Source organism: Rhizobium ruizarguesonis (genome assembly GCF_012349115.1).
Taxonomy (GTDB): Bacteria; Pseudomonadota; Alphaproteobacteria; order Rhizobiales; family Rhizobiaceae; genus Rhizobium; species Rhizobium ruizarguesonis.
Genome location: NZ_PQIG01000094.1, coordinates 1 through 55,957, shown reverse-complemented (window position 1 = coordinate 55,957; position 55,957 = coordinate 1). Strand labels below are relative to the sequence as shown.

At 59.2% G+C, this 55,957-nt stretch carries 52 protein-coding genes, 1 tRNA gene and 8 pseudogenes (1 of these 61 cut by a window edge); 32 read left to right on the top strand and 29 right to left on the bottom strand.

Annotated elements, in window-relative coordinates; genetic code table 11:
- The 3 genes from C3Y91_RS24490 to C3Y91_RS24480 form a co-directional block, all read left to right on the top strand.
- A protein-coding gene (locus C3Y91_RS24490; RefSeq protein ID WP_168575932.1) for an ABC transporter permease subunit crosses the window boundary here: on the top strand, nt 1-230 show its 3' portion. It extends 769 nt beyond the left edge of the window; the window shows 230 of its 999 coding nt (coding positions 770-999); its start codon lies beyond the left edge, outside the window; it ends in the stop codon at nt 228-230.
- A gap of 530 nt (nt 231-760) precedes the next feature.
- Nucleotides 761-3,205: a 3-keto-alpha-glucoside-1,2-lyase-like domain-containing protein gene (locus C3Y91_RS24485; RefSeq protein WP_168575931.1), complete on the top strand. Its 2,445-nt coding sequence runs from the start codon at nt 761-763 to the stop codon at nt 3,203-3,205.
- 5 nt (nt 3,206-3,210) lie between these two features.
- Nucleotides 3,211-5,097 (top strand): alpha-amylase family glycosyl hydrolase, encoded by a 1,887-nt coding sequence (locus C3Y91_RS24480; protein WP_246780222.1) that lies wholly within the window; start codon nt 3,211-3,213, stop codon nt 5,095-5,097.
- A gap of 110 nt (nt 5,098-5,207) precedes the next feature.
- Here C3Y91_RS24480 and C3Y91_RS24475 read toward each other — a convergent pair whose 3' ends face one another.
- Nucleotides 5,208-5,483 (bottom strand): metal/formaldehyde-sensitive transcriptional repressor, encoded by a 276-nt coding sequence (locus tag C3Y91_RS24475; protein ID WP_168575930.1) that lies wholly within the window; start codon nt 5,481-5,483, stop codon nt 5,208-5,210.
- Between the two features lie 361 nt (nt 5,484-5,844).
- Between C3Y91_RS24475 and C3Y91_RS24470 the strand changes: the two genes are divergently transcribed.
- From C3Y91_RS24470 to C3Y91_RS38115, 4 genes and pseudogenes are all read left to right on the top strand, one after another.
- Nucleotides 5,845-6,219: a hypothetical protein gene (locus C3Y91_RS24470; RefSeq protein ID WP_168575929.1), complete on the top strand. Its 375-nt coding sequence runs from the start codon at nt 5,845-5,847 to the stop codon at nt 6,217-6,219.
- Between the two features lie 63 nt (nt 6,220-6,282).
- Nucleotides 6,283-6,554, top strand: a pseudogene (locus C3Y91_RS24465) (metal-sensing transcriptional repressor).
- 98 nt (nt 6,555-6,652) lie between these two features.
- Entirely contained in the window at nt 6,653-7,972 is a 1,320-nt protein-coding gene (locus tag C3Y91_RS24460; protein WP_168575928.1) for an MFS transporter, read from the top strand.
- A 66-nt stretch (nt 7,973-8,038) separates the two neighbouring features.
- Nucleotides 8,039-8,282, top strand: a pseudogene (locus tag C3Y91_RS38115) (YqaA family protein); the annotation flags it as partial.
- A gap of 144 nt (nt 8,283-8,426) precedes the next feature.
- Here C3Y91_RS38115 and C3Y91_RS24450 read toward each other — a convergent pair.
- From C3Y91_RS24450 to C3Y91_RS38455, 3 genes are all read right to left on the bottom strand, one after another.
- The gene (locus C3Y91_RS24450) at nt 8,427-9,311 is read right to left on the bottom strand and encodes a DUF1259 domain-containing protein (protein WP_168575927.1); all 885 of its coding nucleotides are present in this window, start codon (nt 9,309-9,311) and stop codon (nt 8,427-8,429) included.
- Between the two features lie 193 nt (nt 9,312-9,504).
- The gene (locus C3Y91_RS24445) at nt 9,505-9,975 is read right to left on the bottom strand and encodes a chromate resistance protein ChrB domain-containing protein (protein WP_168575926.1); all 471 of its coding nucleotides are present in this window, start codon (nt 9,973-9,975) and stop codon (nt 9,505-9,507) included.
- Nucleotides 9,976-9,989: 14 nt separating this feature from the next.
- Nucleotides 9,990-10,949: a Fe-Mn family superoxide dismutase gene (locus C3Y91_RS38455; RefSeq protein WP_168575925.1), complete on the bottom strand. Its 960-nt coding sequence runs from the start codon at nt 10,947-10,949 to the stop codon at nt 9,990-9,992.
- 93 nt (nt 10,950-11,042) lie between these two features.
- Here C3Y91_RS38455 and C3Y91_RS24435 point away from each other — a divergent pair, with 93 nt between their 5' ends.
- The 3 genes from C3Y91_RS24435 (at nt 11,043) to C3Y91_RS24425 (ending at nt 14,802) form a co-directional block, all read left to right on the top strand.
- Nucleotides 11,043-12,020 (top strand): chromate resistance protein ChrB domain-containing protein, encoded by a 978-nt coding sequence (locus C3Y91_RS24435; RefSeq protein WP_174827117.1) that lies wholly within the window; start codon nt 11,043-11,045, stop codon nt 12,018-12,020.
- Between the two features lie 16 nt (nt 12,021-12,036).
- Nucleotides 12,037-13,452 (top strand): chromate efflux transporter, encoded by a 1,416-nt coding sequence (gene chrA, locus C3Y91_RS24430; RefSeq protein ID WP_168575924.1) that lies wholly within the window; start codon nt 12,037-12,039, stop codon nt 13,450-13,452.
- A 153-nt stretch (nt 13,453-13,605) separates the two neighbouring features.
- Nucleotides 13,606-14,802: an MFS transporter gene (locus tag C3Y91_RS24425; protein WP_168575923.1), complete on the top strand. Its 1,197-nt coding sequence runs from the start codon at nt 13,606-13,608 to the stop codon at nt 14,800-14,802.
- A gap of 1 nt (nt 14,803) precedes the next feature.
- Here C3Y91_RS24425 and C3Y91_RS24420 read toward each other — a convergent pair whose 3' ends face one another.
- Complete coding sequence (locus C3Y91_RS24420; RefSeq protein ID WP_168575922.1) at nt 14,804-15,664, bottom strand: class I SAM-dependent methyltransferase; 861 nt, start codon at nt 15,662-15,664, stop codon at nt 14,804-14,806.
- A 198-nt stretch (nt 15,665-15,862) separates the two neighbouring features.
- On the opposite strand from C3Y91_RS24420, the gene C3Y91_RS24415 reads away from it, so the two are divergent.
- Complete coding sequence (locus tag C3Y91_RS24415; RefSeq protein WP_168575921.1) at nt 15,863-16,474, top strand: TetR family transcriptional regulator; 612 nt, start codon at nt 15,863-15,865, stop codon at nt 16,472-16,474.
- Between the two features lie 96 nt (nt 16,475-16,570).
- Here C3Y91_RS24415 and C3Y91_RS24410 read toward each other — a convergent pair whose 3' ends face one another.
- The 7 genes and pseudogenes from C3Y91_RS24410 to C3Y91_RS24380 form a co-directional block, all read right to left on the bottom strand.
- Nucleotides 16,571-17,113: a hypothetical protein gene (locus C3Y91_RS24410; protein ID WP_168575920.1), complete on the bottom strand. Its 543-nt coding sequence runs from the start codon at nt 17,111-17,113 to the stop codon at nt 16,571-16,573.
- A gap of 206 nt (nt 17,114-17,319) precedes the next feature.
- Nucleotides 17,320-17,535 (bottom strand): annotated as a pseudogene (locus tag C3Y91_RS24405) (amino acid ABC transporter permease); the annotation flags it as partial.
- 100 nt (nt 17,536-17,635) lie between these two features.
- Nucleotides 17,636-18,283 (bottom strand): hypothetical protein, encoded by a 648-nt coding sequence (locus tag C3Y91_RS24400; protein WP_168575919.1) that lies wholly within the window; start codon nt 18,281-18,283, stop codon nt 17,636-17,638.
- A gap of 40 nt (nt 18,284-18,323) precedes the next feature.
- Complete coding sequence (locus C3Y91_RS24395) at nt 18,324-18,482, bottom strand: hypothetical protein (protein WP_168575918.1); 159 nt, start codon at nt 18,480-18,482, stop codon at nt 18,324-18,326.
- 61 nt (nt 18,483-18,543) lie between these two features.
- Nucleotides 18,544-18,834: a metal-sensing transcriptional repressor gene (locus C3Y91_RS24390; protein WP_028733384.1), complete on the bottom strand. Its 291-nt coding sequence runs from the start codon at nt 18,832-18,834 to the stop codon at nt 18,544-18,546.
- Between the two features lie 145 nt (nt 18,835-18,979).
- Nucleotides 18,980-20,179, bottom strand: a complete 1,200-nt coding sequence (locus C3Y91_RS24385) for a nickel/cobalt efflux transporter (protein WP_168575917.1) — start codon at nt 20,177-20,179, stop codon at nt 18,980-18,982.
- A 51-nt stretch (nt 20,180-20,230) separates the two neighbouring features.
- Complete coding sequence (locus C3Y91_RS24380; protein WP_168575916.1) at nt 20,231-20,815, bottom strand: GNAT family N-acetyltransferase; 585 nt, start codon at nt 20,813-20,815, stop codon at nt 20,231-20,233.
- Nucleotides 20,816-21,154: 339 nt separating this feature from the next.
- On the opposite strand from C3Y91_RS24380, the gene C3Y91_RS24375 reads away from it, so the two are divergent.
- The 7 genes from C3Y91_RS24375 (at nt 21,155) to C3Y91_RS24345 (ending at nt 27,976) form a co-directional block, all read left to right on the top strand.
- A complete protein-coding gene (locus C3Y91_RS24375) occupies nt 21,155-22,099 on the top strand; it encodes an ABC transporter permease (RefSeq protein ID WP_168575915.1) in 945 nt (314 codons plus the stop codon).
- 40 nt (nt 22,100-22,139) lie between these two features.
- The gene (locus tag C3Y91_RS24370; RefSeq protein WP_168575914.1) at nt 22,140-22,967 is read left to right on the top strand and encodes an ABC transporter permease; all 828 of its coding nucleotides are present in this window, start codon (nt 22,140-22,142) and stop codon (nt 22,965-22,967) included.
- Entirely contained in the window at nt 22,964-23,692 is a 729-nt protein-coding gene (locus C3Y91_RS24365) for a GntR family transcriptional regulator (RefSeq protein ID WP_168575913.1), read from the top strand. The genes C3Y91_RS24370 and C3Y91_RS24365 overlap by 4 nt, the downstream gene beginning before the upstream one ends.
- A gap of 35 nt (nt 23,693-23,727) precedes the next feature.
- The gene (locus tag C3Y91_RS24360; protein WP_168575912.1) at nt 23,728-24,786 is read left to right on the top strand and encodes an ABC transporter ATP-binding protein; all 1,059 of its coding nucleotides are present in this window, start codon (nt 23,728-23,730) and stop codon (nt 24,784-24,786) included.
- Nucleotides 24,783-25,811, top strand: coding sequence for an ABC transporter ATP-binding protein (locus C3Y91_RS24355; RefSeq protein ID WP_168575911.1), 1,029 nt, complete (start codon nt 24,783-24,785; stop codon nt 25,809-25,811). The genes C3Y91_RS24360 and C3Y91_RS24355 overlap by 4 nt, the downstream gene beginning before the upstream one ends.
- Before the next feature lie 48 nt (nt 25,812-25,859).
- Nucleotides 25,860-27,350, top strand: coding sequence for an ABC transporter substrate-binding protein (locus tag C3Y91_RS24350; RefSeq protein WP_168575910.1), 1,491 nt, complete (start codon nt 25,860-25,862; stop codon nt 27,348-27,350).
- A 152-nt stretch (nt 27,351-27,502) separates the two neighbouring features.
- A complete protein-coding gene (locus C3Y91_RS24345) occupies nt 27,503-27,976 on the top strand; it encodes an Lrp/AsnC family transcriptional regulator (RefSeq protein WP_168575909.1) in 474 nt (157 codons plus the stop codon).
- A gap of 386 nt (nt 27,977-28,362) precedes the next feature.
- On the opposite strand, the pseudogene C3Y91_RS24340 reads toward C3Y91_RS24345, so the two are convergent.
- The 3 genes and pseudogenes from C3Y91_RS24340 to C3Y91_RS24330 form a co-directional block, all read right to left on the bottom strand.
- Nucleotides 28,363-28,692 (bottom strand): annotated as a pseudogene (locus tag C3Y91_RS24340) (Lrp/AsnC family transcriptional regulator); the annotation flags it as partial.
- Nucleotides 28,635-29,135 carry an NAD(P)-binding protein gene (locus C3Y91_RS24335; RefSeq protein ID WP_168575892.1) on the bottom strand — a complete coding sequence of 167 codons (501 nt, stop codon included), beginning with the start codon at nt 29,133-29,135 and terminating at the stop codon, nt 28,635-28,637. The pseudogene C3Y91_RS24340 and the gene C3Y91_RS24335, both read right to left, overlap by 58 nt.
- Nucleotides 29,136-29,301: 166 nt before the next feature.
- Complete coding sequence (locus C3Y91_RS24330) at nt 29,302-32,271, bottom strand: class I SAM-dependent DNA methyltransferase (RefSeq protein ID WP_210267748.1); 2,970 nt, start codon at nt 32,269-32,271, stop codon at nt 29,302-29,304.
- 195 nt (nt 32,272-32,466) lie between these two features.
- Between C3Y91_RS24330 and C3Y91_RS38105 the strand changes: the two are divergent.
- Nucleotides 32,467-33,341 (top strand): annotated as a pseudogene (locus tag C3Y91_RS38105) (IS66 family transposase); the annotation flags it as partial.
- A gap of 420 nt (nt 33,342-33,761) precedes the next feature.
- Here C3Y91_RS38105 and C3Y91_RS24320 read toward each other — a convergent pair.
- From C3Y91_RS24320 to C3Y91_RS24310, 3 genes and pseudogenes are all read right to left on the bottom strand, one after another.
- Nucleotides 33,762-33,995 (bottom strand): annotated as a pseudogene (locus C3Y91_RS24320) (IS110 family transposase); the annotation flags it as partial.
- A 354-nt stretch (nt 33,996-34,349) separates the two neighbouring features.
- A complete protein-coding gene (locus C3Y91_RS24315) occupies nt 34,350-34,685 on the bottom strand; it encodes a hypothetical protein (RefSeq protein ID WP_168349684.1) in 336 nt (111 codons plus the stop codon).
- 261 nt (nt 34,686-34,946) lie between these two features.
- Entirely contained in the window at nt 34,947-35,231 is a 285-nt protein-coding gene (locus C3Y91_RS24310) for a hypothetical protein (RefSeq protein WP_168349685.1), read from the bottom strand.
- Between the two features lie 180 nt (nt 35,232-35,411).
- Here C3Y91_RS24310 and C3Y91_RS24305 point away from each other — a divergent pair, with 180 nt between their 5' ends.
- The 3 genes from C3Y91_RS24305 (at nt 35,412) to C3Y91_RS24295 (ending at nt 38,087) form a co-directional block, all read left to right on the top strand.
- Nucleotides 35,412-35,825: a hypothetical protein gene (locus C3Y91_RS24305; protein WP_168575908.1), complete on the top strand. Its 414-nt coding sequence runs from the start codon at nt 35,412-35,414 to the stop codon at nt 35,823-35,825.
- Between the two features lie 189 nt (nt 35,826-36,014).
- Nucleotides 36,015-37,166 carry a hypothetical protein gene (locus C3Y91_RS24300; RefSeq protein WP_168575907.1) on the top strand — a complete coding sequence of 384 codons (1,152 nt, stop codon included), beginning with the start codon at nt 36,015-36,017 and terminating at the stop codon, nt 37,164-37,166.
- A 42-nt stretch (nt 37,167-37,208) separates the two neighbouring features.
- The gene (locus C3Y91_RS24295) at nt 37,209-38,087 is read left to right on the top strand and encodes a hypothetical protein (RefSeq protein WP_168575906.1); all 879 of its coding nucleotides are present in this window, start codon (nt 37,209-37,211) and stop codon (nt 38,085-38,087) included.
- Nucleotides 38,088-38,432: 345 nt separating this feature from the next.
- Here the strand turns inward: C3Y91_RS24295 and C3Y91_RS24290 are convergent, their stop codons facing one another.
- The 3 genes and pseudogenes from C3Y91_RS24290 to C3Y91_RS24285 all read right to left on the bottom strand — a co-directional run.
- Nucleotides 38,433-38,846, bottom strand: coding sequence for a hypothetical protein (locus tag C3Y91_RS24290; RefSeq protein WP_168575905.1), 414 nt, complete (start codon nt 38,844-38,846; stop codon nt 38,433-38,435).
- Nucleotides 38,847-39,252: 406 nt separating this feature from the next.
- Nucleotides 39,253-39,453: a hypothetical protein gene (locus C3Y91_RS38740; RefSeq protein WP_205938387.1), complete on the bottom strand. Its 201-nt coding sequence runs from the start codon at nt 39,451-39,453 to the stop codon at nt 39,253-39,255.
- Nucleotides 39,445-40,035: pseudogene (locus C3Y91_RS24285) on the bottom strand (ISL3 family transposase); the annotation flags it as partial. The pseudogene C3Y91_RS24285 and the gene C3Y91_RS38740, both read right to left, overlap by 9 nt.
- A 676-nt stretch (nt 40,036-40,711) precedes the next feature.
- Between C3Y91_RS24285 and C3Y91_RS24280 the strand changes: the two are divergent.
- The 3 genes from C3Y91_RS24280 (at nt 40,712) to C3Y91_RS24270 (ending at nt 42,751) form a co-directional block, all read left to right on the top strand.
- Nucleotides 40,712-41,158, top strand: coding sequence for a hypothetical protein (locus tag C3Y91_RS24280; RefSeq protein WP_168575904.1), 447 nt, complete (start codon nt 40,712-40,714; stop codon nt 41,156-41,158).
- A gap of 470 nt (nt 41,159-41,628) precedes the next feature.
- Nucleotides 41,629-42,075: a hypothetical protein gene (locus C3Y91_RS24275; RefSeq protein WP_168575903.1), complete on the top strand. Its 447-nt coding sequence runs from the start codon at nt 41,629-41,631 to the stop codon at nt 42,073-42,075.
- A gap of 109 nt (nt 42,076-42,184) precedes the next feature.
- Entirely contained in the window at nt 42,185-42,751 is a 567-nt protein-coding gene (locus C3Y91_RS24270) for a hypothetical protein (protein ID WP_168575902.1), read from the top strand.
- A gap of 30 nt (nt 42,752-42,781) precedes the next feature.
- On the opposite strand, the gene C3Y91_RS38450 is transcribed toward C3Y91_RS24270, so the two are convergent.
- Both C3Y91_RS38450 and C3Y91_RS24265 read right to left on the bottom strand, forming a co-directional pair.
- Nucleotides 42,782-42,907 (bottom strand): hypothetical protein, encoded by a 126-nt coding sequence (locus tag C3Y91_RS38450; protein ID WP_281411375.1) that lies wholly within the window; start codon nt 42,905-42,907, stop codon nt 42,782-42,784.
- A complete protein-coding gene (locus C3Y91_RS24265; RefSeq protein WP_168575901.1) occupies nt 42,904-43,215 on the bottom strand; it encodes a hypothetical protein in 312 nt (103 codons plus the stop codon). The genes C3Y91_RS38450 and C3Y91_RS24265 overlap by 4 nt, the downstream gene beginning before the upstream one ends.
- Before the next feature lie 263 nt (nt 43,216-43,478).
- Between C3Y91_RS24265 and C3Y91_RS24260 the strand changes: the two genes are divergently transcribed.
- The gene (locus C3Y91_RS24260) at nt 43,479-43,847 is read left to right on the top strand and encodes an ATP dependent DNA ligase (RefSeq protein ID WP_343227741.1); all 369 of its coding nucleotides are present in this window, start codon (nt 43,479-43,481) and stop codon (nt 43,845-43,847) included.
- Here C3Y91_RS24260 and C3Y91_RS24255 read toward each other — a convergent pair.
- Nucleotides 43,844-44,314 carry a hypothetical protein gene (locus tag C3Y91_RS24255; protein ID WP_168575900.1) on the bottom strand — a complete coding sequence of 157 codons (471 nt, stop codon included), beginning with the start codon at nt 44,312-44,314 and terminating at the stop codon, nt 43,844-43,846. The two genes, C3Y91_RS24260 and C3Y91_RS24255, sit on opposite strands and share 4 nt — an antisense overlap.
- A gap of 100 nt (nt 44,315-44,414) precedes the next feature.
- Nucleotides 44,415-45,149, bottom strand: coding sequence for a hypothetical protein (locus C3Y91_RS24250; protein WP_168575899.1), 735 nt, complete (start codon nt 45,147-45,149; stop codon nt 44,415-44,417).
- A gap of 129 nt (nt 45,150-45,278) precedes the next feature.
- Here C3Y91_RS24250 and C3Y91_RS24245 point away from each other — a divergent pair, with 129 nt between their 5' ends.
- Nucleotides 45,279-45,434 carry a hypothetical protein gene (locus C3Y91_RS24245; RefSeq protein WP_168575898.1) on the top strand — a complete coding sequence of 52 codons (156 nt, stop codon included), beginning with the start codon at nt 45,279-45,281 and terminating at the stop codon, nt 45,432-45,434.
- 148 nt (nt 45,435-45,582) lie between these two features.
- Here the strand turns inward: C3Y91_RS24245 and C3Y91_RS24240 are convergent.
- Nucleotides 45,583-45,659: transfer RNA gene (locus tag C3Y91_RS24240), tRNA-Pro, on the bottom strand.
- 261 nt (nt 45,660-45,920) lie between these two features.
- Between C3Y91_RS24240 and C3Y91_RS24235 the strand changes: the two genes are divergently transcribed.
- Nucleotides 45,921-46,328 carry a hypothetical protein gene (locus C3Y91_RS24235; protein WP_018495286.1) on the top strand — a complete coding sequence of 136 codons (408 nt, stop codon included), beginning with the start codon at nt 45,921-45,923 and terminating at the stop codon, nt 46,326-46,328.
- A 219-nt stretch (nt 46,329-46,547) separates the two neighbouring features.
- Here the strand turns inward: C3Y91_RS24235 and C3Y91_RS24230 are convergent, their stop codons facing one another.
- From C3Y91_RS24230 to C3Y91_RS24220, 3 genes are all read right to left on the bottom strand, one after another.
- Entirely contained in the window at nt 46,548-49,943 is a 3,396-nt protein-coding gene (locus C3Y91_RS24230) for an acyl-[ACP]--phospholipid O-acyltransferase (RefSeq protein WP_168575897.1), read from the bottom strand.
- Nucleotides 49,944-50,035: 92 nt separating this feature from the next.
- Entirely contained in the window at nt 50,036-50,317 is a 282-nt protein-coding gene (locus C3Y91_RS24225) for a YiaA/YiaB family inner membrane protein (RefSeq protein ID WP_003546080.1), read from the bottom strand.
- 49 nt (nt 50,318-50,366) lie between these two features.
- Entirely contained in the window at nt 50,367-51,053 is a 687-nt protein-coding gene (locus C3Y91_RS24220; RefSeq protein ID WP_168575896.1) for a PspA/IM30 family protein, read from the bottom strand.
- Nucleotides 51,054-51,165: 112 nt separating this feature from the next.
- Between C3Y91_RS24220 and C3Y91_RS24215 the strand changes: the two genes are divergently transcribed.
- The 4 genes and pseudogenes from C3Y91_RS24215 (at nt 51,166) to C3Y91_RS24200 (ending at nt 55,927) form a co-directional block, all read left to right on the top strand.
- On the top strand, nt 51,166-51,774 hold the full coding sequence (locus C3Y91_RS24215) for a TetR/AcrR family transcriptional regulator (RefSeq protein WP_168575895.1): 609 nt from the start codon (nt 51,166-51,168) through the stop codon (nt 51,772-51,774).
- A gap of 408 nt (nt 51,775-52,182) precedes the next feature.
- A complete protein-coding gene (locus tag C3Y91_RS24210; protein WP_168575894.1) occupies nt 52,183-52,962 on the top strand; it encodes an SDR family NAD(P)-dependent oxidoreductase in 780 nt (259 codons plus the stop codon).
- A gap of 14 nt (nt 52,963-52,976) precedes the next feature.
- Nucleotides 52,977-53,152, top strand: a pseudogene (locus tag C3Y91_RS24205) (TetR/AcrR family transcriptional regulator); the annotation flags it as partial.
- Between the two features lie 447 nt (nt 53,153-53,599).
- Entirely contained in the window at nt 53,600-55,927 is a 2,328-nt protein-coding gene (locus C3Y91_RS24200) for an SNF2-related protein (protein ID WP_168575893.1), read from the top strand.
- Nucleotides 55,928-55,957: the final 30 nt, after the last annotated feature.

Sequence of the window (55,957 nt, the reverse complement as noted above, 5' to 3'; positions counted from 1 at the left end):
GCTCGATCCTGCCGACGATCATCTCGGGCGCCGAGATCGTCGCGATCGTGCTGTCGCTGGAGACGACGAGGCCGATGCTCATCAAGGCGCTGCAGAGCCAGGACATGTATCTTGCGGGTTCCTTCCTGATGTTTCTTGCCTTCCTCAATGTCATCGGCATGCTGGTTTCGGATGTCGCGCTCGGCTTCCTCGATCCCCGCATCCGCCTGCAAGGCGGAAGCACAAAATAAGAAGACTTGTGGCGGGCTCTCCATGTGCTCCTCCTACCGTGCTGTTCACCAGTTCGGACTACCATCTCGATGTGCAAAGCCTTGCCTCCATCGACTTGGGCCTCACTCGCGCTCACGCCACTAGCCGCATTTGCCTGTTCCAGCAGAAGCTCTCGGTGATCTATACCTTGCTGATCTGCTCCCTACCGGGATTGGCTAGAGCCAAATCTGAGCCGTCTTTCCACGCATGCATCGGTTCGGAGTGTCTTATGCAGATCGATCGGCACCGAACGTCGGGTCCAGCAAGCGCTCTCCTATAGGTTTTATATTGCGTGCCGACTTTCGGAAGAGTAGCGTGGACCACGTACCAGTCGCGCTAGCAGCTAGATAACAGCGGTCGTCATCATTGGCGCCTCGCGGCGACACCAGTTCAGGAGAGGGATCGGCGCTGACTGAGCTGAACCCCTGAGCCCGCTGTCGCGCTTTGCAGCACAATTACCAAGGAGAATGCCGCATAGGACCAATTTGTCCACCTCAAGGGGAGCAGGGAGATGGCAAAATCCAGCGAGTTCACGTCGTTTACGAAAGACGTGCAGGGACGTTATCTCTGCAATGACTTCTCGGAGGTGGAGGCATGGCGCAGTGAGGGGGGAAGACCTTTCGATTTCATCGTTGTCGGCGGTGGAACCTTTGGCGCTGCAATTGCCGAGCACCTTTGGTTTCGGCAAAGGCAGGCTGGTAAAGGCTTGCGTACGCTTGTCGTGGAAGCTGGACTTTTCACTGTTCCAGAACACGTACAGAACACTGGAATCCTCGGTTTTTCCAACCCCCAGGCTCCTTCTTTTCTCGATCTGAGCGCAAATCAGCCGGAGCCGCCCCGGAACGAGGTTTGGGGCATTCCATGGGTCTCCGGAATTCCATTCATGGGGCTCGCGTACACGCTGGGCGGCCGATCTCTCTATTGGGGCGGCTGGTCGCCGCGGCTTCTGGATGAGGAGATGGCGACTTGGCCAGCAGCGACCGTCGCCGAACTGAATAGCCGCTATTTCGATGAAAGTTCGCGCCAAATTGGCGTCGACGAGACGAACGACTTCATTTTCGGCGAACTGCATCGCGTGCTCCGGCAGAACTTGTTCAACGCGGCTGGCGGCATCAAAGACGTCATCCCATTGCCCTCGCTGCCGCCATCGCCGCTATTGAAGCCCGGTTCAAATCCGCTGGACCTTCTCGGTCTATCCTCGTCGGACGGGCTCTCGCCCGCCGATCTGTTAAACATGCTGAAGCTTGAGGCCCCCCTCGCTGTTCAGGCCCGGCCACCGCATGCCGGCTTTTTCCCGCTCAACAAGTTCAGCACTGTCCCGCTGATGATGAAGGCCGCTCGCACCGCCTCGACCGGCACTGGAGCTTCCGACGGCAACAAGGATTTCATGGTGCTGCCGGACACGCACATTCTCAACTTGGCTAAGGAACGTACTGCGGCGGGCACCTGGCGCGTCACCGGCGTGAATACGAACCGCGGCCGTATCGATCTTGCCCCAGGCGGTGCCGTTGTCATCGCGCTCGGCACAATCGAGAGTGCGCGACTTGCTCTCGTGTCATTTGACGGGAGCGATTTGCCCACTCTCCCGTTGATCGGTAAGAACCTGATCGCCCACCTCCGCTCCAACCTGGTCGTTCGGGTGCCTCGGACCGCGATTCCCGGGCTCTCATCGACGACGAACGAGTTACAGACGTCGGCACTCTTCGTGAAAGGGCGAGCAACCCGAGCCAATGGTGACGTTATCGGCACCTTTCATCTTCAGATCGCAGCAAGCGGCGGCGGCAGCAATGTTGGCGGGGAGGACGAACTCTATCGAAAGGTTCCAGACATCGATTTCTACGACCAGCTGCGCACCTCCAACGATACGCATGTCGCGATTGCGATCCGCGGGCTTGGCGAAATGGAGCCCGCGGATATGGGCAGTCTCGGTTCGCATCCGAGCCGTGTCGATCTGGACGCCCGCACCGACGAATATGGCGTGCGGCGGGCCATGGTGACGCTCTTGCAGACGTCCAGGGACGATGAGCTTTGGGCAGCCATGGACAATGCGATGGTAAGCGTTGCTGCTGCCTTCGCACCCGGGCAGGCGATTCCGCCGCCTGGTCACGATCCCCTCGGCACCACTCACCACGAGACCGGCACCTTGCGCATGGACCCAGATCCGAGTCGTGGCGTCACGGATGAGGACGGTCGCTTTCACCATGTAGAAAACCTCTACGCCGCAGGCCCTGCACTCTTTCCAAGCATCGGCTCGCCGAACCCGATGCTGACCGGCATCGCCCTGTCACGTCGTACAGGCGACCTCATCATGACGCCGGCGCCCTTTACTGGCGATCCAGGCTTCGAGGTTCTGTTCGATGGCACGTCGCTCGGCGACTGGGAAATGTCGACGATCAGCAATCAGCCTGGACGGAGTGATCCGGGCAGGTTTCGAGTGCACCGCGGCATGCTGGAAAGCCAGACCGGTACGGATCTCGGTCTGCTCTGGCTGACGCGGCCCACACCGGAGAGATACGTTCTACGCCTACAATGGATGATGACCGCGCCGGACGACAATTCCGGTATTTTCTTTGGTTTCCCCGATCCGAGGAACGAGGGATACGACAACACCGCCTATGTTGGTGTCAATTTCGGCCTTGAGCTGCAGATCGATGAGCTTGCGCGACCTGACAATACGCCGATCCACCGTACGACCGCCATATACGGCTTTAAGGGACCTGACATATCGCCTCAGACCCGTCCCATCGGTGAATGGAACGACTATGAGCTCACGGTTGATGGTCCTGACATCAAAGTGTCTTTGAATAGCCAGACCGTCAATCAGTTCCATTTCACCGGCGATCCGCAATCACCACGCCGTGCGCAGCCCTCGACGGCGCAGGATCCGCGCTTCGTCGGGCTTCAGACTCACACCGGGCGCCTGTTCTTCCGCCGGATTCAGTGGAAGGCATTGTGAAGCAAATGGCGATGAACCTGCTTCCGACGGGCGATCTTGGCGCCATCGAAAACAACGGCGCGGTCACGTTCGGCCTTTGGCTGCCATGGGTCTCGACGAATGACGGCAACGCCGTTGCGGTAAAGATCATCCACGAAGCTGATCAGTTCCTGCAGAATGTGCCGCCTCGCGAGTTTCCGCTCACACACAGTTTGCGCCAACCACATGGTGACTTCTGGTCCGCCACGGTTCCAATAGCCGGCACCGCGCCCACGGCTCCGGGCTCAGCCTGGGGAGCGGCCGGCCGGTACGTCTATCGCTATACGATCACGAACCCGAACGTCGGCGTCCTCGATTGGATCATCGATCCTTTTGCCCGCGAATTCGGTGTGGGAAAGCTTTCGGCGTTCACCCTCGGTTACCAGCCACATGTCTGGAGCGCCGCCGAGGCGCAATGGCGCACGCCGTCTTTGTCGGACCTTGTTCTCTACGAGATCAATATTGCCGAGCTCGGCGGCGATTTGGAGCGAATCCGAAGTCGCGTCGCCTACCTGGCCGATCTCGGCATCAATGGGATCGAGATCATGCCACTCTCAAACGTCGGCAGCTCGGTCGATTGGGGCTATCTGCCGATCGGCTATTTCGGCGTCGATGAACGCTTCGGCAAGCGCTCCGATTTCCAGGCACTGGTCGATCTCTGTCACCAGCATGGCATTGCGGTGATCGTGGATGTGGTCTACGGCCACACCGGCGTGGATTTTCCATATTATGACGCCTACACGCGACTGGGCTACCGCGAGTCCCCCTTCATGGGACCATTCGCAAAGGACTATTTTAGCAACTTCGGCAAGAGCACAGACTTCAACCGCCAGTTCACACGCGACTTCTTCTTCACGGTCAATCATCACTGGCTCGAAGTCTACCACGTCGACGGCGTCCGTTATGACTGCGTACCGAACTACTGGGATGGGCCGCTCGGTGTCGGCTATGCCGGTCTGGTTTATGAAACTTACCAACTGACAAAGGCGAAGGTTGCGCAAGGTGCATCTCCCTGGCAGCGGTTCGATATGGGCGGCGGCGAACCGCTTGCCCTCGTGCAGATGGCCGAGCAGCTCGAGGATCCGGACGGCGTATTGCGCTCGACTTACTCGAACAGCACCTGGCAGAACCAAACCTTCGATGCGGCACGCAGTGTCGCGCGCGGAGACAGGGGGCGGCTGGCCGATCTGGGACTTCGCTTGGGGCTATTCGGCTACACTGAACAAGAGACCATGAATGGCGATCGAGTTCCGAAGTCGGCGCTGCAATATATCGAGAACCACGATCACGAGCGCTTCCTGTGCAATTTCGGAAGCTACAACCTGGATGAGGCCGGCAATCCTCTGTTCCAGGAGGGAGACCGCGGCCGCTGGTACATGCTGCAGCCCTACTTGATCGCGCTACTTATGTCCAAGGGCGTTCCGATGCTCTGGCAGGGCGAGGAGTTCGCGGAAAACTACTTCCTCCCCGACATTGGTGCAGGGCGCGTCGGCCTCCTGCGTCCTCTTCGATGGGATTACTTCTATGACAGTTCCGGCCAGCCCATTGTCTCGCTTGTTCGCAAGCTGCTTCGTATCAGGCGTGATCGGGACCATATCCGGCGCGGCGCATACTACTTCTTCAATGATTGGGATCGCTATCAGAAGCAAGGCGTGCTGATGTTTGCGCGCCACCAAGCCGCCCGCTATACGCTGGTCGCGATCAACACCGGCAGCACCGAGCAGAGGGTGCCGTTTTGGTTTCCGATTGCTGGCGATTACATCGAGGAATTGCACGGGGGCACCCTAAACCTGCCGAATATCGCCGCGCTGCAACAGATCTCCCTCACGATCCCATCACACTATGGCGGAATCTGGACTACCGGGGCGCCGTAGCGAATGCGACTGGAGTAACCGTCGCCGAACTTAAGTGCGTGTAGATGGAGAAACCCCGCCAGCCCGTGGCGGGGGAGCCGATCGTCTTCTGATCGGTGACGGCGTACTTGCTATTTCAGGTAGGCCCGCACGACGTCGACAAGCTCGGCGGCGCCGTCGTCACGGTCCTTTTGCGCAAGGTCTCCAGCGGCGACGTGAAGAAGAATATGATCCTCGATCATCTCGGACATCAGGCCATTGATCGCGCCTCTGGCGCCGGCAATAACCTGCAGCACTTCCGCGCAACTCTTCTCATCCTCGAGCATCCGTTCGACCGCCTCGATCTGGCCGCGAATGCGGCGGACGCGGTTGATAAGCTTGGTCTTCTCGCGCGTGGTATGCGGCATGCGGCTTCTCCCATAAAGGCCGACCCGTAGAATAGAGGGGTACTGTATTTAATCGAAACGCGCTTGACTATATCCCCCCGGGAGGATAGGGAAATTGCGCTGCAGAGGCCGGATATTCCGTTTTTCCCGCTGACGTTTGCCGTCACCCGCCAGTGCTCGACGCTTCCCGGGCCACCAACCAGCCGGTCATCCTGACGCTGCGCACCAGCAGCGCTTACAGCGACATGAAACGCCCGGTGCAATAGCCGGTATTCGGTTGCGGGGCGTGATGTTCGACATTGTTTTGGCGGCTTTCGCGGCTTTAGAATTCGGAACGTCGCGGACGAGCGATGTTCCGATTCGAGCGGTTGGGGGGCGAGCCATGAAAGCAATGATCACGACTGTCGTGGCGGCCGTGGCTATGCTGCCGAGTTTTGCCTCGGCGGACTCCTATCAGGTCGCCATCGACGGAATGATGCGGGCGTCCTATCGGCACATGGAACTGACCTATGCCTGCCGCCACGTCACCGGTCCCTCGCAGTTCAGCAACGCCCGGGTGGCGGCCGACAATGCTGTCCGCGCGACAGGAATACCGACGGATATGGCGATGGCGACAGTCGAAAAGATGGCATCCCGCATCAGGGCGGCTCCTCGTTGGAAGGCTCGCCCCAGTCTGACCGAGTGTACGACCGGCGTCGCGCGGACGAAGCAGGAGCTCCTACGCTGGCGTCGGCAATTTCGGCGCTCGCAGCAGTAGACATCCCATCTCAGCCCGTTTGCAGCCATTGACACCGATCCCCTCCGGGGGGATAGATGAGCCATGACAGAACACACGTACGCCACCCATCCAGACATCGTCAAGCGCCTCAAGCGGGCCGAGGGTCATCTCAAGTTATCGCTATGATCGAGGGCGGCAAGCCGTGCCTCGACATCGCGCAACAACTCTCCGCCGTCGAAAAGGCGATCATCAATGCGAAGCGGACCCTGATCCAGGATCACCTCTACCACTGCCTGGAGGAGATCGTCGGCGCGCTTCCCAGGGACCGACGCCAGTCGATCGACGAATTCAAGACGATCGCGAAGTACCTCTGAACTGCGTGTCGCCACCGCCCTTTTTCATCGTCCTCCTGCCGCCGTCACTGGTCTCACAGTCCTTCGGGAGCCGCGACCGAACAGGATAAATCTCGCTCATGCTGCAAGTCCTTGCCAACCGCACCTATCGTCATCTGTTCCTGGCCCAGGTGATCGCGCTTATCGGAACCGGCCTTGCCACCGTCGCCCTCGGGCTCCTCGCCTTTGATCTGGCCGGGGCCGAGGCCGGCGCGGTGCTCGGTACCGCGCTCGCCATCAAAATGATCGCCTATGTCGGCGTGGCGCCGGTCGCGGCCGCTTTTGCCGAGCGGCTTCCCCGCCGCGCGATGCTCGTCTGCCTCGACCTCGTTCGCGCAGCCGTCGCACTGTTCCTGCCATTTGTCACCGAGATCTGGCAGATCTACGTCCTGATCTTCGTGTTGCAATCGGCATCGGCCGCCTTTACTCCGACCTTCCAGGCAACGATCCCAGATGTGTTGCCGGACGAGAAGGACTATACCCGCGCCCTGTCGCTCTCGCGCCTTGCTTATGACCTCGAAAGTGTCGCAAGCCCCATGCTGGCCGCCGCACTCCTCACCGTGATCAACTTTCACAGTCTGTTTGCGGGCACCATAGTTGGTTTCCTCGCTTCCGCCGCACTCGTCGTCTCTGTCGTGCTGCCAAGCCCAAAGGCGACTGAGCGCCGCGGCATCTACGACCGCACGACCCGTGGCCTACGGATCTATCTCGCGACACCGCGGCTTCGGGGCCTACTGGCCCTCAATCTGGCTGTCTCAGCGGCAGGGTCGATGGTCATCGTCAACACTGTGGTCCTGGTCCAGGCCGAATTCGGCTTTACCCAGCGTGCAACGGCCGTGGCACTGGCCGCCTTCGGCGGTGGTTCGATGATCGCCGCTCTCCTGCTACCGCGTCTGCTCGACAAAACGCCTGATCGGCTCGCCATGCTGGCGGGCGCCGCAGTTCTGACCGCCGGCCTATTCGTCGGCGTTGTGGTACCGGGCTTTGCGTGGCTGCTGCCGCTCTGGCTGGCCATCGGGCTTGGCTATTCGTTGGCGCAGACGCCCTCAGGCCGTCTGTTGCGGCGCTCGTCGCAGCCGGAGGACCGGCCAGCGCTGTTTGCCGCGCAGTTCGCGCTGTCGCATGCATGCTGGCTGATCACCTATCCGGTCGCTGGTTGGCTTGGAGCCAGCGTCGGCCTGCCGGCGACGTTCGCCATACTTGGGGTGATTGCGGCCGCCGCCATCTTCGCAGCGACGCGGCTTTGGCCGGCACATGATCCTGATGAGATCGAGCACCTCCATGAGGAGCTTGATGAGAACCACCCGCACCTCGTCGGCGCGACGCGCGTCGGACAGGGACACCGGCATAGCCACGCCTTCGTGATTGATAGCCATCACCCCGATTGGCCGGCCGCGTGATGAGAGTGCGACGCAGCCGATTGCGGGACGTTTGCCGGTGATGAGCGATTCGCGGTCTACGCCGGGCTGTTCCTGGTGGCGCTCGCCGCCGCCACGATCCTGCCCATGCAGTCGGAAGCGGCGCTGGCCGGCCTGTTGCTCGCTGATTACACGCCGTGGCTGCTCATCACGATCGCAAGCGTCGGCAACGTGCACGGCTCGGTGCTGTTACCATCGCTACGGCAAGTGGTCGCTGCTTCCGAGCTGGGCGCCGATGGTCGGCGATCCGCTCACCATTGTCGCAGGCGTCATGAAAGAGCCACTAACTGTGCATCGCGACATTGCCGCATCGGTCATCGACATCTATCTCGCCTTCCGTCCTGCCAATGAGCGTCGCCGGCCGGTCTGCTTTATACAACCGCGCCCCCTAGCATTCCACGCCACGCGGGTATCGCTTCGGGGTCACCTGGTGCGTTCAGGAGTGGCGCACGTTGACTTTGTCCAACGCGGACTTGAGGCCTTGTGTCAGCTTGCTGACGCCATCGTTCGCCCAGAAATGCATGAAGAACAGCCGGGGTTCGTCGTCGAGCATATGGTTGTGCACGGCAGTAACCTCTATCCCGCCTTCCCGCAACGCGCGCAGCACCGGGTTGACCTCGGAGGCGATCAGGACGAAGTCGCCTGTGATCGCCGCCTTGCCGTTGCCGGTCGGCTGGAAGTTGATGGCAATCGCCGAACCCATCGCCTCGGGCACGTCCATGCCGCCGTCCTTGATCACCTCGGCGCGGGGAATGCTGATCTGGTAGACGCCACCGTTGACCTTGCCCTTGTGCCCCAATGCTTGATCGATGGCGGCAGTGTCGAGATCGATGGCAGCCGCTGGCGGGCTCGCTGGCGCCTCGGAAAGCGGCGTCCCGCTTTGCTGCAACGCGATATGTAACGCGGACGCCAGATTGACCGGATCGCCGTGCCCGAGGACATGCATGTACATGGTCGCCGGCTCTGATCGCAGCAGATGATTATGCAGGGCGGTCACCTCGATGCCGCTTTCGATGAGCTTCGTCATCACGGGATTGACTTCCGGCTGGGTCAGAACGAGATCACCCATCACCATGGCATCGCGGTCGTCCATTGGCTTGAACGCAAGCCAGGAACCGAGCGCCAGAGCTGGCTTCAGCTGTACGCCGTCCAGAGTGACCTTCAGGTCCGAACGCGGCAACCCGACACGGTAGACGCCGCCGGCTGCCTCTGTGCCAGAACGACCGAGCGCTTTGCCGACCGCCGACCAGTCGGTTTCGGCATGCGCTGGAATTGTAAGGGCCAGCAACAGGGTGGCGCCGATGGCTAGTCTTGATCGCATCGCCTTGCTCCTTCTTGATTGTGCCCCGTCCGTGAAAGTCCCGCTTTGTCTTGCCATCTGGCAAAGTGTGATCAGTTTCGAAGCGTCCGCAGTCGCCTTCGCCAGCACTTCCCGCCGAAGGCGGATGGCGTGGCAAAAGCGATGGCCGACGCGACGCCCGCCGCGCGGCCGCGCCACATCCACCATGTCGAGCTCAAGCTGCGGTCGGCTTCATAGCGGGTGGCCAGCTGTGTGTCTCGGTTTTGCGGCGTGAGGCCCAGGCATAGAGGGCGTCATAGATGACGAAGCCATGCCTCAGCACCTCATGATCGTTAGGCGTTACGTCCCGAAGCCCCATCGAGATTGCCAGCAGCCCTGCCGATTGCGGCGTCAGGTCGTGCCTGTCGGTGTCGGCGCCGCGGACGATGGCAGCGATAGTGACGATTGCCGGATTGCTGTCCAGTCCATGTTTGTCGACGAAGGTATCGAAACTGCAACCCTCACCCACATGCGTGTATTCGACGCCGGGCACATCGTAGGGTGTAGCGCCGGTCTCCTCCGCCACCTTGATCACCTGGTCCGGCGGCACGAACAGGAACTCCGGCTCCTTGTCGATGAACCGCGCGATCAGCCAGGGGCAGGCGATACGGTCGATGACCGGACGTTCGCGGGTAACCCATTTCATCGCACTCACCTCCTTCAACGGTTTTCAGCAGTTGTGAACGGGACGGTCGGGCCGCCGATCGCATGCCAGGCGGCAATTCCGCCGGCGAGGGGCCGTGCGTCCAGGCCGCGGCGGCGGAGTTCGGCGACGGCATCGCCGCTGACCTGGAAGCCGTAGATGCAATAGACGACGATTGGCTTGTCCCGGGGGAGTTCGTCGGCCCAGCCGGCGATCGTTTCGGAAGGCCGTACGATCGCATCCGGCAGCATGTCGCCGCGCTTCGGCAAGTCCTCCGCGAGACAGACGTCGAGCACGACAAGTTCGTCCCGGCGTTGGAGGCGAGCGAGCAGATCCTCCGGCGCGACGTCATCGTGCCCCACGGTTTCAACCGCAGGAATGTCGGGCAGCCTGTCTGTCAGCCGCCGGAAGCGAGCGCCGACACGCTCCCAATGGATGTTCTTCATGAAGGCATCGACATAGACGCCGGCCTTGGCGCCGAAATCGATGTGATAGGCGTGCTCATACATGTCGAGGGCCAGGATCGGTACACTGCCGGCAAGACAGTTGGTGTGGTCAGCTCCCCATTGGATCATGAGCCGCCGGTGGCGCTCCGACCACACAAGAAGCGTCCAGCCCGAACCGCCCGCCTGCGCCTTGGCACAGGCCGTGAAACGGGCGCGCCAATTGGCGACACTGCCAAAATCACGCTCCAGCGCCTCGGCAAGGCCACTCGCCGCGTCTCCGGATCCGCCGAGCCCGTCGAAGTAGATCTCGTGAAGGATGGCTGAGTTCGCCGCGATGAGTTCCTCCCGCTTCAGCCCGTTGATGTCGAAAACGGGTGCCGCGCTCCAGTCGAGCTCATCGAGCCGTCGCTCGATCGCATTCAGGCGGCGCACTGCGCCGCCATAGTTGTTCTCGTAGTGGCTGGCCAACAGCCGCTCGGAGAGGCCGTCGAGACGTGGCGGCTTGAAAGGTAGTGGCATGATCCGGTGCATAGCGCCCTCCCTTAAACGACTGGCGGAAGGCTACGCCCGAATCGAAAATGATACAAGTGTTGCTTTCTGAGGTTTTGATGATACGCTTTAGACATGAACGACAACGCGATTCCGGTGGAGCAACGCTGGTTGCTTTTGATCCACCAACTGCCGAGCAAACCGGCCTACTTCCGGGTGAAGATCTGGCGGCGGCTGCAGCGCCTCGGCGCCGTCGCCGTCAAGAGCACAGTCTACGCGCTGCCTGCGAACGCCGAGACGCAAGAGGATTTCGAATGGCTTTTGAAGGAGGTCGTCGAAGGCGGTGGCGAGGCCATGGTGTGCGAGGCGCGCCTCATTGACGGCCTTTCCGACGCTCAGGCGCGCTCCCTATTCGATGCAGCCCGTGATGAGGACTATGAGGCCATCGTTAACGAGGCGCGGACGCTTTCAGCTCGGCTGGAGACAGCCACGGCGGATGAAAAGGCCGAGCTGCGGACACAAACCGGCCGCCTGCGCAAGCGGATCGTCGACATCGCAACGATCGATTTCTTTGGGGCGACCGGCCGGCTCTCGGCGGAGAGCTTGATCGCGGAACTTGAGAGCAGACTTGCAGAGGACATGGAGATGATCAACGAGGATCCCAAACCGCTCACCCCGGCCGATCTGAAGGGACGCGTGTGGGTCACCCGCAAGGGCGTGCACGTCGATCGCATTGCCTGCGGTTGGCTCATCCGTCGCTTCATCGATCCGGATGCGATTATCCGCTTCGTGCCGGGCAAAGGTTACGTCCCCAATCCGGGCGAAATTCGCTTCGACATGTTCGAGGGCGAGATCACCCATGAAGGCGACCACTGCAGTTTCGAGGTCCTGCTCGCCAGGGCCGGTATTACGGATCCGGCACTCCAGGCGATCGCCGAGATCGTTCACAACATCGATCTGAAGGACGCCAAATTCGGGCGCGAGGAGACAACCGGTATCGCCAGCCTGATCGCCGGGATCTGCGCGGCCAATCCGCAGGACGAGCAACGGATCGCCCAGGGCGGGCCGATCTTCGACAATCTTTATCAATATTTCCGCGCGAAGCGCGACTGATACACGGACACCAATCATGAACAAGATCGAGAGCCTCGACGCCACCCCAGTCCAACGCGCTGATACGCCCTCCCACGGGATATCATTTGGCGAGGCAGTTCGCGTCTGGGCGCGCGTGGCCGCCCTGAGCTTTGGTGGCCCTGCCGGTCAAATTGCCGTCATGCATCGGATCATCGTCGAGGAGAAGCGCTGGATCGGCGAAACCCGGTTCCTGCATGCGCTGAACTACTGCACGCTGCTACCGGGACCTGAGGCGCAACAGCTTGCGATCTATATCGGCTGGCTTCTGCACAAGACCAAGGGCGGGCTGGTGGCGGGAATCCTGTTCGTGCTCCCCGGCGTCGTCGCCATCATGGCGCTGAGTTGGATCTATGCCATCTTCGGCAATGTCGGGGCCGTTCAGGCGCTGTTCTTCGGATTGAAGGCCGCGGTTCTGGCGATCGTGCTTGAAGCCGTACTGCGGATTGGCCGGCGGGCCCTGAGGAACAATGTGATGATCGGACTCGCCGCCGCTGCATTCATCGCACTCTTCCTGTTCCACGCCCCATTCCCGCTCGTCGTGCTGGCCGCCGGCATCGTCGGCTATGTCGGCGGCCGGGCCGGCTGGGCAGCGTTCCGCGCAGGCAATGGCCATGGCAAGGTCGGCGGCAAACAGGTCGCCGATGCCGATAGCGTCCTCGGCGAAGAGGTTCCCGCCCACGCCCGCCCACCGGCCAGTTGGTCGCTCAAGGTCGCGGCAATCGGGTTGCTGCTCTGGGGCGGGCCGGTCCTTGCACTGCTCTTTTTTCTCGGACAGGGCAACGTCTTCACGGACATCTCGATCTTCTTCTCGAAAATGGCGATGGTCACGTTTGGCGGCGCCTATGCCGTCCTGTCCTATGTCGCCCAACAGGCGGTGGAGCAATACCATTGGCTGAAGCCCGGCGAGATGCTCGATGGCCTCGGCATGGCTGAAACCACACCTGGCCCGCTGATCATGGTGACGCAGTTCGTCGGTTTCATGGGCGCCTATCGCGCGCCGGGAGCTCTCAATCCGCTGCTGGCCGGTATGTTAGGCGGCCTGTTGACCACCTGGGTGACCTTCGTCCCTTGCTTTCTCTGGATCTTCCTTGGCGCGCCGTTCATGGAGACCATGCGCAACAACAAGGCGCTCTCCGCCGCGTTGGCCGCAATCACCGCCGCCGTCGTCGGCGTGATCTTGAATCTTGCAATCTGGTTTGCGCTACATGTGCTGTTTACAGATCTCCAAGAAGCGCGTGCCTTCGGCATGGCCGTCGATCTTCCAGTGCTGAGTTCCGTCAATGTCCCGTCGCTGATCCTAACTGTTGGCGCCGTCATCGCTGTGTTTCGCTTCAAGATCGGCATGCTGATGGTGCTCGCCGCCTGCTCACTCGTTGGATTGCTTTATGGGCTGCTGATGGGCTGGGTCTAATGCATGCCGGGCGGGAGTGAGGAGCGGTGTCGGGATCACGACATGCATAAACCGAAGAGCTAAGCGGGCAGGCTCAGCCCAGTGCCAAAGGGTGCGTGCCGGACGCGCAGGCTTTTCCAAGAACATCGTCGCCGACGGAGATCAAACACGCCCGTGCAAGTCCTCCAACCGACAACCACTCTCTTCGCGGCGCGGGCTTTGCGTGATTTCGGCGACGGCTTCGTGGCCATCCTGTTGCCGGTCTACCTGCTGGCTCTCGGCTTCTCGCCCTTGCAGGTCGGCATCATCGCCACCGCATCCCTCTTCGGCTCTGCGTTCTTGACGATTGCCATCGGGTTTCTCGGGGCGGGTCATGATCTCAGGGGCTTGCTGATCGCAGCCGCCAGCCTGATGGTGGCGACTGGCCTCCTGATGTCTATGGTCAACGACTATGCGCTGCTCCTGGTGGTCGCGTTTGCCGGCACGATCAATCCGTCGGCCGGTAGCGTCAGCATCTTCGTACCGCTTGAGCACGCCGTGCTCGCCCGCGAGGTGACCAGCTTCGATCGAACGAAGATGTTTGCCCGCTACAGCTTGGTCGGAGCGCTCGCGAGCGCCGTTGGCGCGCTGGCCGCCGCTCTGCCGGAATTCATAACACCGTTCGGGTTGATGCAACTGACCGCCATCAAGCTGATGTTCGTTCTCTACGCGGTCGTTGGCGTCGTGGGCGGCCTCTTTTATGCTCGCATACCACCTCGTCCAGTGAGTCACACAGACGCCAAACCGGCGGCACTCGGACCTTCGCGCGCCATCGTCTTGAAGCTCGCGGCTCTCTTTAGTCTGGATGCCTTCGCTGGTGGTTTCGTGGTTCAGTCGCTGCTCGCGCTGTGGCTGTTTTCACGCTTCCATCTCTCGCTCGCCGAGGCAGGGGTGTTTTTCTTCTGGACGGGCGTTCTGTCGGCCTTCTCGTTCCCTGTCGCGGCCCGGCTCTCGAAGCGGGTCGGGCTCATCAACACCATGGTGTTCACCCACATTCCGTCCAGCTTGGCCTTGGCCCTCGCCGCATTCGCACCGAGCTTGCCGCTGGCGCTCGCTTTGCTGCTCGTTCGGGCAGCACTCTCGCAGATGGATGTCCCGACCCGCTCTTCCTATGTGATGGCGGTCGTGTCGGAGGCCGAGCGCGCTGCGGCGGCGAGCTTCACATCCGTGCCGCGAAGCCTTGCTGCAGCCGCAAGTCCCGCGCTCGCCGGTGCTCTCTTCGCTGCGTCGTTTCGAGCGTGGCCGCTCCTGATCTGCGCTTCTTTGAAAATCACCTACGACTTGCTGCTGTTGTGGCAGTTCCGACACCTCAAGCCACCTGAGGAAAGTTGAGTTAATTGCCTCCGTTTTCCATTTGTGTGGCCTCCTGACTTGGCATGCTGGAGACCGGCTGCGCAACGAGGTAACACAGCCCCTTGGTCCCGACCTCACCGCGCTCGGCGATGTTGAACCCGGACTCTTCGACGATAATCGCGACCCGGTCGACATCGACGTGGCCATGGCGGTGGAAACGAAAGAAACTTCTTTGGCGCAGCGGTCTTGCAAAGTCGATGATGACCAGGCGACCATTCGGTCGTAGCACACGAAGCGCCTCCCGGCAGAATTCTTCGCGGCCTCGCTTTGGCAGGTGATGAAACATCAAGGTGCTGAGGATGACGTCGAACTCCCCATGCTTGTAGGGCAGGTCCTGAGCCGTTCCCGTCGAAAACGCGATCGGTCGTTTTGCCCGCTCGGCCTTCGCCATGGCTCGTGCGACCATTTCGCCAGACGCATCGATCCCTTCGACCCGTCCGTTCGGTCCGACCCTTTGCTTGGCAAGCAGCGCGATGGTGCCGGTACCGCAGCCGACATCGAGGACCGCGTCTCCCGGCTTCAGCTTTGCGAAGCTCAGGATCCTTTCACGGAAAGCGTGCTCGCGGCCGCCGGTCAGAAGCCATGCCAACGCGTCATAGCGTGCAGCAGAGTGGAGCAGGATGCCAATATGCGGCACCTTCGTCTCCGCGGAAGCCGATTCCTGAGCCGGCACGGCAATCCGGCCGTGAACGTTCGGCCACATCGCCAGAATGGCGATCGCGGCGAGCAAGCCGGCGTGAAGCACCAGGACGGGAATACCCAGGGAGAAGAGCACGTTCGCCTGTCCGAACAGGAAGAATGCGCCGACCACCACCGCCACTTTGATGACGATGACCGCCATTTGCGTCCGTCGCTGATGAATTCTTCCAAAAAATCGTCGGTGCATTGCTTCGTCTCCTGTTCGCTCGTTTCGCCCGAGCCATTGACAGGAGCATACGATACTGGACATCGTGTCCAGTATCGTTTTTACTGATCGCGACCTCCAGATGCGCCCATTACTGGACGATTGACCCTCCCGTGACCGAAAAAGGATGCCCAAGTGCCCGTCGGATCAATCGATCGTCGTGTCGCCCGGACACGCGGCCTTCTGCAGCAGGCGCTTGTCAAATTGACCGCCGAGAAGGGATATGCCGCGGTCACCGTCGAGGACATCTGCAGGCAAGCCAATGTCGGACGCTCGACGTTCTACACCCACTATCCCGACAAGGATTGCCTGAGGAAAGCAGCGATCGACGAGCATCTGAAGCCCCTCCAGACGAGGGATACAGGGCGTTGCTCGCAGCCAGACACCCATGGCTTCTCCTTCAGTCGTTCAGTGTTCGAGCACGCGCTCGCGACGCGGGCGATGCACCGTGCCCTGCTCGGTGGGTCGAAGCGCGAAACGCCGGAAGAGATCCGCGACTGGATCAGCCAGCAGATTCGCAGCGAACTGGCCGATCTTTCCGGCCACCGCGAAAGTGGCACCGAGCTTGAGATCGCCACGCGCTTCGTCGTCGGCGCACTTCTTGAGGTCATGCACTGGTGGCTTGACCGCGATACCGACATCACCCCTGCCGAGATCGACCGGATGTTCCAGCAAATGGTTTTCGATGGGATGAAGACCGCACTAGACGCCCCCACTCATGCAGGTGGTAAGCGCCATCCTTCGTGATCCGCTCCGAAGCATCGAAGCCGGCGCTCGGTTCCGGTAATGGCACGAGGATTTCATGAATAGCTGGCAGCCGACGGCGTTTTGAACGCGTCAGGCTCAGTTCTCCCATTGCGCCTCAGCGACAACACTTGCCACCAGCGGATCTCGTCCCACCGGCTCGACTGGCAAGGTTAGGATGATCATCTCCCGCCGCCCCGCTGAATTTAAGGTAAAAAGCTTATGAACGTGGGTCCGCCAGTGCTCTTCACGAACCGGCTCAGCATCAGTCAGATTGAAAAAGTCCCTTTCGAACACCGCGCTGTCAACGCCCGAAGCGGCGACCGTGCAACTTTCAACAGCGTTGCCACTAACGGTCGCCCTCGTCACCAAAATCGCCTGCCATTGCGAGTTTCCGCGATGGCCAATCATCCAACCTTCAGCAAGATCCGCGTTCTCCATCGGCGCCAAGCTGATCACCAGATCGAATGGTAGCGGTCGCCAACCCCTCGCCCGCGCTATCGACGCCGTTCGAGCGAAGTTTGGGCCCTTGGTCAAGCAGCGACTCTTGAAAAGTTCGAACGCCGAGAGCGGTTCTTCGGCATGACCGGCGCCACAGTCGCAAAAAAGCGCTGCCATGAGCATGACGGCGATACGGATCATCAGCTTCGTCCGCACTGAGAGCATAACCGCCAGGTCCGCCCATCGGCACCGGGCCGATCCGGGCCTGCCGGCTAAATCATATTTTATACCCTGCTCTCCGAAAGAGAAAGCGGCGTGAGGCCTCATCGACAGCAGACAGGGAACTGTTTCAACGACAGACCGAGCCGGTCCTGTCGCTCTATCGAGGGTATTGCGAACGTCTACGTTTAGGTGCGCAGCCTGAGGGCTCGCTCGGTCCTGTCGGCGATTTGGGTGACGACGAAGCCGACCACCATGTAGATCACGACCGCAACGAAGAAGGCTTCGAGGTAGTAGAAGTTCAACGCTGCGGTCAACTGCGACTGCGCGAAGATGTCGACCACTTTGATGGCGAATCCGAGCGACAGCGCCTTCAGGATCATCACGAAGGAGTTGGCAAGATCGCGGCAGTCGCCACCCAAGAGGAACCGGGATAGCAATCATTCGGATCGCAATCCCGGCTTTCACGGAACGATGGACGCCAAATGGCGCACAACCGATTTATCAATTCGCAAGGAAAATCGGGATGCTGCGAACAACCTCGCCGTCATCCTTTGCGATGGAAATACGGGCGTAGACGGCATCCTTGATCTTGCCTTCGACGATCAAGGTTTTCCCGTTGCCAGGATTTTCAGTCTTGAGGTTGCGGATCTGGTAATCCTCCGCCTTCGGGCCGATAGCCTGCACGACGACGGCGTCAGCAGCGAGCGGCCCGACCGGCGTGGAGCCTTTCAGGAAGAAGAGCTCCCATGCGGTGGCGTCGATCGGCTTGACCTCAACCTGCAGGCTTTCGTCGAAAGTAGCGAGAGATCCACCATTTGGCCCCATGACGGCTTCAATTGGTGCCGCTCCCGGCAAAAAGGCTTCGCGGGTATGGAAATGGGTTCCGTGCCAGACACGGACGCGCACGCGGTAGGCACCATCCACCTGACCGCTGGCGACGACCGTGGATGCGCTTGGACCCGCTGCGATAGCAAGCGGATGAATTTTGCCGGAGACATCGATTGCATCCGCCTCGATCTCTTTCAGCGGCGGCGCTTTGTAGTCGCTTACGCCCGCCTCGCTGAAAACGATCTCCCATCTGTCGTAGGTCTTGCCAACTATATCGACCATTTGGCCGTGGCCCATATGGATGGAAGGCTGTTCGGACATGTCATGCTCTCCTTTTGCAGTTATGCCGGCTGGCGGCGTTTCAAACAATGCCGGCGATGTGCCGGCTATAACCTATCCCTGTGGATAGGATGATGGCAGACGCGGTAAAATCAAGAATGACCGCCGCAAGTCCCTCTCCTTCCAGCGCAACATTCATGGTGGGAGCCGTTCGTCCGGCCACCACATGACGGTTGATCATGCAAGGCTGCGACGGTGATAACTCACGCGTCCCTCGCCCTGCACGGAATGCAGACAGGAGACTAAAGGTATTTAGTGATCGTCTTGAACTCGTCGATCGACTGGCGTTCTTTCCGAGAAAGGGAACCGACGACATCCTCGAGGCAATGATCGAGATGATCCTGAATCAGCGTCTTCTTGGCCTGCACGATGGCCTTTTCGACCGCAGAGAGCTGCTGAGCGATATCGACGCAATCCCGACCGTTTTCAATCATTTGCACGACGCTCCGAAGATGTCCCTCGGCCCGCTTCAACCGCTTGGCGATTGCTTCATGATGATGATGGATGGTGTGGCCATCGTCGGATTCGGTCATGTCTTTTCGTGGTCCATGCTCCGATGTCTGGTCAAGCGGCGAGTGCAAGCTCTTTGTCGATGCAAGCGCGGCAGTCATGGGTGTGTTTCTCCTATCTTATCGTTGTCGCGAACCAGCCTGAACCGCGCCGCAAAGTTTCTGTCCGTCATCGAACGGCGGCCACGACCTTGCCTTCGATGTCCACAAGGCCAGCAGCCTTCTCCGCAGGTTCATGATGCGGGTTCATGATGCCGTTGACGCCGTGGTAGCCCATGTAGAGACCGACAATTATGATGACAGCGCTCGAAAAATAGGGGGCTCGCGCGGCAACGGTCGAAAGCCAGGAGAACTTCTGTGTTGCCTTGCGAACACCGATTGCTGCGGCAGCTCCGACCACGACCAGCGTAATCGCAAGACCGATTGAGAAGCAGAGCACAAGCACGGCACCAAGCGGAATCTTCTTCAGTTGCAGGCAAAGAAGCAGGACCGTGATGGCCGCCGGGCAAGGGATAAGTCCACCGGTCAGACCGAAGAGAATGATCTGCCCCGTCGTCACCTGGCGATTGGCGAAGCGCTTGCGGATATCGTTGGCGTGAGAGAGTGCGTGCGCGTCCTGATAGCCCTCGGTCGCGAGATTGACACCGCCGCCTTGCTTCTTGTCGGCCTCTGCCCCCTGTAGGAACGAGACGTCGTAATCGTGCTCATGGTCGCCATGGTCGAGGCTGAGGCGGGCCATGAAATCATAAGGTTCGGCGATGGTTTCGACGGACTCGATGTAACCGTCGCGATCCACAAAGGTAAATTTCTGCTTCGTGCCATCCGGCCGTTCGGTCGAAAGAGTGACATATTCGGCAGTCCAGTTGTCCCCGCTCACGACCTTCAAGCGCCAGAAGGCGGGCTTGTCGGGCGTGATCTCCATCGACATAAAGCCATGGCCGGTATCAACGCGCTGCGCCGGGATCGCCTTGTCACGGGTCTTTTCCCATTCCGCGACATCGCGCTCATATTGCTTGGCCGAACGCTGTTCCCGCAATGTCTGGCGAAACATCCAGGCAGCTACGCCGATAATGATCACAGCCGAGACGAGCTGGAAATATGGCTCGGCAGTTTCGGCATCGAGACCGGAGAAAAGGTACATGCCACCAAGCGCGATCGCCCAGACGACCATAGTATGGGAAAAGGTCGCAGCCAGGCCCAACATGACGGACTGGGCGACGGTCCCGCGCACGGCAACGATGAAGGCCGCCATCATCGTCTTGGAATGGCCCGGCTCAAGCCCGTGCAGGGCACCGAGCAGGATGGCGCTTGGGATAAAGAGCCAAGCGGCTCCACCGCCTTGGGCGATCAATGAACTAAAGGATTCCATAGGCTTCTCCAGTCTTTGGTTCGAATTTCGTCGGTGAATGGATGTGAGGCGCTAGGCAGTCGCCGCCTGCAGCAGATGGTGGGTCAGAGGCTTGTCGAAATGGATGGTTTCACCGTCGTCGGCGATCGCGACGTAGCCTCTGGACTTCCAGAAGCCGACGGTGGCCAAAGCATGGGAGCTGGCATGCAGATACATGCGCTCATAGCCCCTGCTCAGCGCCTCACTTTCGCAAAGGGCGGCGAGCTTCTTTCCCAACCCACGGCCCCGCATGTCCTTGCGCACATACTGGCGCCAGAGCGAAGCGATGTCGGTACCGTCTCCGTAACGATTGGAAAACAGCGCCGCGCAATTGGGCTTCCAGCCAAGATGCCGAATACCCGTCGTCGCGACGATTTCGCCTTGCCGGTTCTCGACGATCCAGAAAGCACCGCGATGAAGGCTGCTGAAATGATTGCCGGCAGGCGGCAGGAGAAGGGAATCGAGATCGCCATGCCAATCCGGGCGATAGTCGAACCCATAGAATTCCTTTATGACGTCAAGGCAGAATTGCCGCGCTCGCGTAGCCTTGCCTCCCGCATCAGCAAGCAGAGAGAGGCGCAAATCAGGTGAGAATTCAAGATCAGTAGCGTCAGTCATTTCAATACCCATGAGAGATGGAAGGGCGAACACGCTGTCGTTCCTGGCATCCTATATCCTCTCTAGGGGGATAGGATCAAGTCATTTTCTGCTTTACGTCAACATTTCTATTGTTGACAATCCTACAAAGGTGAATCCATGATGATATGCCATCCAGGGGGATAGCATATGAAGGCTGCTCAGACGAAAACCTCGGCAAAAAGCCTCGCACATTTCTCCCCTTGCGACGCCGAGCCTGCGCCCGGCAGTCCCAGCTCATGGCAACCGGTCTGGATCCGCCCCTTTTTGCGGATCGTCTGCAACGCGACTTGTTAGGACCAAAGGAAGCGAGATAGGAAGATGACGAAAATACTGCTTCAGCGTCTGGCTTTCCTCTGCGCCACCTCGCTCGTCGTCTCCATTCTCGCATTTCTCGTTCCATACATGACCGGCGGAGACCCCGTCCGTACCATCTTGCAATCGCGGATCGGCGACCTTGCGGTCGATCAGGATTCGGTCGCGGCGCTGCGCATCAAGCTCGGCCTCGACAGGCCTCTATACGAACAATACGGAATCTGGCTGGCCGATGCGGTGCACGGCGACCTCGGCGTGTCCTTTGCCAATAAGATGCCTGTGGCAAACGAGGTCGCTCGTGCACTTGGCGTCTCGGCCACGCTGGCGGCCGTTTCACTGGCCTTCGCCCTTCTCGTGGCTTTTCCTCTCGGCACGCTGAGCGCCATGCGGCCCGGCGGCCGTTTCGACACCCTCGCAACCTTTGTCACGCAGACCTTCGTGGCCGTTCCGGAGTACTGGATGGCTCCGATGGCTATCCTGCTGTGCTCCCTTCATCTCGGCCTGCTTCCCTCGGCCGGGTGGCGCGGATGGTCTTGCGTGATCATGCCGGCGCTCGTTCTTTCCCTGCGCCCGATGGCCTATTTCACGCGGGTAACCCGGGCGGCGATGATCGACGTGCTCGGCGCGCCCTACATCACCGCCGCATTGTCGCGCGGTCTCAACATGCGCCAGACGGTCGTCCATCACGGCGTACGAAACGGCATCATGCCGGTCCTCACTCTCTTCGCGATGTGGCTGGCCGGGCTCCTTGGTGGATCAGTGGTGGTTGAGGTGATCTTTTCCATCCCAGGCATGGGTCGCCTGCTCTACGAGGCGGTGATCAACAAGGACATTCCGATGTTGCAAGGCGGATTTGTCTGCATCGTCGTGCTGTCCATCGTCATCACCACGGTCACCGACGTCATCCATATGTTCATCAATCCCGCCGTGAGGGTCGGTCATGCCCGCTAGCTTCAATCCCGCTCTCATGTTGCGGTGGTCTGAAAGCCGGATGCGACCCAGGCTGCAAGCGCTTCGCATTCTGCGGGGCCGCCATTGGACCCTGGTCGTGGGAACCACGATGTTTTGCGTGATCGCGACGCTTCTTGTTCTGGGGCCATGGATCGCGCCCCACGATCCAGCAACACAGAGCCTGCTGAAACGACTGAAGCCGCCGAGCACAACTTATTGGCTCGGCACCGATGAACTTGGAAGAGATCTCCTCAGTCGGATTCTCACCGGCGGTCAGTTTGCTGTCGCGATCTCGGCGGTGACGCTCTTCCTCTGCGTGACGACCGGCATGACGGTGGGCATGATCAGCGCCAGGGCTGGCGGGTGGCTGGACGAGCTTCTCATGCGGATCGTCGATTTGCTCCTGTCCCTGCCGGACGTCATCATTGCGATGTTCATGGTGGCGATTTTCGGAGCCGGTTACACAACACTGATCATTTCACTCACTGTCATCGGTTGGGCTCCGTTTGCCCGCCTCGCCCGCAGTCTGTCCCTTGTCATCAACACGCGCGATTATATCGCCGCAGCGGAGGTGCTCGGCTGCCGACCGAGCTTCATCCTGGTTCGACATGTGCTGCCGAACGTTTTCCGGCCCGTTGCCGCTATCACCTTTCTGCGCTTCGGCCACAAGCTGATTACAGTCGGCGGACTGTCCTATCTGGGTCTTGGCGTCCAGCCGCCTCATGCCGACTGGGCACTCATGATGGCGTCTGCCCAGAACTATTTCGATCGTATGCCTCTTCTCGTCATCGCTCCGGGGCTTGCAATTTTCCTGACCGCCCTTTCCGTCACATGGATCGGCCAGGGCCTGGAAAGGCATAAGAAATGACGAACAAATCTAGGGAGTTTCATATGGAGAAATCGAAGGGCGGCGACGTCAAACTGCGCCGTTACAGCCTGGCAACGCAGGTCGCTGAACAGGTTCGCAAAGGCGTCCTCGACGGGACGTTTCCACTGGGATCGCAGTTGAACGAGGCAGATCTTGCCGAGCGCTTCGGCGTCAGTCGCGGGCCCGTTCGCGAGGCACTTGCACGCCTGGTGCAGGAAGGACTCGCCAACAGCCTCCCGCATCGTGGCGTCTTCGTGCCGGAACTGACGGAGAGCGATGTCATCGACATCTATCTGGTGCGTCAGCCGTTGGAACTCACAGCCATGGAAAAAGTCATGGCAAGACAAGAAAAGCGAATACCGCTGCACAAGGAGCTCAGCGCAATTGCCAACCGGATGGAACGCGCTCGCATAAGCCGGAACTGGACGCTCATCGCGGAACTCGACATGCAGTTTCATCGCACGCTGGTCGATGCGGCGGAGAGCCCTCGGCTGTCGCGCGTCTATGCCACCGTACAAGCCGAAACGAAGCTCTGCCTGCATAAGCTGATGGGTGGCTATAGCGGCAACGACGCACTTGTTCGCGAACATCAGTTGCTGGCCGATCTCATGCTCTCCGGCACGATCGAGGCGGCGCTTGCCGAGTTGCGCCGGCACTTCGGGAATCCCGTCGAAACGATGCGCAAGGCAATTCAGGCAAGGAAGGACGTCGCTTCAGCCGCATAAGTCCGCAGTTCTCAATCATAAAAGGGGAAAATTGCATGACATGCCAGACCTGCGAAAACACCGCTGCTCCGATGGGCGAGAGACATCCTATTCTTTCGGTGCGCGATCTGACAGTGCGGTTCGCCGGCGTTGAGCAACCGATCCTGGACCGTGTCAGTTTCGACGTCGGCAAGGGAGAGGTTGTCGCGCTCGTCGGAGAATCGGGTTCCGGCAAGAGCGTAACGGCGCTCTCCATCATGCGGTTATTGCCTCCAGGGGCGACGGTCAGTGCGACTGCCATCGATTTCTCCGGACAGGACTTGCGAAACCTATCGGCCAGTGAGTTCGATCATCTCAGAGGCGGCCGCTTGTCCATGCTGTTCCAGCAGCCTCAAGCCATGCTCGACCCGACATCCAGGGTGGGAGTGCAGGTCGGCGAGCCGCTCCACTACCACAACGGCATCCACGGACGGGAGAACCGCCGCCAGGTCGTCGGACTGCTCAGTGAAGTCGGAATTCCCGATCCATCGGCACGAGCCGATTGCTATTCCTTCGAACTTTCCGGCGGCATGGCCCAGAGGGTGATGATGGCAGCGGCGCTCAGTGCCGGTCCCGAACTCCTGATTGCTGACGAGCCGACGACCGCCCTCGACGTCACCGTTCAGGCGCAGATCCTGCGGCTTCTCGATGCCGAGCGCCGGCGGCGGCGCCTCGCCGTGCTGCTGATCACTCACGACCTCTCTGTCGTATCCGCCGTCGCCGACCGCATTGTCGTCATGTATGCGGGACGCGTTGTCGAGGAAGGCCCCGCGGCCAGGGTACTGAAGCAGCCTTCTCATCCCTATACGCAGGCCCTCATTCGCTGCTCCCTGTTCCAGACCGACGCGCAGGGAAAGCTGTTCTCCCTCCCCCACGGCACGGTCCATGCGCGCGACCTGACGACAGGCTGCCGCTTCCATCCCCGTTGTCCCGTAGCCCAGACGCATGGCTGTCTCGAGCGTTGCGTCGTGGAGGAGCCGCATCTTTGTGAAACCGACACCGACTGCGCATGCAAGGCCCGCTGCTGGGCCACCAGCAGCGAACACCAAGATGTCCGCGCAGGAGTTCCGGCATGAAGCCGCGCGTCGCTGACTCCGATTTTGTCATCGTCGAAGGACTGACGAAGCATTATCTTTTGTCCGGCGGGCGGCTCGTCCGCTCCGTCGATGGTGTCAGCTTTTCGATCCGCCACGGCGAGGTCCTTGGTCTTGTCGGTGAATCCGGCTGTGGCAAGAGCACGGTCGCTCGTTTGCTCATGCGCCTGACACCGCCAACATCCGGGCGGGTAAAGGTCGATGGGCGTGATGTCATCGCGTTACAGGGCGAAGAGCTCCGCAAGATGCGCCGCACTATGCAGCTCGTCTTCCAAGATCCTTATTCAGCGCTCGACCCCTCCATGACGATCGGCCAAAGCATGATCGCGCCTCTGATGCAGCATGCGCTCTACATGCCCGGCGAATGCAAGGCCGAGGTCCTGGACATACTGCGCGAAGTCGGGCTCACCGACGCATTTTACGACCGCTACCCTCACCAGTGCTCCGGCGGACAATTGCAGCGCGTCGGCATCGGACGCGCGCTCCTTCTGCGTCCGGAATTCCTGGTGTGCGACGAGCCGACCTCGGCACTCGACTCCTCCATGCGCACGCAGATCCTCAATCTCCTGTCGGAATTGAGGATTCGGCTACGCCTCACCATACTGATGATCACGCACGATTTGCGGCTCGTGTCGCGCTTCTGTGACCGCATCGCGGTGATGTATCTCGGCCAGATCGTCGAGATAGCGCCGGCGGCCGATCTCTTCGTCAATCCACAACATCCCTATACGCGAGCCTTGATCGCCTCCTCCCTGCTCGACGAGCACGGGCTGGAGGAGACGATCGACACTTTGCACGGAGAGCCGCCGAGCCCGCTCAATCCACCAAACGGATGCCGCTTGCGGACGCGATGCGCTCATGCGGACAGTCAATGCGCGCAGGCAGAGCCCATGCTGCGCAGCCTTGTTGAGGACGACGGCACACGACACTTCGTTCGTTGCCACCATTTCGAACAGATCGCCGCAATTCGCGAAACGCAAGTCGCGCCAGCGATGGCTGCCGGCTGAGCCGGTCATCAGACCTACTTTCCAAAACCAAAAAAGGGGAATGCGAGCATGAAGCTTTTCAATAGGATTTCCGCATTGTCACTGGTCCTCGCGGCAACAGCGGCGGAGGCCCAACCCGTCGTCGTCGCCGACTTCTGGAGCATCAGGAACAATTGGGCAATGACCTCCGACGACGTCTATGTCGGCACAGTGGCCGGCTGCTACGAAGGGCTGGCACGCGTGAACTACGACGGCAAGCTGGAGCCGTGGCTCGCCACCTCCTTCACCCACATCGAACCGAACATTTGGGAGGTCACGTTGAGGCAGGACGTGGTCTTCCAGGACGGCACGCCGTTCGATGCGGATGCCGTCGCCTTCGCGCTCACCAGCCTCTTGCATGGAGAGGTATCGGCTCGCGCCTTTCCGCCTAAACTCTTCAAGTCTGTGGATGCCATCGGAAAGGACAAGGTGCGCATAACGACCGCCCAGCCGCTTGCCATGCTGCCTGCCTATCTGGCCGCGCCCGCCACCAGCATCCTTTCCAAGGCCGCCTATAAGCCGGGCGGCGCCATCGATCCGATCAATCATTGCACCGGTCCGTACACGATCGTCTCGGTGGATCAGGCCCAGGGCCTGAAAGTGAAGGCGACCCCGACCTATTGGGGTAAGAAGCCCGCGGTTGACGAGGGCGAGGTGCGCTTCGTCCTCGACGCCAATACGCGCGCGGTGCAGGCTCGTTCAGGCGAGGCGGACATTTCACGCCTCATTCCCGCCACCAGCGTCAAACAGGTCAACGACTCCGGCGTCGCCAAGATCTCCGAGGCTGCCACGCCGCGAACCACGATGCTCGTCATCAACAACAAGAAGAAACCCTTCGACGACGTGCGCGTGCGAAAGGCCATTCAGGCGGCGATCGACAATCAGGCGATTTCCGAAGCTCTATTCGAGGGGCTGATGCCGCCGGCCAACGATGTCTTCCGTCCGACGGACGCCTGGGCTCCGAAGGACCAGAAGCCGACCTTCAATCCCGATGTTGCCAAGTCGCTGCTCGCCGAGGCTGGTATCGCGCCTGGCAGCCTCAAGGTGGAGATCATCGCATATGTCGAAAGAGCCGAATTCAAGGACATCGCCGCCGCCGTCCAGCAAATGCTGGCGGATGTCGGCATCCAGAGCACGATCAAGGCGGCTCAATACAACGCCATCGAGCCGGATCTTCTCAGCGGCAATTTCGATCTCGCTTTCCTGTCGCGCAATTATTTGACCGACGTTCTTGATCCTGCGGGCTTCTTGTCTTCCGACTTCTCCTGCGAAGGCGGGTTCAATCTAGCGCACTACTGCTCGCCTGAAGTCGATGCCCTGATCAAGGAAGCGCGTGCCAACGACAATGACGAGCAGCGTTATGCGCTCTACGCCAAGATCGCCCAAAAGCTGCAGGGTGACGCCGCGGTCGTCGATATCGTCCATGTCAACACGTTCGATGCTATCGGCGACCGTATCCAGGGCTTTCGGCCGCATCCGCTGAACAATTACTACCTCACGCCGGAACTGTCGGCAAAGTGAGCGAAACGGTGTCACCGGCCGCCGGTGGCACCCTCCCCCGCAAATGACGGAAGCTTCGGTCGTCGTTTCTGTGCTGCGGATTTTGTCATGGCGTGATCTGCTCGATGCAGTCGGAAGCGAAATCATGCCGCGCTTTCGGAGGGGGTAAGGGAATGAAACTTGACAGCATCGACATCACGATCCTTTGCGAACTCCAAAAGAACGGACGCATGACGAACACGGAGCTTGCGAAGCTCGTCAACCTCTCGCCAAGCCCCTGTCTGATGCGCGTAAAGAAGCTGCATGCGGAAGGCTACATCTTTGGCTACTCCGCTCAGATTAACTTGGCCAAGCTTGGTCGGACCGTGACCGTCTTCACTGAAATCACCCTTCGGAACCACCGACAGGTCGATTTCGCCCGCTTTCTTGCGGCGATCGACACATTGGAATCTGCAATTGAATGTCACCTGGTTTCCGGAGGCTACGACTACTTGGTGAAGTTTGTCACCAATGGGCTTGTCGAGTACCAGACAATCATGGAGCGTCTGATCGACAGGGATATCGGCATCGAGAGATATCTGAGCGTCGTCGTACTGAAATCGCCGATTGTCAAACCGCACAGGCCGCTCGAAGCCATCTGCCATTGACCTTGCCATCAAGTTTTATCCAGTTTGAGTTCGCTCCAGCAGTTCTTTTGAAGTGCCCTCCGATTTTGGGCCAGCGGGAGCTGGAATTTCCGGGGTAGCGTACTCGTGTCCGGCAGATGTCCCTGATCTTCAGCTTCAACTCGGCCTGCAGAGATTTTTAGCAAACCCACTCTGCCATGGTGCACGCCGCTTCTGCCCAAGGCAGTGGCATCTTGTCGCTCTTGAGATCCCGTCCGGGGTGAGTAGGGGCCTGCACAGTAGGCCGAGCGGACGCGCGGCGAGCCCTGCGCTTCCCGGGGCGCTCTTTGCGGCATCCTAATCCCGGAATTGTGCAGTCCGGTTTGAATGTCACGCGCTCAGGGTGCGCCGCGGATTCGGCGTAGGCGTCACCGCGTGCGCATCAGGTCCACTGCGCGATTACTTATGATTGCTTCCATCGAAAAATAGCCGGTCACCGTCGCGAGATCGAAGTTGGTTATCAGCTTCTGGTAGAAAGCGTCATAGCCCGACATTCCTTTGGTGATGACCTTGATCAAGTAATCCCAGTCGCCGCCTATTCGGTAAAAATCGACGACTTCCGGCATCCTGTCGACGTGCTTGCGAAAATCTTCCGACCATTCCCTTGAATGATGACGAGTTCGGATCATAACGATCACCGTCAGATCAAAACCGAGCACCTCGAAATCAATGGATGCGCGCGATCCTTTGATGATACCTGTCGCATATGGAATTCGGCTGCTAGCCGCTTCGCGATCGGCTTGCCGGTATCCAAATCCCAGTCGAGGAACGGCAACCCGGCGCTCTTGTCGAGCGAGCCCGGCGCTGGCCATTCGTAGATATGGGGATGGAGCAGGCGAGGCGAGGCGCTCTGAAGTTGGAGCACTTCAACCGCGGGATCGTACAGGCTAACGTCGTAATCCAGAAGACCCAACGCCGATGCGCAAGTCACGCCAGCGGCGCCACCACCGACAACGGCCACTGTATCGTTCGGCTTAAGGATGCCTCGCTCGTGCAGCGCTCTGACCAAGCGGAATGCACGAACCTGCTGGGAATAGAATGTGATGCGCCGCTCGAACGTGCCCAGAAAATATAGACCGTCGCTTCCCGGCAGCGTGCTTGCCGTAATCCAATCATTCAGCGGGTCTGCGATATCGGTCATGCGTTCTTTGCTCGGCGCGGGCATCTGCGCTCATAGCGCGGCGCCGGCCAACTGCTCCGAATTCGTTGTTTCCCCCACCTCAGGATTTCCAAAGAAATCCGAAGCACCAGTCATTCCTTGCCGCCAAAAGCCGGACCGCGCAACAGTCCATTTACGAAAGAACACCCTAAGAGGTCGAGTAGGCCTTCGTGATTGGGGAGGATGAGGCCGGATTTTGAGAAACTTCGGTGGCTTTGGCTTTTTTTAGAGCTTTCGGCTTCGATTTCAGGGTTGGCAGCTGTCGCGGCTTCGAGGTTGGCTTTGATCCGGCGCCGGAGGATCGTGCCAGATTGAGCGCCAGCAACTTTGCAACGATATCTTCGTCGGATATGTTTATCGGCCAGCCATACGCAAGCAGGACCGCTTGATCGAGTTTCGCGTGTGCGTTTTTTAGCCACGCTGGTGGCGCACTGTACAAAGCGCCAAGCGTTCGTTGCGCGAGTTCCACAGCCGCCTCTTTATCGACAGGAAGGATGCGTTCTGGATAGCCTGCCGAGACTTCTGGTTCTCTACGGATCAGCGAGGTGGGATGAAGCCATTCGTCGCGAAGAGACTTTAGCTCTTTTGCGGCGAGTGCAATCGCTTGAGCTCGTGGGTCCGCAGCCCATTCCTTGGCCGAATGGGCTGGTGTAAGCCCGTCTGGGAACGGGAATGTTTCAAACACGGCGGTGTTAGAGTACGTGACGTCGTTACCCGCACCGATCCAGGAGCATGTCGCAATGGTCCAGATATGATGTACCTTCGATTGTAGGACGCCGAGGAACGAATCATCCTCTCGCGCAAAAACTACCAGCTTCTGATCAGGCAGCATTGAGACGGGTAGGTAATCAAATGTCCGATAGCTAGATACCATGGGGGTCGCGACATACTGCTTCAGCCCCGCCAAAGATTTCCGCATTTTGGGCCTTGGCCTTGCATGCCGCCACCAGATTTCGCGTTCATTCTTGGCGCGCACGGCGAAGTTGCCGTCAGAATTGAGACGTTGCCGATAGGGTTTGACGTTATCCTCGATGAATGCAAAAGGCCGTTCGTACAAAGCCGCGTCGGCCGCAGATATCGATGTGCCGAAGTCGATCACCCATTTATCGGGCCGATCACCGTTGAAGTCATCGCCGTTGAGCGTTGGGCGGATAACATCGGAATTTGGCTTGCCGTTGACATTCAAAGGCCGCGTAAGAAGGTTGCGTGCCTGATTGCCAGATATTTCGAATGACCCATTCAAAATCACGCCGACGAAGCAAACGCCCGTATTTTCGGCAAGCGTTGTTCGTCGCGTGACGTTGTTCTGCCCTGCTGTCAGATTGGGATGAATCGCGGACACGTCCTTGTTATCGAGCTTTACGGGCGTGTCGCCTCCCCGATCGAAACTAACGAGTGAAACGCGAACGGCCGCTCCGTCGACTACCCATGGTTCGTCATCCCACGCGTCGAATATCCGACCGCGATCGCAGATGACTTTCAATATCTTATTGCTCGAGCCTGATCGAATAGAATTCGTCGCGACAAATCCGGCGCGATGGAGCTGTCCGGCCTCTACCATCTGCCAAGCTTTGGCGAACCAAAAACAGACGAGATCGCCTGCCTGGGGCAATACCTGCCCGTAGAGTCGTCGAAGCGACTGAACATAGCTTTCGGTCAGTTCCCGGATCATCTTTTTGTCGCCAAGAAATGGGGGGTTGCCGATGATCGCATCCACGCGCGGCCAGTCTGCAATCGTACCATCCGGATTGATCAGTGCGTCCCTGCATTCGATGTTGTTAAGAGGCTTCAGTACCGGTTTGCGGTCGACGTCGAAGCCGTTCTTTCTCATCCACTGGATTTCGCCGATCCACACCGTCACGCGCGCCAGCTCAGCCGCGTAAGGATTTATCTCAATGCCATTGACGACCTGTGGGCCGACGGTCGGGAATTGGCGGCCGAAGCCCATGGCCTCCGCTTCCAGGTTGACACGGTGTTCCAGGTCCTTGAGGCCCAGCAGGGCAAGGTACAGGAAGTTGCCCGATCCGCAGGCGGGATCGAGGACCCTGAATTGCCGCAGGCGTTCCAGAAAGCCGCCTAGCAGATCGCGCTTGCGCTTTTCAGATGCGCGGGGTTTTTCGATCGCCGCTCTCGTGTCTTGCCACTCTCGCCAGAGCGGCTCGAGGATGACCGGCCGGACAATCATCATGATCTTTTCCGGGTCGGTGTAGTGCGCGCCAAGTTGGCTGCGCTTGGCTGGGTCCAGGCCGCGCTCGAATAACGTGCCGAAAATCGAAGGATCGATATCGGACCAGTCCAGGGCGGCTGCTTCGCCAATAATCTTCAGATCATCGCGTGTCAGTGACAGGGCTGTGGCGTTGTCGAAAAGCCCGCCGTTAAACCATTCAATTTCATCGACGCCGAACAGTCCGCCGGACTTCATGGCGCCGAACAATTGCTCCATCAGGTCCTTCGCGATGTAGGGCTTGTGGAAAGCCTTATCGAGTATCTGGGTGAACAGATGCCGCGGCAGAAGATTGATATCTTCCGCGAACATGCAGAACACCAACCGATTGACGAAATGCGCCACCTCATGCGGCTCATGGCCTCTTTGGTGCAGCTGGCCCGCCAGGCCCGCGAATTTATCAGCGGCCTCGCGCGTCAGCGCATCGATAGTCTTGGCAGGTTTCAGACGCTCTGGGTCGGTGAAAACCCACCGCAGTAGATCGCGCTTCCCCGCATCCCTCAGCTCTTCAAGCGAAATCATATGAACTTCGGAAACCGTGTTCGTCCAGTTCGTATGAACGACGATGCGGTCCATGTCCGAAACGACAAGGATCGGCGGGTTTTCCAGAGCGACAGCATATTGCTGCAGCTGGGCGAAGGCGGCTGTCAGGTCTTTCCGTTTGCCCTTATATTCCCAGCCGAAATGACTCCGCTTCCAGACGTCCGCCCATCCTTCGCCGCCAGCGGTTTTTGAGGCGCCCCGCTCAAAACAGTACCAGTCGCCTTTTTGGTCAACGTCCGTCGGCTTGTCCACGCCGAGCACGTCGCACAGATCGTTGAAGTGAGATTGCGAGGCCGAACGCTCTTTGAGCGTCGAGTGCTTCCATTTGGCGATGAACTGATCCGGGGTCATCGGTGCGCCATGTCTGGATATGGGCGCATTGCGCTCGTTCTGGAATTCAAGCTTTGCCCCCGATTCACCTCAATAGGTTGTCATGTATGACGACTTGCGGTCAACGACAATCCTTTATGTGGGCTGTCAGGATTTTCATGCTTGCGAGCCCAAAAAATGTCTCGCTGCCAATCCTGTTCGATCTCCAGATCAAGGGGAGGTGAACATTTCACCGCCTTCCGCACGACCCCGTCGAAGTCGCGTCTGAACTTTCTGGCCCTGCTGCGCGGCAACTATCAGGACTATGTTCTCAACGATGCCGCCTTCACCTTTCTGGAAGCCCGTCAGGTGGACCCCGCCCTTCTGGCGCATTTGAAGACATGTGAGCCGCGGCGGTTTGCCAATCAGGTTCCGTTTCTCGAGTATCTGGCCGCCAATGGTATCGACATCTTCGACAAGGACATAATCCGCCCGTTTGCCGAGGCCGGCATCTGGGGCGCTATCCGCCATCATGGTCTGGTCGGCAATGCGGTGATCGTATCCGACGATGCCGGACAGTTCCGCGTCGGCACCCATGCGCTGTGCTGGATCCACGCCGAGCGTTTGCTGCACAAGCTGATGCCGGCGACGCCCGGCCAAGTGAAACACGTCGACACCCTGCGCGAGCTTGTCTGGCACTTTTACAAGGCCCTGAAAGCCTTTCAGCGAAGACCTGATCCCCGTGCAGCCCGGGGCCTTCAGGCCCGGTTCGATCGGATCTTTGCGCACCGGTTATGGCGACCTCGACAAACTGCTGGTTCGACTGGGTCGCCGCAAGGCCGAACTGCTGCGGGTTCTGGAGCGGCCTGAAACCCCGCTCCATACCAATGCGTCGGAAAGAGATCTGCGCGGACTTGTCATCAAGTGATAAGATTTCCGGCGGCACGGTCAGTCGCAACGGTCGGCAGGCGCGCGATGTCATGCTCGGCCTGATGAAGACCTGCCAAAGGCTCGGCCTGTCGTTCTGGCACTATCTCGGCGATCGGCTGGGGATCGGTGACGAAGATCATCTTATGGCACCGCTCGCCTCCCTGGTTGCAGCACGCGCCTGAACGCCCTCGACCCTTTGCGCACGACCACCCTTCTGCATCAGACATGCTGATTGTGTCGGCACGGCCACTAAATCAGCCCCGCTTACCCCCGCGAGAGCGCAAGATGCATAGTCTGGTTGGATCTCAACGCCTTGAAATCATGGTAAATACGCCATTAACCAGAAGCGATCTCACGTCTTGGCTCCGTCATGGCTGCGGATTTTTCACGACGGTCTAACCATCGATAAGTACCTCTTATCGATTCTAGATTGATTTCAGCGCGCAAATCATCCTGTCGGTCTCCTTGGATGAGTGGAAAGGCCCAGGCCTTTGAAACCTCCAATGTAGTCTCCATGGAGAAACTCCCGTTGCTCATCCACGGAATCCGATCACAGATTATGACGGCCGGGACAATGTGTCAGCGGGACACCGGTTGCAGCGCAAATATCGCATCGTCCAGTTCTTCTTGCGTGGATAGATACGACCATGCTTTAGCATGAAGGCGCTGATCTGCTGTCGGTGAACTTGCAATGTCTCGACTGCAGCGGCCCGGGCGCGAACGAGGTCTCACATCGCCTCATGGCCCTCATCGGAAACCCACACTGCCGTGAGCTCGCCCGACCTCAATAGCCGGCCGAGCGCGAGTGCATCTCGACGATTTCTATCGGCGGGTTCTGGGTTTGAAGTCCAGGGCTCGGCAAGCGCCGAATACACGATGTTGAAAACGGTGACGCGGTGGTCGCGGTCAATTCGGTTAGCGTCCTTTCGACCGATCATCCGCTTCGGATCGATACCGGCCAGAGTCGGCGTCGAAATCGTCTTGAAGGCCGCTGACGTCGAGGATGCCTATCGCACGGCAAAAGAGAGCGGCTGGCCGGTCTCCGAACTTGCTCTGCGGCCTTGGGGGCGACATCGCTCAGGGGGCGGGCCGTAACCGTCCAATTTGCCGATCATCCGAGACCGACAACCTCGCTGCGGGGTTTGAGGGGCCCGCGCTCGATATCGGATCCACGCAGTCGCTCAGGGGTGTCAAGGAGCGGCTAGCCCGAGCGACGCCTCTAGATTCCTGATTGCTCGCTCCGCTGAATCTTCGGGATCGCTCGGATCAGCGATGTACACAACGCTGTCTTCTCGGTAGCTGATTTGAAGCCCTAAATTCACTGATCCAATGGCCGCAATTTTGTGCCCACTGAAGTAAGGGTCGTCTAGTACATCCCTGATGGCACCGAGCAGATCCGTGCTTCGGTGCACGGACAGCACGAACGCCGTTGCGATGCGCGCTTCGTTAGATGCGGTCTCGAGATGTTCCATGATGCGATCAACCAAATCGCTCAGGTGCGAGAACCCGTAAGTAATCTCCTTCATGCGGCTAGCCCTGCGTGGCCGTGGTAACGGAAGCGCGCCATCGCCGATGCGTCTGCCGCGATGACAAGAGCGGCGCCAGCTTTCGCAGCACGCTTCAAGGCGCTCATCTTCGGAGACATTCTCCGTACGATTTCGTTGGCGGTCTCAAGTGAGAACATTGGATCCATAGTCTCGGCTCTGTAGAAATCCAGGCATGGGCGGTCAACTTGCATTCAGGCTCGCCCGGATATCCAGGATGGTCAATCACTTTTTTGATCGACGTTAGGCCACTCGATCCTGAAGCCGCCGCCAAGTCTCCAGGCGATCCGAGATATTATTGGCGAGGTCCCTCGCCTCGCTCCAGGCGAGCTGCAGCGCGACCTTTTTATCTTCGGCTTTACGCTGGGCATTCAGGCTTCCCTTGTCATTGCAGGTGATAGCCGCCGTAGCGCGGGCGTCCTCGGCTGCAGCAAGAATAACAGCGCCGGCGAGCGCATGAACAAGCAACTCGATGTCGCCCTTCATGCACTGCAGACGTGCGACGGCGGTATTCAACAGTTCGCTCATTCTTCAATCCCGATTGCTCAACATGTCTAATGATGAGTTCGGATCGCCGGGGCGGTCAAGCAGCTTTTTGAAGGAAACTCTGGCGACGGACAGCTGCGAAACTTTTTCGCGCCGTCACTTGTCTTCGTCGGAATTTCCTCCCAGGTGTTCATCACTGGTACCGCACAAACGGAGCTCATGATGTCAAAAGCCGGCCCTAAAAACAATTACTGCGTCCCACCGCTGCATGTGCACGACCATGTGACGCAATGCGCTGCGCACTTTCTGAATTGGTTTCGGTCCAGTTCGCCCGAACATATTCGATCGGTACTCCGTTGTGGACTGAAGGGCACCGGTGGCCTTGTGGATGAGGTCGATTATTGGTTCCAGAATTGCTTGGAAGACGCGTCGGAGCCGTCACCGGAACTCGGTTATTGGGATGCGGCGGAAGACGGCCCGTGGACCTACGATACGTTGTCAGTGGCCGAGGTCGCCAAGGTAGTCTGGGATCACAGCCGCGGGTGGAAGCCCGTAGATTTCGCGTGGTACGGCTACACGACGTCACATAAAGCCGAAACCGAAGATCCATTCGGCGCGTCGCGTACGCATAGCTGATTGCCGACAGAGAGCCCTGTCGCAGCCAATCGAAAACGATCGATTTTCTGCTTGCCAGGCGCCGATTTCCGGGCAAGCATCTAACCAAGCCACCGCGAACTTAGCTCTCGATGGCAAGCCATCCGAAGATAATCATCTCGACGCCTGGGTAGAGTATCCCGGGTAGAAACACGCGTCGATAGGAGCCAAATGACTACCCCGTCCGATATCTACAGGTTGACTACAGGAGCCTTCCCGGCTCGCTATCACGATGGCACGCAGTTGGAAGGCCCCGTCTACGGCGCGCAATTGATGTTCACGGGACCCGATGCAGCGATCGAGGTAGTCGGGAAGAAGATCACACCGTACATGTTCGGCCACCCGACCGATAATACGGCGTTCGCAGCACTCATTGAAAACTATGAATCATCGATCCTCAAGCAGTCTCGCAAACTGAGGAAGGCACCTGACGACCGCGTAGTTTTCACCGGAGTCTGGTACCACATTGACTTCAGCGTGGAGCCGCGCTTCGAGCCCTACGTGATCCATGTTGTCTCAAACGGCGGCAATGTTTCGACTTCGCGATACATGCTCGAGATGTTCGACTACGATTATCCCGGCGAAGGCTTCAAGGGTTGGCTCGCGCTTGAAGTGACCTCTCCAGCCGCCATTTGCAACGTGCTGAAATCCGAGGCAGCAAAAGTTTCAAGGGTGAGGGAGATGTCGCACGAAACTGCGGGCTTCAAGCCGCTGCAAGGTGCCATCTGGTATCCGGCCGATGACAACGATGAGGAGGATCTCCCGATCATCGTGTCGAAACTGTTCACGGTCACGGCATCCGATCAGCAGCCCGACTACGACCCAGACGTGTTTGCCCCCGAAGCGAGCGACCCGCTTCGGGAAGAGTTTTCCGAGGCTTTGACCGAGGCTTCAGAGAAGATCCAGATCACGTCGCGTCTTGCCGACGCCTTCAAGGCAATCTGGGCTGAGAAGGCATCGGACGCGGACAGACAGTGGATGTTGAGGGAGATGTCGCAGACCGTTTTTGGCGTATTCCAAGGAGAGCTTGTCATCCGAGCGGAGAGGTCGGGACCGATTACACTGACAGACCTCGCCAACAGTTCCACGGCTACAGGATCCTGGTTTCAGGTGCGCAACGGTGATGACATTCATGAGGCGTTATTTTCTGCGTTCGATGATGACGACCGATGCCAGCGCGACGACGTCGTCCTCAAGGAAAGGCAAGGCCCGGCTGCCGAAGGCGCTCCGGAATGCCTGCTGGAGACGGAGTGGATTCAACGAGGACCTTCAACGGCCGTTCGTTATCTGGCAATTGGGCCAGAGCCACGGTTGAGCTGGTAGAGGGGCAAATCAACGAGCGCACGCATTGGCGCGCGGAGGCCAGTGCGCGGCTATGCCATTGTCTTCAATGGAAACGCGCAACGTAGCCCGAGACGATTTCACGAGAACGTCACCGTCTTGCGTCTTGCAACCGCTTCAGATCCGGACAACCATTTCCGTCAGGAACTCTATCAAAGGGCAGAAAACATGGACTTCAGCTTGTCGTCAGCAGCTTCAGAACTCAAATTTGTAGAGCGCCTTCCTGTTGATGTGGACACGGCCAACTACATCGGCAAACTCCTGTTGCCAGGCAACGATCTAACGATTGTCGTGACCGCAAACCGAGTGACCACCTTCGTGGATGGCCGCGCAGTGAAAATCGGGCGAGCGCCGAGATTTATCGACAATTACCTCGCTCGTATCCGCACCGAAACCAAGCCGGATCTCGACGCCGGCGCTCAACAGATCAATATCATCGGTGTCTGGCATGACAACGGTCCGAACAGAAAGTCTTTCGAACCGTATCTCGTTCAAAAGAAGGACTCCGCCGGAAATATTTCAACGAGCCTTTATCGCTATATGATCTTCCACTTCGATCACCATTGCAGCGGTGAGAAGCAGCAGGTGACCATTTCGGAAATGGATGGGGCCGCCAGCGTGATCGACGGCCTGAAAGCGATCGCGGAACAGATGATTGGTTTCGATAACTTGCCAGACTATGTTTGGCAGAATGGACACCCCGCTGGCGTACTTTGGTGCCCGGTTCCCGGGAGCAACCTGCCGCCGTTCGTCTACTCGGCCGTCGGCTTGAAGAAGTTTAGGACGCGGCAAGGACAAGCCTTGGATGCCTCGGGAGCCAACCAGTTCGACGCGGAGTCTTATCACCGCAAGCGTTCAACATATTTTGGAATGATGGCGCAGCCACAGGGCCTGGCCAACTGATCCGCCGCGCCACAGTAACTCTCTCTTTCCTACACCTCATGAAGGCGAAGTCGGAATACCTTTACGAAGAGTGATCTGCGTAGCGTGCTGAAAAGCTTGTCGCGTCCGCTTTTTTATGGGATGCTTTCTTCGCACTACGGGTAACAAACGCGTTGGTGATATTGAGGATGTCCTTGCTCCTCCGAGCTGTTGGAATCGACTTTCTCATTCATCTTGGGGCCTGCCTCGCATGCAGGTGTCCCCCGATTTCGTCGACCGCAAGTAATTACGGAAGCGCAGCAGCGCTAGCTAAAATGCGTGGCTGTATCGGATTCGGATCGCTTGTCGCTGACAATGATCTGCGGCCTACAAGGAAATCCCTATGCTCGTCGTGAAAACTTTCCCTGCGATCAGGCTCCTCACAGACGTATCGAACCCCGTGTGTCCTGATGCAGCCTCGACCATTTCTCTCAAGTAGTCACGGTAGGTGGGGTCAGAGCAAACCAACGCGACCGATTTCTCTGTGGTACGCGATCCGTGAAGATCGAAAGCTACAACAAACCTTTCGTCCACAAGCGGCTTACGCTTCCTCCTCACCAGTGTGATGACGTCAGCCGCTACTTCCAGGCCGACAACTCGCGCGTTGCTCGCGGGCTCCAACAACCGCACGAAGTGATCAACGACAAATGCCGAGTGCTCGCTCAGCGTCGGTTGGGCTGCCTCACCCGGCCAGTTAGTAAACTTGAAGATGCCCATTTTCTTGGTTTTTGGACGTGCCATTTCGATGTCTCTGTGTAGCGGCTGATTTGATCAGATTAGTTTTAAGGTGAAAGTCAGCTCACGCAATAGCCGGCGATCGTGAAGAAATCGTCGACGACTGAAAGAACAAGTCTGAGATCGTATTCTGCTCGCATTGCGTTGTCGGTCCCGTCAACCGAAATCTCCTAAACAAAGCGGCCAAAAAACCGGCCAAGTCTTTCCTCGATCGCCAATACGTGGTTGAAAAAGTCGGGAAATACCGACTATGAATGTGGCCAAACAAGTGGCCAACAGCGCTGCATCAACATATTTTCCGATGCAGAGGGCAACATCAGCTACCAGCACATGCGACGCTTCAACCGGCATTTCTAGTTGCCGCGCACATCGTGGAGATATCTACGTTTAAAATTCACTTCATCTATGCTGTCTAGCTGCGGCGCTCCAGCAGTTCGCGAAGATCCTGTGATGCCGCGACCTCAACGGCTGTCCTTTGCTGGCTGAATGCCAATTCCTCGAGGACACCAGAAACCAAGCCGAGATGCCCATCGCTCTTCACAAATGAACCATCCGAGTAGTCCGGCTGTTTGGTTAGCGAGACCGTCGACTTTAAACCCATCAGCTTGAGCACCTGGCGGACCAGACCGCGGCTATGACCAGTACGGCACGACTTCCTTAATCGTGACACCGTCCTTTGCGAGCGCCGTGATCGCCGCGTTGGTCTGTTCGCGCCTGAGGTAACCGTCGTATTGAAGGCGTTCAACCGCGGTCAGAAGTTTGGGATGGACGCGCGTAGCACCGAGGGTCTTGCGAATTTGCCGCATCGATTTGCGAACGGAACCCAGGAATGCAGGGCTGGCATTCTCCATCAGATGCCATCGATCAGCGACCTGCACTGCATCGGGCAACGCCTTTGTCGCCGCCAGCCCGTAAGAGCCTGCCGCGGTCGCGAGCAATGATCTGGATTTGGGGATTTCCGCGTAACCAGGCCCCTGCCCAGCTCACGATCGGGCAGCAAACGGATCGGCCGCCGACGTTCCAGGCCACACACGATCGTGCCATAGCGATGATTGCGCCGCCAGGCCCAGCCGTGGATGCCAATCACCGAGGGCGGGATTGATGGCAATCCTTGCCTGCGGATGACGCGGAGTAAGGTGTCGTTGCTGACGGGAAGCATGAGCCGCTGTGCAAAACGCGCCGCCGGGCGTCCTCCAGATCACCAAGCTCAAGCTGATGAAGCGCCCAATGTACCGTCGCGGAAAGCTTGATCTTCTTCAAACCGGCCTGATCGGCGCGACATCAGAGAATTGCACCAAATCTGCGTCAGAGCCGATCATCTCAGCCAATTTGTCGACGCTGTCGACGCTAAAGATGGTCGGCCGATGATCGCGCTCGAAAGTCACGTTCTATAGGCTTTCCTGTTGCCTTGTGGAAGCTAACTGCGCTCTGCTTCCGATCCAACATATGCGGATTTTAGCCTCTGGTGCCGATAACATTCATTATCGGCACCTAGAGTTCAGCTATCCCGAGTGCCACCACGTACTTGCCAGCGGGAGTTCACCAGGTGAGCGGTTCGAGTGTTGGGCGACATCGCGCGTTCTTACACGACATGATTTCTCTGATTTTTTTGGGGTCGATGATCTACCACTTGGTAGTGGACTGCCGGGAAATGCCGGCCTGTACTTCTGTTCGTAAATAGCCGTCAAAATCGTTTGCTGGCAATTAACTGCATGTTTTTACGTCGCATTACCATGTCGCCGGATATGACGCGTAGGTCGAAACGAACTGAGGAGTCACGTATGGCTGATCAACATCCCTCCAAGATTATAGGTGCGACCCTGTAATCTTATGTCCCGGTTTTCGCACCGATCCGGGCTGGAGGACTTGGCATGGCCAAGCCGACTACCTACCGTATCCCTGAACGTGACATCGCGGCGGCCTATACCGCGATTGCCAAGTTTAAGGATGCACTCCTGACCTGCATGACGTCGCCTGCCGTAAACATCGATGACCCCGTCGTCGTTTTCACGGTCGATGAAATCGTAGCTGGTCCGCGTGCGGAACTCGCGAAGTTTTTCGCGAAAAATCCCCACACGTATATGGAGATCGATCCCGACGACGGCCTCAACAAGCACGATCTGCTCGACATCTTCTTCGGCGAACCTTTCGCTGAAGAAATGCAGAAGTCGATGGGTTTGACTGTCGTGGTGCTGCGTGAGGCGCAGGCGATGATGCCCGACTCTGAACCGGCCGCGTTCAAGCTGGTGCAGGAGGCAGAACGCAAGTTTCTGTTTCCTATGTCGCTGAAGGCTATGGCGTACATCGCCAACCGTTAGGATCGAGGTTCCGATAAAAGACCCCGGAAGGCGACTTCCGGGGTCATTTCGTATGGGATGATTCATCTGTTAGTGCAGCATTGGACATCAAGCCCGAGAAGATTTCGTAACGACTACATTGACAGGGAACACATCGTCATCGCCTTCTACCTCGATTAAATCATATCAGTTGATCAGAATGGGAACTTGATGGCCGAGTACGTCGCATCATGAATTTGACGATGCGGAGCACCTGGTGAAATTGGCTAGGGAGAGTGGTTTCCACACTTCCGATGGATTGGCTGACCCCGAGGATGACATATCAAACCGACGTCGATGACATCATTACCGTTCAAGCTGGACTAGCCTCCTTCTGGAGTAATGCGCAGGGGTGGGCACCCGCCGATGGCGCTGCACTCCTCGCGTCGGCACGCCTCGACTGGACACCTTCCCTCGCTCGCTCTCTCCATCGATGGGCGGAGCCGCCAGCGTTGGCAGACGGCGACCTGATCTTGGCTTGGGCTAACCTCGGCAGCATTCTCGAAAGCTCTCTTCGGTTGTTCCTCGGCGTTTACATCACGGACTATCAGAACTCGAGAGAGGACCTTGAAGCCATCAACGCGATTGAGCAGAGGGGAGCCAATCAGGGCCAACCGTATCCTCCGAGCAGCATCCAATTCGAGAAGATCAGGCAGCTTTTGGGGCGGAGAAAAATATTCCCAGCGGATGATCTAGCCTTCATCGGTTTAGTCCAGGCTCGCCGCAACGCGATCCATGCCTTTAACAACAGGGAGATTGGCAACGCCTCAGAGTTTCGTTCGGCCGTCGCGACCTATCGGGGATTCATAGCCGAGCTCGCCACGCGTCTTCCTTACCCCGACGACGTTGGGTTCCGTTGGCTCGATGGCGCGACCTCAATACGGATAAACCGGCTATAGCCGTCAACGCGCAGTGAGCTCTAAATTTCTCACCAACGCCTATTTGCGCATTTGTCGGTTGCGGCCAGTGATCTGACACTACTTCCACAACGGCAGCAGGGGACGATCTATGCTGAAGGCAATTGCAAACACGATAGCGAAATTCTTCAAGGTCAGCGTAGGCGCGCTGAGGTGGACCGAAAATCTCGTATTCTCGCCGTTTCGCGCGATTTTTGGCGGCGGTGGAGCGATGCCCAGTCCGGAGTTCACGCCGAACATGACCAGCACCGAGCTGCTCGATGAATATGAGGCAAATCGTCAAGCCCAGGCGTCGCTTCAACGCTCTGACCGCGACGGCATCGAGACCATCATGAAGTATGCTACCGGCAGCGCAGCGGCTCGCGCCACGATTGACCTGTCAGCCGTCCGATCGGACGCCCGGCTGACATTGCTGACTATGGATGATCACGAGCTCAAAGCTCTTGCAGCCGCGGGTCCTTCCAAGGTGCGGACTTGGCTTGAAGGAAAGGATCACGGTATCTTCGGCGTCCCCGCCGTGACCACGACAGGGTTGACCAAACCAGTTTCCGCTCCGGTACAGACGCCCGCCGGCACGACGCATCAGCAGCAGATGGTGTGGCGAGTTCAGGCCCACCTTGGAAAACCTGATAATTCCAAGGAATTCAGGCTAGCCTAATTGAAAGCCCGCCAAACGGCGGGCTCTCCTTCATTCGTTTTCTTCAAGATATCGAAGCAGGGCCGGAGTCATGTCCGGTCTTTCGTTGAGCAGTTCAGAACCGAACACCTCGGCAAGCCGCTCCCACTCCTCATCGGTGAGCTCAGGTCGGTTCATGAGCGGCGACCTTTAAGTGCATTGAGCGCTTGCTGACGTTGGGTGCATGCGGCACGCAGCCGTGCATTATCGGCCTCAAGTTCGGCGAGCATGGTCATCGCCAGGTGCGCCAGCTCCTCCATGTCGTCGGCATGACGGGTCGCGGCAGATAGGGCGTCGTCGTATCGGCGCTCATATCGAGCGCGTGCCGATGCAGCGATGGCGTCGCCGAGCGCATTGGCAAAACCGACACCAGCCGCCGCGATTACAGCCATACCGGCCGCATTGCCCATCATCGCAGTATGTGCGGGATTTCCGTAGTGCGGCATGTGTCGGCCTCCGTTTCTTCGCACGCAGATATGCCGGGCTCGTTTCCCTCCGGCAAGCCACCTGGTGAATTATAGCGATCGACAGGTTAATGGAGCCCGTGTAGGGACGCGCGCGTTATCCCGGGGAAAGGTCGCCATCGCAGGAAATTCAGGGCGAGGGACATGCGATCTTCAAGGCCGCCCGTGAACACGGTCTCGAAGGGATCATCGCCAAACGCAGGAACGTGCCCTATCGGTCTGGCCGGGGAGGCGAATCGGTCAAGGTGAAGTGCATCGCCAGTGAGGGATTTCTCATCATCGAGTACGAGCGATCCTCGGCGGCCTTCGGTGGCATCGGACGCCTCATGCTCGCGGCGCGCACGAGAGGGCAGTTGGTATATGTAGGTGGCGTGGGAACAGGACTTAACGAACGGTCGGCAATTGACCTTAGACGGCAGCTCGACCGTCTCATCGTTCTGAAGCCGGTTGTGAACCTCGGCCGCAAGAAACGCGACGCCGTCTATGTGAAGCCCCTCCTTGTCGCCGAGATCGAGTTCCGCGCGTGGACGTCTGATGGAAAGTTGCGGCATGCCTCGTTCAAAGGGTTGCACGATCCGGATGATGAACCATCAGTGTTCGAACTGGATACCTAATCCATGCGCCTGCAGGATGCCGGGTAGGCGACGATGGTCGGCTTCTCGTCGAGGACGTCGTAGAGGTTAAACATCATGTCTTCGGAAAGCCAGCCCGCCGTGCCATGCTCCCAGTCCACGAAGATGGTGTATCGGCTTCGCGGATGTATCTTGCGAGTAGCCGCGAGCATTTCGCCGAATACCATGCGGAACTTCGATCTCTGACGGTCCACTTCCATAGTGACGTCGCCGAGATACCACTTTTCAGGCTCGCCAGTTTTCTCGTCAAATAAGGAGATGTCCGCCAGCTTCTCCGGCGTTGCGCCTTCGTCCATCCCGTTGATGTTGAAAATGTACGGATAAGTCGTGTCGTCGATTTCGAACGACATCAACCGCTGACTGCGTTCGTGGGCCTGGGGAACGGAGCACTTTGCTTTGTGAGCAGATGCCTCCGTTGCCAGGAGCGCCATGGTAGCTGTCACCACCATTGCATATCGAACCATCCCCTCACCCCCGGTCGTTTGTAGCATCTGATGTCGCGATGGTTGTCATGTCAATATTCGCGGCCGGCTATTCCCCGGTTGCCATTTAGTCGCCCTTCCCTTCGCGTACCCATTTGGTTCCGAAATGGAGGCGCAGCGCTTCAATCACTTTGTCGAACCGAGCGCGTGCCGCGACCTTCGCAGGACCTTCTTCGATCAAGCGCTCTACGAAGTTGGAATACCGATTGGCGCGCGAGAATTCGGCCATGGTCTCCTCGTGTGATATGACAGCTGGAGTCGATGCGACTTGGCCTGTGCGCCCGATTCGAACGTAGAGAGCGTCCTGTTTTCGGCGGTCGATGTGACCTTGAGCGATTTTCTCGACGAGCTTGTCGTACTCCGGGTCCTCTACCCAGTTCCAGCTATGCCCCATCCACTTGCCGATTTTCTCATAGCAAAGTAGCTCGACCGCCGAACTTATATCTACGGGGAGGTTTTCCCCGCTCGCGATATCAACCTGGAGTGCCGCATCAAGTTCAGCGAGGTCTTCCCAGTGCATGATCATATAGTCCATCAGAACTCCGACGAGCTGCTTGGCTGTATGATCCTTGATGGCGCGCCGGATCGCCGATGTGAAAGGCATTATATCCTCTCTCACGAGAAACAGGATGAACCCCTTGGCGGCCTCCTCCTGAGCGATCATGGAGATGTACATGCGGGTGGATGAGGGCCTGCGAAACTCGATGTCGTAGGTCTCCTCGAGGAGACGGTCGCAGTTCGCGATGCACGCTTTAATGCTCTTCAAGAGATCGGATTCGAACGAGGCCCTGGGTTGCGTCATTTTCAATCGCTATCACGGTGTGTCGAGACACGACAATAACGATATCCAGTCCCTGCCGGCGAATTTGCGCCCGTCGTTTCCAAGCCAAAATATCCTCAGGCACCGGACCTGGTGCTTTCGGAGACCGACATGGAATTCTTCTTAGGCGCGCTGGCGCTTCTCTCCATCGCACTCAAGTTATTGAACAAGATCACCTGGTCGTGGGGCTGGGTGCTGGCTCCACTCTGGGGACCGCTGCTGCTCGCCGCTCTCGCGGGCGCACTTAGTGGCGCGGCATCGATTTGATTTGTCCGCTAGGGTTTTCGGGTCTCAGCTCGGCAGGATGAGCATCTCACGAAATAATAACTGTCGGAATATCTGTCGTATTTTTCTGTGAGAACAAATCTCGCCGCTCGGGATCGGCTGTAAACCCTTGAAATAAAAGGGTTTCGGCTGGTCGGAGTGGAGTGATTCGAACACTCGACCCCCACGTCCCGAACGTGGTGCGCTACCAGACTGCGCTACACTCCGTGACCAGCGGCGCTTCTATAGAACAGCCTATCTGGTTGCACAAGCACCAAATTCCAAAAAGCCGGCGGAATTTTTGACGGGGTTGTGACAGGTTCGGGCGACCGCGGCTGCAGCAAAAAGCCACACCTCCCGCAAATCGAACGGAAGTCTCAAAGGAGCAATTTTCTTTTGCCAGGTTCCGCGCTAAAGGGCAGACGGGACAGGCGAAACCGCTGCGACGGCGGCTTCGCAGCCAATGCGCTTGAGATCAGGGACGACACGATGAATTTCCGCACCATGACCGCGGCCGGGCTTGCAATTGCGCTTGCCGGATGCACGACCATTCCTTCCGCCGGCAACCCGATCGAGGCCCGCTGGGTCGGCAAATCGGCCGGCATCTTCTTTGCCGCCTACGGGCCGCCGATCAGCGACAGCGAGCAAGGCTCGACCACCGTCTATACCTGGCGCGGCGGCTACAAGACCGTGCGCATTCCGGCGAAATATGCCGAAGGCGCCGACGGCAAGCGCGGCAAGCAGATTTCCTCCGCCCGCACCGCCTATCTGCGCTGCCAGGCCGAAATCACCACCAGCTCCGACTACACCATCCGCGACATCCGCACCGTCGCCGATATCCCGGGCGTGGACGGTCCGTCCTATTGCGCAGAGTTTTTGGCGCCCGAACAGAAGTAACGGACGGTTTGTTTGAGATGCGGGGGCCGATGCTGTCCGGTTTGTGCCGGGCGCTGCCCCTCACCCTAGCCCTCTCCCCGTAAACGGGGCGAGGGGACGTGCCAAACGCGGCGTCGAGGTTGGGGAAAGCCGGCGCGGCATGTCCCTTCTCCCCGCCTGCGGGGAGAAGGTGGCGGCAGCCGGATGAGGGGCAGTTCGCGATCTCATAGGCGCCGACGATCACGCCGCCTGCTCCCCCTGCGCCGCCGTTTCCGCCAGCTTGCGCGCCGCGACGAAATCGACCTTGCCCGAACCCAGCACCGGCACCTTGCCGATAGTGACTTCGGCCGGCACCATCATGTCCATGGCGCCCCTGGATTTGGCGAAGGCGAGGAATTCGGCGCGGGTGGCGGTGGGGGCGTCGGTCAGGAGCACCAGGCGCTCGCCCTTCTTGGCGTCGGGCAGCGAGGAGACGACCGAGAGGGCGCCCGGCCAGAGCTCGGCGGCGAGCGTCTCGACGGCGGCGAGCGAGATCATTTCGCCGCCGATCTTGGCGAAGCGTTTGGCCCGGCCGCGGATCTTGACGAAGCCGTCCTCGTCGATGGTGACGATGTCGCCGGTGTCGTGCCAGCCGTCGATCAGCGGCTCGAGCACGCCGGGCTTTTCGGCACGCAGGTAGCCGGCCATGACATTGGCGCCGCGCACATGCAGCCGGCCGCCCTCTTCGATGCCGGGCACCGGTTCGAGCTTCCATTCCATGCCCGGCAGGATTTTGCCGACCGTGCCCGACTTGTTGTACATCGGCGTGTTGATCGAAATCACAGGCGCGGTCTCGGTGACGCCATAACCTTCCAGGATGCGCAGGCCGAACTTTTCCATATAGGTCTGGCGGGTTGCGGCCTTCACCGGCTCGGCGCCGGAGAAGATATAGCGGATCGAGCGGAAATCGTAAGGATGCGCCGTCCTCGAATAGCCGTTGAGGAAGGTATCGGTGCCGAAGATGATCGTGGCGTTGGAGGCATAGATCAGCTCCGGCACGATGCGGTAATGCAGCGGCGACGGATAGAAATAAACCGGCACGCCCGAGATCAGCGGCAGCACGGTGCCGGCCGTCAGCCCGAAGGAATGGAACACCGGCAAGATGTTGAACACCTTGTCGCCGCTGTGAAAATCGATGCGGGCAGCGGCCTGGGCGGCGTTCGACAGGATGTTGCGATGGGTGAGCACCACGCCTTTCGGCGTGCCTTCGGAGCCCGAGGTGAAGAGGATCACGGCCGGATCATCCGGTTGGCGTTTGACCAGCGGCCGAGCCTTGCGCAGTAACCCGACGATCTTGTCCTTGAGTGAGATTTCGGCCCTGAGATCATCGAGCCAGACGATCGTCACCTGCTTTTCCATCTCGGCGATCACAGGCCCGAGCTTCGCCTGGGTGACGAAGGCGCGCGAGGTCAGCACATGCCTGACTTCGGCGGCCTTGCAGGCGGAGAGGATATTGGCGGCACCAGCGGTGAAGTTCAGCATCGCCGGCACCTTGCCCGCGCTCATCACGCCGAGAAGCGTGGCGGCGGCACCGTTGGCATTCGGCAGCATGACGCCGAGATTTTGTTCCGGGAACATCGTGCGGAATTTGGCGCCGAGCACGGCAGCCCCGGTCAGGAGCTTGCCATAGGTGAGCCGGCCGGTGACCGGATCTTCGACGGCAAGTTTCTTCATGCCGAATTCGTGGCCGGCCTGAATGACGCGATCAAGCACGGTCGACGAGGTATCGGCGGTCTGGAAGAGCAGGTTCGACATCACCTGATAAAGCGCTGCACCCGCCGCCGTGCGGCGTTTGCGGCCTTTCAGCTCTGGCGGCACTTCCAGTTTCACCGGCTCGAGAATGGTGACCTTGACCTTGGGAAACAGCCGGCGGCGGATCTTGCCATTGTCGAGATAGGAGAGATAGCTCTTCTCCAGCCCGTCGATCTTGACAGGCACCACCATCGAGCCGGTCTTGTCGGCGACCATGGCGGCACCATCATAGACCTTCATCAGCGTGCCGGTCACCGTCAGGCGGCCCTCGGGGAAGATGCCGATCGGGTTGCCGTCCTGCACCACCTTGATCAGCGAACGTGTCGCCATCGGCTTTGTCGGGTCGAGCGGCAGGAATTTGCACATCTTCAGGAAGGGGCGCACCCACCAGGCCTGGGCGATCTTGTAATCGACGGCAAAGGTCGGCTCTTCCTCGGTGATGGCAAGTGCCAGGGCGCCGTCGAGCAGGCTGACATGGTTGAGCGCGATGATCGGCGCGCGGCCGGCCTTCTTGATATTCTCCAGCCCCTCGACCTCGAGGCGCATGAAGGCGCGGAACATGATCGAGATGAAATCGCGGAAGGGATTGGTCGGCAGCGTCTTCAGCATCAGCCAGGCGACAGCAAAATTGATGATGCCGAGGCCGATCAGGATCTGAGGAATGGAGGCGCCGAGCACCTGGACGGCGGCAACGAGGCCGAGGCCGACGGTGATGAACAGGGCAGAGAGCACATTGGCGGCGCCGATGACGCGGGCGCGGCGGTCCTCATGCGCCCAGGTCTGCAGGGCGGCGAAGGTGGGCACGGCGATGAAGGCGCCTGCTATCGCCATGCCGGCGAGATCGATGGCGACGCGGATGGTATTCTGGCCAGCGAAAAAACCGGCAATCGTCGTCGCATGGCTCACGGAAGCCAGGCCCCAGAGGTTCCAGGCGAGATCGAGGCTGAAGAGGCCAAGCAGCGCCGTGCCGACAGGCGCCGGCAGCAGCACGATGCGGCCGGAGGACATCCAGGCGGCAATGGCGGAGCCGACGGCGACGGCGATGGCAAAGACGGTGAGATAGGCCGGCACGACGATCTCGGAGCCGCCGAGCAGCTCGGTGACCATGGTCGGCAGGATGGAGAGAACGAAGGCGCCGACCAGCCAGAACCAGCAATTCATCAGCGCCGAACGCCACAGGCGTTTGTCCGCACGGATTTCCATGACAAGGGTGTAGCTCGAGCGGATGACATTGCGGTCGATTTCCAGATCCGGCGCCTTGGAGCCGGTGGGCGGGATCATCCGGCTGGCGAGCCAGCAAAGCACCGAAAGCCCCATCATCATCGTGCCGAAGATCAGCACATTGTCACCGCCGGAAAAGGCGAAGGCGGCGATGATCGTGCCGGCGAGGATGGCGATGAAGGTGCCGCCCTCGATCCAGGCATTGGCCTTCGGCAGGTCGCGGCGTTCGAGATGATCGGGCAGGATGCCGTATTTGATCGGTCCGAACAGTGCTGAGACGACGCCGAAGCCGAACAGCGCCGCCATCAGCACGAAGATCGAGGAGAATGCCAGACCGATAACGGCAAGGGCTGCGACCGCGATCTCGCAGCGTTTCAGCAGCTCGGCGATTTTCGCCTTGTCATGCTTGTCGGCGAGTTCACCGCCGAGCGCCGAGAGCAGCAGGAAGGGTACGATCAGGATAACGCCGGCAAGCGTCACCAGGGCGGCACCTTCGCTCGCCGACATCTTGAAGAGAATGAGGAACACCAGGGTGTTCTTGAGGAAATTGTCGTTGAAGGCCGTCAGGAACTGGGTCCAGAACAGCGGCGCGAATTTCCTGGAGGTCATCAGATTGTGTTGCACGGCGGGTCCCTCTTTCGACTGGCAGAGAAGGCCACAGAGTTGTTACGCAAAAGTTGAATGCGATAACAACTCTGCGCTGTGGTTAACCAAGATCAATCTTCATCGTTACGATTGAACTTGACCAGGAGTTTCTCGGTGCGGGCATCCTCGACCTTGCGGATCAGCTTCTCGGATTCGGCATTGTCGCGCAGCGTCTTGGTGATGTTCACCGTGGTCTGCACCAGCATCAGAATGCCCATGGCGAGATAGCCTTTGCCCCAGAGATCGAGCGGCATCATGTAGAGGCCAAGCGCCAGCATGAAGGCGGCCGAGCCGAAGGAGATGTAGGAGAAGCTGACCCAGCTTGCGGAATGTTTCTGGAAACTGTCGTTCATATCAGTGGTCCCTATGGTTCGATGGATGAATGGTTGGATGGATGCAATTTCAAGCGGCAGGCGTGATGCGGCTCTTCAGCCGCGCCAGCACATCATCGGCGGATGAGCGCAGCGGCGCGCCGAAGCCGGCATTGGCAAGCTTTTCGATGATGCCGGCCGGGCGGATGGCGCCTTCCATGTCCTTCAGGGCGGCGGCCGTCAGCTCATTCTGGCTCTGGCGCAGGCGAAGACGCGCCAGGGTCTCCTCGGCATCGTCGAGCGTGGCAAAGCCTGGGCCGGCGACTGCGACATCGAGCTTCTGCGCCTCCTGCGTGGCACGCGCCAGCCGCTCGCCACGCTGCAGTTCCTGCAGCCGCGCCTCGGAGGCACGGACGATCCCCTTCAGCTTGTCGATCGCCCCGGTGAACTGGGCTTGCGCCTTTTCCGATGCATCGCGCTCGGCTTCGAGATAGGCGATCGCCTCGGCCGCCTCGCGGGCCAGGCCCTCATTGCCCTTGGTCAGGGCGGCGGAAGCGCGGCTCTCGAGATCGGCGATGCGGGCAACGATCGTTGCATGCTGCCCCTTCTCCTGCTCGTTCTGGGCGATGGCGACCGCGACACTGCGGCGGGCCGACTGGATCGACTGGGCGGCATCGCGGATCTGCTGGGAAAGCAGCGGCACGGCGTGGCAGTCGGCGAAAGCCTGTTCGGCATCATGCGCCCTGCCCCGCAACAAAATGGAAATCAGTTTGAACATTTCCTTCCTCCGGTTTATGAACGTTGTTCACGAGAGGTGTTATGCCAGAATCATGAACGTCGTTCAAGATAAATTTTGAACGACGTTCAAAAAAATCGAAGTGGAATGGTGAATGGCCGGCAGACGACAAGAAAAACGCGAAGACCTGAAGGCCCGGCTGATCGAGGCGGCGCGCGAGCGCATCGCCAAAGACGGGCTGGCAAATCTCAGAGCCCGCGACATCACCCAGGATGCCGGCTGCGCGCTCGGCGGCCTCTACACGGTCTTTTCAGACCTTGCCGAGCTCGTCATCCACGTCAATTCCGCCACGCTGAAGGCGCTGGAGGCGAGGCTCACGCTGCCCGAGACCAAGGACCGGCCGCCGACCGACCGGCTGCGCAACCTGGCGCAGGGTTACTTAAGCTTCGCTGTCGAACACCGGAACCTCTGGAAGGCGCTGTTCGAGCACTTTCCGCCGGAATCGAGCCCGACGCCGCAATGGCATCTTAACGAACACCTCTTCCTGATGGACGTGATCGCCGAACCGCTGGCCGAACTGCAACCCGACATGCCCCCCGAAGATCGCGCCATCCGCGCCCGCACCCTGTTCGGTGCCGTCCACGGCGTCGTCAGCATCAGCCTCGAAGGCCGCTTCGTCGGCCTGCCGCTGGAGAGGTTGGCAAGGGAGGTGGATGAGCTGGTGCAGACGATCGCGGCTGGGGCGGAGCGGCGGCGGGGGTGATGGGGGTGATTTTGTTGGTTTAGTGGTGGGACGCCAACCACCCTCCGTCATCCTCGGCCTTGAGCCGAGGATCCATGCCCGCTGCTGATGGATGCGGCGTGGACCCTCGCGTCAAGCCTCTGAAATCGCGACCCAAATTCCCCTCATCCGGCTGCCGCCACCTTCTCCCCGCTTGCGGGGCGAAGGGGATATGCCGCGACCTCTCCGTACCTCGCCAACCTCCCGCATGGCACGTCCCCTCGCCCCGTTTTTACGGGGAGAGGGTTAGGGTGAGGGGCAGGCATCCGCACAAACGAGATAGCCGTGATCACAGTGATAACGGAGCGCGGGAACCCACACCCCAACTCCCGCATTGAGCAAACCACCGAAAGCTGATTGACTGCCGCCACCGCCGCGAAGGGAAACCCCATGAGCCGCATCTTCATCACCGGTTCCTCCGATGGCCTCGGCCTTGCCGCCGCCCGCACCCTGATGAAGGAGGGCCACGACGTCGTGCTGCACGCCCGCTCCCGCGAGCGCGCCTCCGCCATCGCAGAGATTTCGGCCACCGCCCTCGGCCTCGTCATCGGCGATCTCGCCAGCGCCACGGAAACGCGATCGATTGCCGAGCAGGTGAACGCCATCGGCCGCATGGACGCCGTCATCCACAATGCCGGCATCTATCTCGAGCGGAGCCGCGGCGAAACGCCGGATGGTCACGCAAAGACGCTGGCGGTGAATGTGCTTGCCCCCTATCTGCTCACCGCCTGGATCACCCGCCCTGATCGCCTGGTCTATCTCACCAGCGGCATGCACCGCAGCGGCAGCAGCACCCTTGACGATATCGACTGGAAGAAACGGCCGTGGAACGCAAGCCAGGCCTACTCGGAAAGCAAGCTCTACATCGCCACCCTCGCCGCCGCCATCGCCCGCCATTGGCCGGATGTTCTCAGCAACGCGGTGGATCCCGGCTGGGTGCCGACAAAGATGGGCGGCGCCGGCGCGCCCGATGACCTCGAAATGGGGCACCTCACCCAGACATGGCTTGCGGCAAGCGATGCCGAAGCTGCGAAGGTCAGCGGGCGGTATTGGTATCATCGCCAGCGGCGGGAGGCGGCGGCGGAGGTTGGCGATCCTGGGTTTCAGGATACGCTGGTGGAGAAGCTTGCCGGACTCACAGGTGTTCGACTGTTCGCGGAGCGAGGGTGAGCTGCAAGACCGGGAAGGCGCTGTTCGACCACCACCTGCCCGAAACCGGCCCGACGCAGCAATGGCATCTCGACGAGCACCTCTTCGCGATGGACGCGATCGCCGAACCGCTGGCCGAGCTGCAACCCGACAGCTCCCAGAAGACCGCGCTATCCGCGCCCGGACCCTCTTGGGCGCCGTCCACGGCGTCAGACATCCTCCGCGTTGCCGAAATCGGCTCAGTGCGTAATTAGCCCTTGTTATTTCCAGACGAAGGCGGCTATCCTCATCCGAAGCGGCAATATTCTCCGCGATCGGTCCCAGTCCTGGACGCACATTGCGAACGCGTATGCAGTGATGAGCTGATAACACCGATCGATTCCTAATTCTCCTGTGGGCAAAGTGAGAAGCGGATACAACCGCGCGGACATCGCCGTTGCGAAGCTGATCGAATGGATGCCAAGGTTCCCTGGGCAGTCGAAGGATGCGCGGCATTGGAATTTGCGGCGGTGCGAGGGATTCGGTATTCGACTAAGCCCGTACTTGGTCTTTGAAAGTGTCGTCGTCTCTGGTTAGCGGCGTTGAAAGAGGAGTAGGCGTGAGAGCAGGACGATCGGGTATTAGGGATAACCGTAGCAGGGGGGCGGTCCACGAGTTCATGACCGAACGTGCGGTTCCGGACAGTCGCCTGTCCGTTGTCTCTGCTTATTTCACGACCTTTGCTTATGATCGCCTGCGCACAACGTTGGACAGCGTTGAACAGATGCGTTTCCTCTTTGGCGAGCCCCGATTCTTAAAGGACGCGGACAATGCAGGCCTCGTGCCGCCCGCCTTTTCGTTCGACGAGGCTGGGCTGCGTCTCACCGAACAAATCCGGCAGCGAACTGCGGCGTTGCGCTGCGCCCAATGGATCAGAGACCGGGTCGAGATACGGTCAGTCAAGCGTTCGGGCTTATTGCACGGAAAGCTAATCCATATCGATGACGGACGCCGCCCACACGCGCTACTCGGCAGTTCCAACTTCACTATCAATGGGCTGGGGCTGGGCGATGCGCCGAATATCGAACTTAATCTGATCGTCGATAGCGATCGGGACCGGGAGGACCTGCTAGCCTGGTTCGACGAGCTATGGGGCGACAAGGAGCTAACTGAAGACGTGCGCGAAGAAGTGCTACGCGCGCTCGAAGCCAGCTACGCTCATGCCGCTCCCGAGTTCGTTTATTTCAAGACGCTGCTTCACCTGTTCGGCGACTTCCTAACTGACCAGGCGAGAGAAGACGTGCTGATCCAGCAGACGGCTTTCGAGCAGACTGTAATCTGGCGTGCGTTGTTCGATTTTCAGCGCGATGGCCTCCGCGCCGTGCTCACCAAGATCGAAAAGCATGGAGGCTGTATCGTCGCCGACAGCGTCGGCTTAGGCAAAACCTTCACCGCACTCGCGGTTATTAAGTGGTTCGAGAAGCGCAACAGGAACGTGCTTGTGCTTTGCCCGAAGAAACTGCGCGAGAACTGGACCGACTATCTCGCCGCCAACAACAGCGATATGAATCCGCTGCGCGAGGACAAGTTTGGTTACACCGTGTTGTCTCATACTGATCTTTCGCGCGAGAAGGGCAGAGTTGGGGACATTGATCTCGCAAGGATTGAATGGGGTAATTATGATCTAGTTGTCATTGACGAGTCCCATAATTTTCGAAGTGCATCCCGCAACAAGACCGCAGGAGGACGCCGCAGCCGCTACGAACGGCTGATGGACGACATCATCAAGGCCGGGCTAAAGACGAAGGTTTTGTTGCTCTCAGCCACGCCGGTGAACAATGATCTGAGTGATCTCAAGGCCCAACTTGATCTGATCTCAGCGGACAGGATCGATGGATTTACAGATTTGGGAGTGCCAAATCTTGGCGCTCTGATCGGTGGATCGCGGAGGCACTTTTCCGACTGGGCAAAGAGCGGCAGTCGCGACGTCAGCCAACTGCTCAACAAGTTGCCGCCCGCGTTGTTTGGCTTGCTAGACGGCGTTACTATCGCGCGCTCCCGCAAGCACATTGAGCGCCACTATGCTGCCTCAATGGAGCGGATCGGTGGGTTTCCGAAGCGCGGTGCTCCCGAATCCGTTTTCGCCAACATCGATAGCCAGGGTGGCTTCCCTACATTCGAGGCGGTAGACTCCGCGATTAGCAGGCTGGAACTCGCGCTCTATGGCCCGCTCACTTTCGTGCTTCACGAGTATCGGACCCTCTATGACAGGGGTGGCAATTTCGATCAGGCTAATCGCGAGAAATATCTCATCGCGATGATGAAAATCGGCTTCCTAAAGCGGTTGGAAAGCTCCGTCAGCTCGTTTCGTCAGACAATGGATCGCATGATGGCTCGTATTGACCAGCGGATTCGTGATCTTGACACCTTTGACGCGACGGCGTCGATCGACGCGCCTGCACCGGACGATCTCGAGCTGGACGACGAATTGGAAGAAGCCTTTGAGGTCGGGGGTGCACTTAAATACAACCTCGCTCACATTGATCGGGCAGCGTGGAAAGCAGCGCTGATGCGGGACCGCGAGCGGATTGCTGCGCTTGCCGCTGAAGCTCACAATATCACGCCTCATCGCGACGCCAAGCTGGAGCGACTCAAAGGCGTTATTCGGGCCAAGGCCACCAATCCCACCGTCAACCGCGATGGCGAGCCCAACCGCAAAGTCATCCTGTTTACGGCCTTCACCGACACCGCGCGCTATCTCTATGAGGAGCTGCTTCCTCTAGCCCGGGAATGCGGACTGGAGGCAGCGCTGGTGACGGGCGACGGCTGCAAGGCGACTTTTGGTCAAACGCGCTTTCAAGATGTGCTGGTTAATTTCGCGCCTCGGGCCAAGCGTCGGGCGTCGATGCGGGGCGCTGAGACGAAGGGCGAAATCGACCTGCTGATCGCGACGGACTGCATTTCCGAGGGGCAGAATCTCCAGGTGTTGGTTTCCACGCAGAACTGAGCCGGTTAGGCGCATAATTTCCATTGAGAA

Coding starts and splice junctions, on each gene's coding strand:
- C3Y91_RS24215 (WP_168575895.1), top strand. CDS start 51,166: ATGGCCGGCAGACGACAAGAAAAACGCGAAGACCTGAAGGCCCGGCTG.
- C3Y91_RS24225 (WP_003546080.1), bottom strand. CDS start 50,317: ATGAACGACAGTTTCCAGAAACATTCCGCAAGCTGGGTCAGCTTCTCC.
- C3Y91_RS24360 (WP_168575912.1), top strand. CDS start 23,728: ATGACATGCCAGACCTGCGAAAACACCGCTGCTCCGATGGGCGAGAGA.
- C3Y91_RS24305 (WP_168575908.1), top strand. CDS start 35,412: ATGTCAAAAGCCGGCCCTAAAAACAATTACTGCGTCCCACCGCTGCAT.
- C3Y91_RS24310 (WP_168349685.1), bottom strand. CDS start 35,231: ATGAGCGAACTGTTGAATACCGCCGTCGCACGTCTGCAGTGCATGAAG.
- C3Y91_RS24350 (WP_168575910.1), top strand. CDS start 25,860: ATGAAGCTTTTCAATAGGATTTCCGCATTGTCACTGGTCCTCGCGGCA.
- C3Y91_RS24255 (WP_168575900.1), bottom strand. CDS start 44,314: ATGGTGGTGACAGCTACCATGGCGCTCCTGGCAACGGAGGCATCTGCT.
- C3Y91_RS24470 (WP_168575929.1), top strand. CDS start 5,845: ATGAAAGCAATGATCACGACTGTCGTGGCGGCCGTGGCTATGCTGCCG.
- C3Y91_RS24330 (WP_210267748.1), bottom strand. CDS start 32,271: ATGACCCCGGATCAGTTCATCGCCAAATGGAAGCACTCGACGCTCAAA.
- C3Y91_RS38450 (WP_281411375.1), bottom strand. CDS start 42,907: ATGAACCGACCTGAGCTCACCGATGAGGAGTGGGAGCGGCTTGCCGAG.
- C3Y91_RS24210 (WP_168575894.1), top strand. CDS start 52,183: ATGAGCCGCATCTTCATCACCGGTTCCTCCGATGGCCTCGGCCTTGCC.
- C3Y91_RS24475 (WP_168575930.1), bottom strand. CDS start 5,483: ATGCCGCATACCACGCGCGAGAAGACCAAGCTTATCAACCGCGTCCGC.
- C3Y91_RS24395 (WP_168575918.1), bottom strand. CDS start 18,482: ATGATCAACCGTCATGTGGTGGCCGGACGAACGGCTCCCACCATGAAT.
- C3Y91_RS24460 (WP_168575928.1), top strand. CDS start 6,653: ATGCTGCAAGTCCTTGCCAACCGCACCTATCGTCATCTGTTCCTGGCC.
- C3Y91_RS24220 (WP_168575896.1), bottom strand. CDS start 51,053: ATGTTCAAACTGATTTCCATTTTGTTGCGGGGCAGGGCGCATGATGCC.
- C3Y91_RS24365 (WP_168575913.1), top strand. CDS start 22,964: ATGACGAACAAATCTAGGGAGTTTCATATGGAGAAATCGAAGGGCGGC.
- C3Y91_RS24375 (WP_168575915.1), top strand. CDS start 21,155: ATGACGAAAATACTGCTTCAGCGTCTGGCTTTCCTCTGCGCCACCTCG.
- C3Y91_RS24445 (WP_168575926.1), bottom strand. CDS start 9,975: ATGAAATGGGTTACCCGCGAACGTCCGGTCATCGACCGTATCGCCTGC.
- C3Y91_RS24380 (WP_168575916.1), bottom strand. CDS start 20,815: ATGACTGACGCTACTGATCTTGAATTCTCACCTGATTTGCGCCTCTCT.
- C3Y91_RS24270 (WP_168575902.1), top strand. CDS start 42,185: ATGCTGAAGGCAATTGCAAACACGATAGCGAAATTCTTCAAGGTCAGC.
- C3Y91_RS24485 (WP_168575931.1), top strand. CDS start 761: ATGGCAAAATCCAGCGAGTTCACGTCGTTTACGAAAGACGTGCAGGGA.
- C3Y91_RS24390 (WP_028733384.1), bottom strand. CDS start 18,834: ATGACCGAATCCGACGATGGCCACACCATCCATCATCATCATGAAGCA.
- C3Y91_RS24450 (WP_168575927.1), bottom strand. CDS start 9,311: ATGCGATCAAGACTAGCCATCGGCGCCACCCTGTTGCTGGCCCTTACA.
- C3Y91_RS24300 (WP_168575907.1), top strand. CDS start 36,015: ATGACTACCCCGTCCGATATCTACAGGTTGACTACAGGAGCCTTCCCG.
- C3Y91_RS24400 (WP_168575919.1), bottom strand. CDS start 18,283: ATGTCCGAACAGCCTTCCATCCATATGGGCCACGGCCAAATGGTCGAT.
- C3Y91_RS24345 (WP_168575909.1), top strand. CDS start 27,503: ATGAAACTTGACAGCATCGACATCACGATCCTTTGCGAACTCCAAAAG.
- C3Y91_RS24265 (WP_168575901.1), bottom strand. CDS start 43,215: ATGCCGCACTACGGAAATCCCGCACATACTGCGATGATGGGCAATGCG.
- C3Y91_RS24355 (WP_168575911.1), top strand. CDS start 24,783: ATGAAGCCGCGCGTCGCTGACTCCGATTTTGTCATCGTCGAAGGACTG.
- C3Y91_RS24435 (WP_174827117.1), top strand. CDS start 11,043: ATGAACGACAACGCGATTCCGGTGGAGCAACGCTGGTTGCTTTTGATC.
- C3Y91_RS24315 (WP_168349684.1), bottom strand. CDS start 34,685: ATGAAGGAGATTACTTACGGGTTCTCGCACCTGAGCGATTTGGTTGAT.
- C3Y91_RS24480 (WP_246780222.1), top strand. CDS start 3,211: ATGGCGATGAACCTGCTTCCGACGGGCGATCTTGGCGCCATCGAAAAC.
- C3Y91_RS24370 (WP_168575914.1), top strand. CDS start 22,140: ATGCGACCCAGGCTGCAAGCGCTTCGCATTCTGCGGGGCCGCCATTGG.
- C3Y91_RS24335 (WP_168575892.1), bottom strand. CDS start 29,135: ATGACCGATATCGCAGACCCGCTGAATGATTGGATTACGGCAAGCACG.
- C3Y91_RS24280 (WP_168575904.1), top strand. CDS start 40,712: ATGGCCAAGCCGACTACCTACCGTATCCCTGAACGTGACATCGCGGCG.
- C3Y91_RS24290 (WP_168575905.1), bottom strand. CDS start 38,846: ATGGCACGTCCAAAAACCAAGAAAATGGGCATCTTCAAGTTTACTAAC.
- C3Y91_RS38455 (WP_168575925.1), bottom strand. CDS start 10,949: ATGCACCGGATCATGCCACTACCTTTCAAGCCGCCACGTCTCGACGGC.
- C3Y91_RS24410 (WP_168575920.1), bottom strand. CDS start 17,113: ATGATCCGTATCGCCGTCATGCTCATGGCAGCGCTTTTTTGCGACTGT.
- C3Y91_RS24235 (WP_018495286.1), top strand. CDS start 45,921: ATGAATTTCCGCACCATGACCGCGGCCGGGCTTGCAATTGCGCTTGCC.
- C3Y91_RS24245 (WP_168575898.1), top strand. CDS start 45,279: ATGGAATTCTTCTTAGGCGCGCTGGCGCTTCTCTCCATCGCACTCAAG.
- C3Y91_RS24250 (WP_168575899.1), bottom strand. CDS start 45,149: ATGACGCAACCCAGGGCCTCGTTCGAATCCGATCTCTTGAAGAGCATT.
- C3Y91_RS24385 (WP_168575917.1), bottom strand. CDS start 20,179: ATGGAATCCTTTAGTTCATTGATCGCCCAAGGCGGTGGAGCCGCTTGG.
- chrA (WP_168575924.1), top strand. CDS start 12,037: ATGAACAAGATCGAGAGCCTCGACGCCACCCCAGTCCAACGCGCTGAT.
- C3Y91_RS24420 (WP_168575922.1), bottom strand. CDS start 15,664: ATGGCGGTCATCGTCATCAAAGTGGCGGTGGTGGTCGGCGCATTCTTC.
- C3Y91_RS24200 (WP_168575893.1), top strand. CDS start 53,600: ATGACCGAACGTGCGGTTCCGGACAGTCGCCTGTCCGTTGTCTCTGCT.